Source organism: Bradyrhizobium sp. S69, from assembly GCF_009766005.1.
GTDB lineage: Bacteria > Pseudomonadota > Alphaproteobacteria > Rhizobiales > Xanthobacteraceae > Bradyrhizobium.
Genome location: NZ_LMUK01000058.1, coordinates 13,617 through 67,634, shown reverse-complemented (window position 1 = coordinate 67,634; position 54,018 = coordinate 13,617). Strand labels below are relative to the sequence as shown.

Below are 54,018 nucleotides of genomic sequence, written 5' to 3'. Positions count from 1 at the left end.
CTGCCTCATTATCCTGGCAACCATCACAATCTGGATGTCTGTTTTCATGCCGACCTACGCGGTGCGGCAGTTCAAGGTCGATGCAACCGCTGCCTTTATCGGGACGGTCGTTACCGGCGGCGTCATATTCATCCTGTCGCCGTTCATCGGGATGTTGTCGGATTTCATCGGAAGAACTCCTACGATGATAATCAGCGCCGCTGCGACGCTCGTACTGGCGCATCCTGCATTCGCGGCGTTACAGCACTCGCCCACATTCGCCACGCTCGTCACCATTCAGTTCGTCCTCGGGGTATTTATCGCGCTCTATTTCGCTCCATTACCGGCGCTCATGGCCGAAATATTCCCGGCTCCCATGCGTACCAGCGGTCTTTCGCTCAGCTACAATCTTGGCGTAACAGTCTTCGGTGGATTTGCACCCTTTGTTCTGACCGGTCTCGGAGCGGCGACCGGCGATCCGCTTTCTCCCAGCTACTATGTAATATTCGGCGCGGTGATCAGCGGTTTGGCGATCTGGGGCGCACGCAGCAGGCTCGCACTGCGCTGATGCGAACCGAGAGGGACGGGGAAATGCATCGTGTAGAAACGGCGACGATTGGATATTTTAGTGCACTGGCACCGTCATCGTGAGCCTGAAATAACCGGCGGGCTTGCGGAGCTTGCGCGGCGGTGTTTTAGGCGGCGCCTGTTCCGCGCCGGTCCCGGTTCGCCTGCAGGTAATACAAACGCTTGGCGTGGAGCATCTTCATGTCGGCACGTTTGACGACCTGTTCGAGCCGGTCGCCGGGCCGGCTGGTGGCGATCCCGGTCGAGATGCTCAGTATCAGGTCGGGATGATACTGGTTGTTGAGCTCGAGGAGTTCCGCGAGCGAAGCGAGAACGGCTTCGCCGCCGGCGGCATTGGTGCCAGGCAGCAGCACCGCGAACTCGTCGCCGCCGATACGCGAGACCGAGGCCGGCTTCTCGACCAGCGAACCGAACACCTCGCCCGCCCGGCGCAGCAGCGCGTCGCCGACGCCGTGGCCGAGTTCGTCGTTCGCGGTCTTCAGTCCGTTGAGGTCGGCGATGATGATGGTGACTGGCTTCGGCCCCTTGCGTTCGAGCCGATTGAGTTCGTCGACATAGAACGAGCGATTGAGGGTGCGCGTCAGCACGTCATGGGTGCCGAGATATTCGAGGTAGGCTTCCGCCTTCTTGCGGGCGGTGATGTCGGTCAGCGCGATCTGCACCAGCGACCAGTCGCGTTCGTGGTTGGGCAGCACCGAGAATTGCAGCAGCAGATGCAGCTTGGTGCCGTCGAGCGCATAGTTCACCACCTCGCGCTGCTGGAACAGCTTGCCGTCCCAGAGGTCGATGAGCTGCTCGCGAAAATGCGGCTCCATCTCGTCGCGGAACACGGCGGACAGGTTGTGCAACAACGTCTCTTTATCGGCCGCGCCGAACAGTTCGAGCGTCCGGCTGTTGACGTCGAGGACGCGGATTTCGCTCATGCAGCGCGGGACGAATTCCTCATGCACATCGGTGAAGACGCGGAAGTCCTCGACGCCGCGGGCGCGCACGTCGTCCATCAGCCGTTTCACGGCGCTGAAATCTTCCACCCACAGCGAGACCGGTGAATGGGCGAACAGGCCGAAGGCGTAGTTCTCGCTGTCCATGAGGCGGCGCCGGGCGCCTTCGCGCGCGCTAACGTCCTCGATCGCGATCATGACGCGATCCCAGCTCTGTTCGTGACCGGGAAGCACCGTGCCGCTGAGCTGGATATCGAGACGCTCGCCGGTCAGCGTATAGTTGACCGTGTGGCTGGAGAAGCTGGTTTGCCCATTCCAAAGCTGGGCAAGTTCCTCGACATGGCTCTTGAAGGTATCGTCGCGCATCACCTGGCCGAGATTGGCCATCAGATGGGCGAGATCGCGGGCGCCGAACAGCGAGAGGGTCTTGCGGTTGACCTTGAGGACGCGGATGCGCTTCGAGCACTGCCGGACATGATCGGGGTCGGCGGCGAGGAACGCCTTGATGTCGTCGACGCCTTCCGCGCGCCATTGCTCGAACAACGCCCGAACCGCGCTGTAGTCCTCGATCCAGAGCGAGACTGGCGCGAGGTCGAACATTTTAGCCCCATCGTCGGGATCGGTGGCGGACATTGAAAACCGGGACGAAATGACGGAATTGGGTGTCGCTCCAGCTTTAGACACAACTCCTTAACAATGTCTCAGTCTGCCACTGCGGCGCCGCGTGCCTTTACGCGAACAATTTATGAGGCCGTCCAGGTTGTTGGAGAACCTTCGGAATTCCGAAGAGGAAATCTGGGCTATGGTGGCTGCATGAAAATAAAGCAAATGATCGCTGTCATTATCATGCTGGCCGGAGCGGCGTGCTTCTGGCTCGAAAGCGCAGACAGGTCTCAGGCGGACTGGAAGATCGACGCTCTCGGAATACTCCTTGTTCTGTTCGGGCTGTGGGTTGGGAAGTTCAATTTTAAGAGACCCAAATGAGAAGTGGCGAAAGTTCCGGCCTAGCTCGGGCGCATTGCGCCGCCGGGGCGTTGGCGCGCGTCTGGGGTCGCAAAATCATTCGAAAGTCATAGGCACTGCGGCTGGAGTCGGTCGGAAGTCGCCTGTATAAGCCAGTCGCGTGCACCAAGCGCCGCCGGCAACCGCCGGCCTGATGAAGACAGAAGCCTCATCAAGACCAAAGGGAAGAAACCTGTGCGAGAGATCATGAAGGCAACGGCCGCGCTGACGATCATGCTGGCCGGCGCGCCGGCGCTCGCGGCCGGCTGGGAACCGACCAAGCCGGTTGAGATTGTGGTCGCGGCCGGCGCCGGCGGCGCCTCCGACCAGATGGCGCGCATGATGCAGGCCGCCATCCAGAAGAACAATCTGATGAAGGCGCCGATGGTGGTGTCGCTGAAGGGCGGGGCATCCGGCGCCGAAGCGCTGATGTACATGAAGTCGAGCGAAGGCGATGCCAATAAGGTGCTGATCGCCTATTCGCTGATCTACATGCTGCCGCTCTCGGCCAAGATCCCGTTCGACTGGCATGAGCTGACGCCGGTGTCGGTGGTGGCGCTCGATCAGTTCGTGCTGTGGGACAATGCGTCGGGCCCGGACACCGTCAAGGGCTTTGTCGACGCGGCGAAGGCAGCCTCATCGCCGTTCAAGATGGGCGGTACCGGCTCGAAGCGCGAGGATCACGTGCTCACGATGTTCATCGAGCAGAAGACCGGCGCCAAGTTCTCCTATCTGCCCTATAAGTCGGGCGGCGAGGCGGCGACGCAACTGGTCGGCAATCACACCGAGTCCAACGTCAACAACCCTTCCGAGAATCTCGAAGTCTGGCGCGCCGGCCAGGTCCGCCCGCTCTGCGTGTTCGACAAGGAACGGATTTCCTACAAGACCAAAGTGACCGAGACCCAGTCCTGGAACGATATTCCGACCTGCAAGGAAGCCGGCCTCGACGTGCAATATCTGATGCTGCGCGCGATGTTCCTGCCCGGCAAGGTGACGCCGGAGCAGCAGGCCTTCTATGTCGACCTGTTCCAGAAGGTGACGCAGACGCCGGAATACAAGGACTACATGGAGAAGCAGGCGCTCAAGCCGATCTTCCTGACCGGCAAGGATATGCTGCAATTCCTCGAGGAAGATGACGCGCTCAACAAGCAGCTGATGACGGAAGCAGGCTTTGTCGCGAAGTAGTTGCTGGGCGCGCATGCCATGAATTCCAGGGATGAAAGGCCATTCAACAGGTCGCGGCGCAATGTCATGCGCAGCGTTGCCGGCGGCGTTTCCGCCGGGCTGTTGCTCCGGATCGCGCCAGCGGACGCGTCGGAAAAAATGACGAGGGCGCAGGCTGAATATCAGGACGCGCCCAACGGCATCTATAGCTGCGGCTTGTGCACGCTGTTCGAACGGCCGAACGCCTGCAAGGTGGTCGAAGGCGAGGTCAGCAAGGACGGCTGGTGCAAGGCTTTCGAACTGGCGGATTGAGTTAAGAGCAAGCGCTATGCCCCGGGCGGATGCCTCGGTCCCGTTTACGACGGGTGCCTCGCCGCGCGATCCGTCCTAGGTCTCTGTCCAAGCAAAAACGCCCAAAATACCCCGACGGAGGAAAGACCATGGCCGAGATCGTCACTGGAGCACGCGCGCCGTCGGTTGCGGATGTCGGCGCCGCTTCGCCGGCCAAGATATTCTGGGCGACATGGTTCGGCTGGATGCTCGATGGCTTCGACTCCTCGATGTACGGCTACATCCTGGTGGGAGCGCTGACCGAGCTGTTGCCGGCGAGCGGGATCGAAGCGAGCCGCGCCAATATCGGCCTGTACGGCGGCCTGCTGTTCTCGATCTTCATGCTGGGCTGGGCCTGTTCGATGGTGTGGGGCTGGGCGGCGGATCGCTACGGACGCGTCCGGATCATGTGCTGGACGGTGCTGGTCTATTCGATGTTCACCGCATTGTGCGGCCTGTCGACCGGCGTCGTGATGTTCGCCCTGTTTCGGTTCGTCGCCGGCTTCGGCATCGGCGGCGAATGGGCGGCGGGCACGCCGCTGCTGCATGAATCGGTGCCCGAAAACACCCGCGTCCGGCTGGCCGGCTGGCTGCATACCGCAACCCCGACCGGGTTGTTCCTGGCGGCGCTGGTCACGCTGGGCGCGGGAAGCCTGCTCGGCTGGCGCGGCATGTTTTTCCTCGGCATTCTGCCCGCACTTCTGATCTTCTATCTGCGCCGCAACATTCCCGAGCCCAAACGCGCCGGATCTGCTGACAAAGCCAAGCCCTTTTCCGCGTTGTTTGCCAAGGGGCAGGCCCAGACCACCTGGGCGGCGGCGCTGATGATGGCCTGCATCATCTTCGGCCTGTGGTCGTCGAATTTCTGGGCTCCGACGGTCATCATCACCAAGCTCGTCGCGGCCGGCGCCACGGCGGCCCATGCGCAGCAGATGGGCGCGGTGGCGGGCTTGATCACCAGTGTCGGTACCCTGACCGGATGCCTGCTGGTGCCCTCGATCACCGGGTGGCTCGGCAGCCGGCGCTGGACCGCGGCCTTGTTCTTCGTGGGGGCGTTGCTGTCGGTGCTCGCGAGTTACGAAGTCGCCATCGCGCTTCTGGATAATCTCACGCTCTTCTTCATCCTGCTGCCGGTGCTTGGATTCTTCACCAACGGCGTGTTCGGACTGTTCACGATCTGGTTGCCGGAGATGTTTCCGTCGGCGCTGCGCGGGGCCGGTTCGGGCTTTGCGTTCAGCTTCGGGCGCGTGCTCGGCGCGGCCGGTCCAACCCTGATCGGCGCGCTCGCGGCGATGACCGGAAGTTACCCGCTCGCGATCTCGCTGTTGTCGCTGATCTACCTCGTCGGCCTGCCGTTCATCGCGCTGGCGCCGGAAACCGCCAACCAGCCGCTCGCGAAGTAAGGCTCGTTTCTTGCAGGAATCGGCAGAGTGTCTTCCGGTTCCGCCATCTACCGGAGAATCATGAAAGGAGCGAAATGCCCCAGCGGGCATACCGGGACGTGATGGAGAATGATAATGAAACAAGTAGTGTTGGCAGCCATGATGGGCCTGTCCGGTATCGCAGGCGCGGGAGCGCAGCCTTTGACGTCAATCTCGGCAACGACGAGCTATCACACCGTTGAGGTCGATGGTGTGAACCTGTTTTACCGCGAGGCCGGACCCAAGGACGCGCCGGCCTTGCTGCTGCTGCACGGCTTTCCGTCGTCGTCGCGGATGTTCGAAACGCTGATTCCGCTGCTTGCCGATCGCTATCACATCATCGCGCCCGACTATCCAGGCTTTGGACTGAGCGACGCGCCACAGCCTTCGCAATACGCCTATACGTTCGACCATATCGCAACGTCGTTCGATCATTTGACCGAGGCGCTGGGGCTGAAGAGCTATAGCCTCTATCTTCAGGATTACGGCGGCCCGGTTGGTTTCCGGCTGGCGCTGGCGCATCCCGACCGCGTCAAGGCGTTCATCATGCAGAACGCGGTGGCGAGCGAGGACGGCCTTGGGCCGGCATGGGACGAACGCAGGGCCTACTGGCGCGATCGCGCCGCCAACGAGCAAAAGGTGATCTCGAATTTCCTGTCGTTAGCGACCACCAAGCTGCGTCACGTCGGCCATAGCCCGAACGTCGATCGTTACGATCCCAATGCCTGGATCGATGAATTTGCGCATCTGTCGCAGCCTGGGCAATTCCAGATCCAGGCGGATCTGTTCTTCGATTATCAGACCAACGTGACCTCCTACCCGAAATGGCAGGAATGGATGCGCCAGCATCAGCCGCCGATGCTGGTGATGTGGGGTAAATACGACCCGTCATTCGCGGTCGGTGGCGCGCCGGCCTATCAGCGCGACGTGCCGAAGGCCGAGGTGCATATGCTGGACGCCGGACATTTCGCGCTCGACGAAAAGCTCGATGAGATCGCGGCACTGATCCGCGAGTTCCTCGCGCGGCAGCCATTGTGAGGCGGCGGCACTCGATCAGAGCCGGTTGAGCTCTCGGGCGTATCCAACGGCCTCAAGGCCGTTGGTAGTTCCGTGCCGCTATGTCTTGACCAATTGTCGATCTATCAAAGCGATGATCGCCGCGGTCGAATCCAGCAGCGTCAAATCAAAATTAATATCGGAGAAGTTGATCCCGTAATCCGTTTCAAGGGTCATGATGAGCTCAACCGCATCGAGTGAATCCAGTCGGCCGGTCGTGAAAAGCAGGTCTTGATCGTTGAGCGGAGCAAGGTCGCCCTTCATCCTGAGCCGTTGTATGAGGCAGTTGTGTATTTGCGATCGAACTTTCAGATCCATTTGTCTATTCCCACCAGGTACGAGAGGAAACCAGCTCGCTGCCCGATCGAATGAACGCGATCGAGGGGAGCGTCGAAAACATGTAGAATACAGAAGAACAGCGTGACCCACAGGCACGGCAGCGCCCGGCCGCGCAGGAATCCCTTGCTTTGCTCGCGATCCTGAACACGCATCTGCGATACGCCTACGCCGATTGCGAGCAGAACCGTATAAAATGCGTGTGATGCTTCACCTGACAAGGCATTCCACCAGCCCAGCTCCGCGACAAAATGGATATCGCGGATGAAGTGAAATAATAGATTGCCAACACACGCGGCCATAAACGTCGCAAAAAACATGCGCAGCTTTCGGTTGCTGCGGAAGCAACGCAGAAAGACCGGATAGAAGAAATGATCGACCAATAGCTCCTTGTAGTAAAAGTAATACCGATTCCAGAACTGGGCGAGCGTCTTTGACTCCAACGGCCTGTAAGTATTGCGCAACAGGCGAAAGCCCGCCATGCGGGCGCAAACGACGATTGATCCGCCCCAGATGGTCATGGTGAGCACGTCTTCGATGAAATACGCCACCAGGCTTGCCCAGCACAGGTCTCGCGGATAATTTGCACCCGCGAGGTAGGCGGCGAACGTGTCGTCGAACATGGGTAAAGCAAAAAATCCGTGGATTAGCCTGCTGAAGCCATCGAGGCAGATGGCAAGAATGAGAATCCAGCAAGCAAGCTTTACTCCCTTGAGTTGGGTTATTGCGAGTTCGGTCGGTGTCTTCGCATCAAATTTCTCGAGATATGTAAGTCCTTTCCCGAATGGGGTTAAGGTCGAACCCCAGAAGGGATGGAAGACACCCAGATGTTGCCAGAACGGCCGCCGCTTCAAATTGCCGACATCGGTCAGGGCATAAGCGACAAACCACAAATACGGCAACAAGGTCGCAATAAACGACCAGAGCAGGACGCGGGTCAGGCCTTGGGCTATCGGCGATTGCGCCAGGATGACCAGGCCGACGAAAGCCGAGATCAAGCAAGCCGTCGAGTGGCGGAAGGCCGGAATCGTCGCAATTCTTGGCCAGACAATCAACAGCGATGAGAACAAGAGCAACACCAACGCCACGCTTCCGAACAACAACGCGGGTTGGTTGATCTGCGTTGTAAGGCCCTCTTGTTCGGTCACGCGGTGCAACAGGTCAACGTCGACCAAGAAGCCATTTTTGTAAAGCAGCAGCAGCGTTGCCAGCGATATCAGATAGCGGCGAAATTTTTGTGCATAGGCGCATGCGATGGCCAGCGGGGCAACGGAAATATCCACCCTAAAAAAATTGAGCGCCATGGCAAGCGCGGTCAGAATGACGAGGAAGGCGATACGGCCCAGCGGCTGCTGGGCGTACGCGATGATTTTTTCATTCTTGTCGATTTGAGGGATGATGCGCCACGAAGCCCTAGAATCCCGTAACGGCTGCGCGGAGCCACGAGGGTCAGCGGGGGGCGCATAGGCTTGTGTCACATCGGATGTCGCGCCAACGATGGTGCTCATGTGTGGGGGCCGTCACATGTGTGCGGGAGGTCCTGCGGCCTCGGCGAAGCGCTGCAAGGCATATCAAGACGCCTTTGCCAAAACATTGGATTGCTGGAGCAGTGCTGCGACCGCCCGCCGATCCGCTTTGCCATTGCTGTTTGTAGGAATATCATCGAGCCAGGTAAAATGGCTGGGCACCATATAGGCTGGGAGATGTTTGTTGCAGTGCGCGAACAGATCGGCATCGCCAAGCCTGGTGCCCGAATATGCCACTACCAAACGGCTTGATCCGTTGCTGTCGCGGTTCACGATCGCGAGCGCTCGCACCACACCCGGGATTAACGCCACGGCATGATCGATTTCTTCCAACTCCACGCGATAGCCACGCAGCTTGACTTGATTATCGGCGCGCCCTCGAAATCGAAGTAATCCGCTCTGCTGATCCAGCGTTACGAGATCCCCGGTCCGGTACAAGATAGAGCGATATCCATCAACCAACGGATCTTGCTGGAACCGCTTTGCGGTTTCTTCTGGGTTATTGACATAGCCCAGCCCCACACACGGCCCACCCAGCCATAATTCACCAACGTCACCCGGGGCCACAGGCTTCAACTCGTCGTCCAGGATCCGGTGACTGAAGTTCGGATTGAGCCGGCCCAAGGGGGCGAAGCCTTCGGTGCTTTCCAAAGCGGAATCGGTAATTACAAAACCACTGCAGATGCAGCTCGTCTCCGTCGGGCCATAGCAGTTGATGAGCTGCGCCGTTCCGGAAAAGGCGTTGAAAAAGCGACGCAGCCTGACAATCGGAAAGCCCTCGCCCCCAAACATGAAGCGGGTCACACCCGCCAATTTGTCAGCTGTCAGCAAATGCATCGAGTCGAGAAACATGAAAAGCGTCGGCACGGCGAAGAAAAATGTGCACTTATTTCTTGTTATCTCGGCGATCAGTTCGGCCGGTGGCTGTCCTTTCGCATCGAGCGCGACCACCGCGGCTCCATTGAGGAGCCCCGCATAGATGTCGAATACCGAATTATCGAAGTAGATGGGATTGACGTTGGTCAGGCGGTCCTTGGAACTGATGCCGAGATGGCTGGCTGCCCAATCAACCAGATGGAGAACGCCTTGATGTGGAATCGCCGCGCCTTTTGGCTCTCCCGTCGAGCCGGACGTAAACATGACATAGGCTGGGTCGGTACCCGTGATCCACTCTGTTTCCAACAGGTTGGTGTCGGCCAGCCGGTCAATTTCGCTGCGGAGATCGTCACGCTGATTGCCTTCACCAATGATAACGCGGTTTCCGGTGCCGCCGTTGATGCTGATGATGATGACCGGCTTGCAGCGGTCTATCATCAGCCTGCTCCGCTCGGTCGGAGCCGCAGGATCTAAGAATGTGTAGGGCGCACCGAGCTTGATGCACGCGAGTGCAAGCGCATAGGCCTCGATGATTTTCGGCAGCTCGAGACACACGACCTGGCCGCGGCTCACTCCACGTCCAGTAAGCCAGCGGGCGAACCGGTTGGCCAATCTGTTCAGCGTTTGGAAATCGTAGTGTACCCCCTTGCATATTAAGGCGGCCGCGGCCGGCGACAAAGCGGCCACCTGCTGAAACTTCAACGCGAGATTATGCGCAGAATTTGACGCTGCGGAACCAGGGGGCGAAGCATCGGATGTTGTGATTTGGCCGAGGGGCAGTTCAGTTACCGCAAGCACGGCCGCGGGCATCCTTGCCTCGGGGAGCCGGTCACTCAATCTCAAAAACAGCTCCAGTCCCAATTGCTGTTTGAAAGCCACTTCCAATGGATCCGTCGCCAAGACGCGCCGATGAGGAAGTGGCACGATGTTTTCTTGTCGTTGGTGTGCGGGCTCACTGGGTGAAAGACCGCGCGCGACGAGCGTCACATCAAATTGTCCGTCCGCCGAACCAGGTCGCCAGCCAACCCGCACATCGACCGGCAACGTGTCGGACGGTCTCAAGAAATCGTCGGGATCGATGCCAGAATCGATCTCTGGCCTCGTCGATCGTCTTATATCTTCAACCAACTCCCGGTCGTCCGCCGACCAGAGCCGTTGCACGCTTGCGATGTCGCTTGCCAGCCGCCGATTTGGAATATCCTTGATGATGGCAGATGCGAGCCGCTGCGCCTCAAATCGTGATACGAGTTCCGCAGCGGCTAGGCCATCGGACAGCAACTCGACCTCTGGCGGGGACGCGGCAGATGTCGCCTCGCCGACGTGAAGTACCACGTCGTAGCGATAGCGCGTCAGCTCGTTATGATATTTTCCCTTCTTCAGCAGTATTTCCACGCCTGTGATCCGGGGCATGGAGCTGGAAAGGTTCAGGAAGTACTGTGGGTCGATCGCCAATTCTCTATCTTGCTCGACCGATAGCGTGACTCTCCGTTTCATCCATCGGGCGCTCGCTTTTGGCGGGGCCTTGGACAGTTGAACCGCCCCGTGAAACAATGGAAGCAAACCGAGATGCCGTACGTCACCGACGAATATGCGGCCGCCTGAACTCACGACCCGCGCAGCTTCGTCGAGGACGTTGCTGAGATAATCGATGTCCGGGAAATATTGGACAACCGAGTTGATCACGACCGTGTCAACGGAGCTCGGTGTCTGCGCATCCATCTTTGTCGCTTCGCACTCAAACAGCTTGACATGACTGAGCTCAGGCTTGGACGCAACGAACTCACGCAATCGGCCAACGGCGACCCGCGATAGATCCGTTCCATGATAGACGCTGCACTTGGCAGCCAGCTCCTGCACCAGCAAACCGACGCCGCAACCGATCTCCAGTAGTTTCCGAGGCTGGAGCGACATGATTCGTTCGACCGTGCAGTCGAGCCATTCTCGCATCTCGGTCTCGGGAAGCGGTTTGTTGGTGTAGCTGTTGGTCCAGCCCACGAATGAGGGAGAATAATTGTCCGGCCTGGAATAGACTTGATCGAATGTCCTTTTCCACTGGGCGACCCGTTTGTCCCGATCCGCCAGGTAAATTCGGGTCTTGGCTTCTTTCATGCGATCCGCGTGCGGCACGACATAAGCCACGGGATAGCTATGACCGTCCGGCCCTTCTTCGTGCGTCATCAAAGCCTCGACGACATCCGGGTGCTCGAGCAGAAGCGTTTCGACTTCGCTTCGTGCGGATGAAGGACTTGTGATCGCTTCGGAATTGGACACGGGCTGGCGCCTCGGAGTGGGAATGCCGGTAGCCTATATTCTACGCATCGGTCATTAACGCTGTATAAAAGTGCGCTCGGTTCGGCATGCACCGATCATGGCCAGACGATCGCCACTTTAGGTACAAATTGAAGTAATCTTTATTGTCCGGCCTGTTCCGCCCCAATTTGCGGCCGTTCCTGGCGGCCCCATGCAGACCGCTTTGGCGGCAGACTTTGAGCGGTCAATATGCCGGCAGTTGGTCTGTCATTCCGCAACATGGAGGGCCAGATCAGTTTTCCAAGTTTCCACACGATCTCGGCCATTCGTTTTGCGTGGGCAGCGTTTCCAATCCGAAGTTACGCTGGTGGATATTTGGATCGAATGGCGGGCTGATGGCTTCAACGTCGAGTCAAGGTTGCTCGCTATTTCATCGACATCGCTGGCGGATCAGGCGTAGCGGCAATCGCAATCTTCAGCGCGTCTCTGCTGGTGCGGGGCAATAGGGAATCTGTCGAAGAAGCACGATCACCTCGTGCAATTCCTGGACGCGCGCGGTCGATTGCGCTGCGGAAATACTTGCGGATTAATGGGCTCACGCCCTAGTCGAAAGGCGTCATGACGGGAGGGCCGCCGGCTCGCGTCCGTCGGATGCGGCGCAGCACCATCGGAGTACCATCCGACTCGAATTGCAACTCGTATTTGCCATTCTTGTTTGTCGCGCTGCACGAGATGCTGGAAACCTGCTGCGACGCGAGGCTTCCGATCAGTTTGCAGTTTCCTGTCGATCCCTCGATGAGCGGCACCGGCAAGCCATCGAGCTTCGGCCGGTCGCTGGATTTGAACTGCATCTCGTCGATCGGTAGTTCGTACAGATTATCCTGCGACCGAACGCCATGGTTGCCGGAGAAGGTGACGATGTGGCTTGCGTCCGTCGGATCATTCAGCGCGATGGTAAAATTGGCCCGGCCTTCTTCGGTTTGGAAGAAGCCGACGGCCCGGCACTCGAAATCGCGTCCCGCGACCTTGAGCGTCGGGCACTTCCCCGACATCAGCGCGAAGACGATCGTGTCCGGTTCGGGCTTGGGCTCATCGGAGGCCAGTACCAGTGGCCGCGAAAGGCTGCCGCGCACCGGTGCGGCAACGGATGCCGTGGCGAACAGCGTCAAGGCTACAAGCGGCAGGAGGCGCCGCCCAGCCGTTGCTGATTGGCCTGGAATTTGCCTTAAAAACATCGTTGCCGGCGTTCTTCGAGTTCGAGATGTCACCCCCCGTCGCCTCGATCAAATGACGGAAACGCGGCGAGCCAGAATCGTGACCAGCTAGGGAGAAGCATTATGTCGGTGATGTGTCGAAGGAATTTTCTAGGGGTGGGTTCCTCTTTGCTGGCGTTGGCTTTTTTCGCGCCGAAAGGCGCGCGCGCCGCCGGAGCGCCGGGATTGACGACCCACATGCTGGATACCGCCAGCGGCAAGCCGGCCGAAGGTGTACGGATCGACTTCGCGGTGCTCGAGGGCGAGGCTTACCGCTTGATCCGGACCGTTCACACCAACGCAGACGGCCGCAATGCAGAGCCGCTGTTGACGCCGGAGACGATGAAAACCGGACAATTTCAGCTCACCTTCTATATCGCCGAATACTTCACCAAACTAGGCACCGTGCTGCCGAATCCGCCGTTTCTCGATAGAGCCGTCATTCAGTTCGGCATGGCGGACGTAACGTCGCATTATCACGTTCCGCTGCTGGCGTCGCCGTGGAGCTACACAACCTACCGCGGCAGTTGATCGAAGATGCTTGGGTTCATCCGCAATACGATGCTGGGCTGGATCGCCAGCGTAACGCTGATTCTTTCATCGGTGGCGACGGTGTCCGCCGGCGAAGCCGACATGGCGGCCATCAACGGGTTGGACCGCGTGGCTTTTGTGCAGAAGTTTGGCGGCATTTTCGAAAACTCGCCATGGGTGGCCGAGCAAGCCTGGGACAAACGGCCTTTTGCCAATGTTGACGCCATGCATGCGGCGATGGTCGAAGTCGCGAAACTCGCGCCGGCGCCGCGCCAACTGGCGTTGCTGCAAAGCCATCCTGATCTCGCCGGTAAGGAAGCCCAGGCCGGCGCCATGACGGCATCGTCGGTGACGGAGCAGGCAAGCGCCGGCCTCAACGCATTATCGAAAGACGAGATGGCGCAAATCTCGGACCTCAACGCCGCCTATAAAAGGAAATTCGGATTTCCGTTCGTCATCGCGGTGCGGATGCACACCAAGGAGGGCATTTTCTTCGAATTTCGCCATCGCCTGCGGAACGACACCGTGACCGAATACGCCAACGACCTGCAGAACGTTTATGCGATCACGCGGCTGCGGTTGGCAAAGCTGTTGGAGTAGCGGCTTCATTCCGAAGGCGGGCCATATCCCGCGATCCGGCTGAGCACGTTGTCGATCTCCGCCTTTGAGAGCAGCGGCGGCGTGCCGATTTGCAGGCAGCCATGGTATTGCCGCGCCAGGGTTTCGACTTCGACCGCGAGCCACATCGCCTTCGACAGGGATGGCCCGACCGCGATCATGCCGTGATGCGCCAAAAGGCACGCGGAGCGACCCTCCAGGGCCTTGACCGCATGCTCCGACAATTCCTGCGTGCCATAGGTGGCGTAGGGCGCACATCGGATGGTGTCGCCGCCGGCGCAGGCGATCATGTAGTGAACCGGCGGAATCTCCAGGCCCATGATCGCAAGCATGGTCGAAAAAGGCGGATGGGCGTGAACCACCGCCTTTACCTCGGGGCGGGCTCGCAGGATATCGAGATGGAAGCGCCATTCGCTCGACGGCCGCTGGCTGGGATCGCATGAACCGTCGAGGTTCATGTAGACGATCTGCTCCGGCCGCATCGCCTCATAGGGTACGCTGGTCGGCGTGATCAGCATGCCCGCTTCATGGCGCAGGCTGATATTGCCTGACGTCCCCTGGTTGATGCCGAGCTGGTTCATGCGCAGGCAGGCATCGATGATGGATTGGCACTTTTCCGCAAGATCCGTTGATGACATCGGTTTTCCCTGAACGAGCCCGTGCGTCGCGCTCGGCTGCCCTTACAGCAGAAATTCCGTAGTTCGAGAACAGCAGTTGATTATCGCGCCGCAATATAGTCGAACATTTTGGGCGCTTTGGGAACCGGCGCCCATGGGCTGAAAATGGACCGGGCTGAAACCGCGGGAAGAATTCATGGTAAAGGCTGTGCTTGGCATTATCGGCGGCTCCGGCATTTATGACCTTCCGGGGCTGGAAAACGTCCGTGATGAGGCGATCCAAAGCCCCTGGGGTGAGCCGTCGGCGCCGGTGCGTCACGGCACCATCGCCGGGCTGCCGATCGTGTTCATGCCCCGGCATGACAAGGGGCATCGGCTGTCGCCCTCGGACATCAATTACCGTGCCAATATCGATGTGCTGAAGCGGGCAGGCGTTACCGACCTGATCGCGCTCTCGGCCTGTGGTTCGTTCAAGGAGGATTTGCCGCCCGGCAGCTTCGTGCTGGTCGACCAGTTCGTCGATCGCACCCACAAGCGCGAGAGTTCGTTCTTCGGCAAAGGCTGCGTCGCGCATGTTTCGATGGCGCACCCGGTGTCGCCACGGCTGCGGATTCATCTGGCCGCGGCGGCGAACGCGGAGGGCATCGCGGTCGCGCATGGCGGCACCTATGTCTGCATGGAGGGTCCGCAGTTCTCCAGCCTCGCCGAAAGCCTGACCTACAAGGCGCAGGGCTATTCGGTGATCGGCATGACCAACATGCCCGAGGCCAAGCTCGCGCGCGAAGCGGAGATCTGTTACGCCAGCGTGGCGATGGTCACCGATTTCGATTGCTGGCATCCCGAGCATGATGCGGTCACGGTCCAGGACATCATTCGCGTGCTGAATTCAAATGCCGAGAAGGCGCGGGCGCTGGTGGCGCGGCTCGCCCAGGATTTCCCGCGCGAGCATGAACCATGCCCGATCGGTTCGGACCGCGCGCTCGATACCGCGTTGATCACCGCGCCGGAGGCCCGCGATCCGGAGCTGTTGAAAAAACTCGACGCGGTGGCGGGCCGGGTGTTGCGGTCGTGAAGGTCGACGGCAAACCTTTCCGCAGTATCTGGCTTGAGCCTGACGGCTGGTCGGTGGCCGCGATCGACCAACGGCGATTGCCGCATGAGTTTATCGTGGCCCGAATGACCGACGTTGAGGCCGCGGCCGACGCCATCAGCACCATGCTGGTGCGCGGTGCGCCGCTGATCGGCGCCACCGCGGCCTATGGGGTGGCGCTGGCGATGCGGACCGATGGCTCCGATGCGGCACTGGATCGGGCCTATGAGGTGCTGATCGCGACCCGGCCGACCGCGATCAACCTGAAATGGGCGCTCGACGAGATGCGGCGGGCGCTGGCGCCGCTACAGCCCGCGGCCCGCGGCGCGGCGGCCTATGCCCGTGCCGGCGAGATCGCCGAGCAGGATGTCGCGATCAACCGCCAGATCGCCCAGCACGGCATAGCCCTGATCGAGGCGGCGCTTGCGAAAAAGCAGCCGGGCGAACCCGTCAACATATTGACGCACTGCAATGCCGGATGGCTGGCAACGGTGGACTGGGGAACGGCGACGGCGCCGATCTATCTCGCCCATGATCGCAGCCTTGCGGTGCACGTATGGGTCGACGAGACCCGGCCGCGTAACCAGGGCGCATCGCTGACCGCTTGGGAACTCGGCCATCATGGTGTCCCGCATACCGTGATCGCGGACAATACCGGCGGCCATCTCATGCAACATGGCATGGTCGATCTCGCCATCGTCGGCACCGACCGGGTCACCGCCAATGGCGACGTCTGCAACAAGATCGGCACTTATTTGAAGGCGCTGGCAGCTCATGACAACGGTGTGCCGTTCTATGTGGCGCTGCCGTCGCCGACGATCGACTTCACGGTCGATGACGGCGTGCGCCAGATTCCCATCGAACAGCGCGCCGCCGATGAAGTCGCCACCATGACCGGCCGGACCGCGGACGGACGGATCGAGACAGTGCGCGTGGTGCCTGCGGGCTCGCCGGTCGCCAATTACGCGTTCGATGTGACGCCGTCACGGTTGGTGACAGCCTTGATAACCGAACGCGGCGTGCTCAAAGCCGACCGCACTGCACTCGGCCGGGCATTTCCAGAGCGAATTGCGTCTCGTTAAGGCGCCTTCAATTGCAGATCGGTTGACGGCGGCGATATCGGCGCTGTATCCCCCTACCAGGGCGCAATTATCATTCGATAAGTAATGCCTGCGGCCCCAAGCCAACGGTGTGCGCACCTCGTCAGCCGGAACAGCGTCGATCGATGTCCAATTCCGAAATTGAAATCGTCGTCGACGATCCGACTGCGCCGGAGGCCAATTCGCCGGCGGTGACCAACACCAGGGTGGCGGAGGCCGTGGTCTGCGTGCTGCTGATCGGGTTCGCGCTGCTGCTCGGCTATGACAATTGGCGCACCGGCATCGGATGGGATTCGACCGGTCCGCAGGCCGGCTATTTTCCGTTTTATCTCTCGGTGATTCTCGGCGGCGCCAGCCTCTACGGCCTCGTCACCGTGCTGCTGACGCGCAGGCAGGATGCCGAGACCTTCGTCACCCGCGCGCAGCTTCGCCGCGTCATGGCGGTGTTCGTTCCGACCTTGCTGTTCTGTCTGGCCACGCAGTTTCTCGGAATGTATGTCGCGAGTTTCCTGTTGATCGCGGGCTTCATGCGGCTGGTCGGAAAGATCGCGTGGTGGAAGTCGCTGCTCACCGCCTTCGTCTTCACCGCGCTGATGTTCGTGACCTTCGACATCGCGTTTGACGTCATCATGCCCAAGGGACCGCTCGAAGCGGCGTTCGGCTATTGATGTCGGATTTAGGATAAATCGTCGATGGAAGCCTTCGGGTTATTGCTGCACGGCTTCGCCGTCCTGATGACGTGGAAGATTCTTGCGCTGATGATGGTCGGCCTCGTGCTCGGCATTTTCGTCGGCGTGCTGCCGGGCCTCGGCGGCCCCAATGGCGTCGCGATCCTGCTGCCGCTGACCTTCACCATGGATCCGACTTCCGCGATCGTGATGCTGTCGAGCATCTATTGGGGCGCGCTGTTCGGCGGCGCCATCACGTCGATCCTGTTCAACATCCCCGGTGAAGCCTGGTCGGTGGCTACCACCTTCGACGGCTATCCGATGGCGCAGCAGGGCAGGGCGGCGGAGGCGCTGACCGCGGCGTTCACGTCCTCCTTCATTGGCTCGCTGGTGGCGGTCCTGCTGATCACCTTCCTGGCGCCGCTGATTTCATCGTTTGCGCTGAAATTCGGACCGCCGGAATTTTTCGCGGTCTATCTGCTGACGTTTTGCTCCTTTGTCGGCTTGGGACGCGAGTCCAAGCACAAGACCGTCATCTCGATGTCGCTCGGGCTATTGCTGGCTGGCGTCGGCATGGACACGGTGTCCGGCCAGTTGCGCATGACGTTCGGTTCCAGCGACCTGTTGCGCGGCATCAACTTCCTGGTGGCCGTGATCGGGCTGTTCGGGATCAGCGAGATCCTGCTGACCATGGAGGAGCGGTTGGCGCTGCGCGGACACACCGCCAAGATCAGCCTGCGCGTGGTGCTCAACGTCTGGAAGGACCTGCCGAAATATTGGGTAACCTTGCTGCGCTCCTCGTTCATCGGCTGTTGGCTCGGCATCACCCCCGGTGGCGCGATCGCGGCCTCCTTCATGGGCTACAACCTCGCCAAGCGGTTCTCGCGGGATCCCGAAAGCTTTGGCAAGGGTCGCATCGAGGGCGTGTTCGCGCCGGAGACGGCGGCGCATGCCTCCGGTACCGCCGCGCTGCTGCCGATGCTGGCGCTCGGCATTCCCGGCTCCGGCACTGCGGCGATCCTGCTCGGCGGCTTGATGGTGTGGGGGCTCAATCCCGGCCCGCTGTTGTTCGTCGAGCACAAGGATTTCGTCTGGGGCCTGATCGCCTCGATGTATCTCGGCAATGTCGTCGGCCTCGTGCTGGTGCTGACGACGGTACCGGTGTTCGCCTCGATCCTGCGGGTGCCGTTCGCCGCGGTCGCCCCGATGATCGTGGTGTCGTGCGCGATCGGCGCCTATGCAATCCAGAACGCGATGTTCGACATCTGGCTGATGCTGGGCTTCGGCGTGGTCGGTTATGTCTTCAAGAAGATCGGGATTCCGCTGGCGCCGTTCACGCTGGCGCTGGTGCTCGGCAGCCGCGCCGAGGATGCGTTCCGGCTGTCGATGATCGGCTCCGGCGGCGACATGAAGGTGTTCTGGTCGAACGGCCTGGTCGGCTCGATCACCACTTTGGCGATCGTCCTGTTGTTCTGGCCGATGATCGAGCGGGCGTCTGCCGGCCTCGGGCGGCTGTGGCGGCCGACCAAGACGGCCGGTTAGGGCTGGCGACGGCCCGGCCATTCACGAAATAGCATTTAATTTCAATGCCTTGCCAGCATCGCGAATTTCTAAATGCTGGCGTTATAGCGTACTTCCAAGCGCCCCAAAAAGTAAGTAGTCGTCAGTCTCGTGTCCTTCAGCGGTTATTCGTCACTTCATCGAGACGTTTTAGCAGTTCATCTCGCCCTGCTTGAAGATTTGCATCAAGTAACCGGCCACCAAACGTCTGCGTCTTATCCGCCGCGTGGATCCGCTTTAATATTTCCGCGATAGGTATCGCTACTTCGTGTTCCCGCCAGAAGGCTTCAGAGGCCACCAACGTGTCGCGCTGACCCGAACTGATTATCCCGACGAGGCAGCGGCTCGTTCGGTCGAAAATCGGTGATCCGGAATCGCCGCCGGAGGTATCGGTGTCGATGCCGAAGGAGGGCCGCTTGTCGCCGGAATGGCCGGAGCGAAGAACGTGCGGCCGTGGTCGCAGCCGTGGAGAGCCACCGCACAGCGTGCTCGACCGTGAGTTTCTTGGTCATCGGTCGTCCCTTTCGTAATCCTTCAAAATCGCCTGCAGCCGCTTGATCTCGGCGCGCATGCCGTCCTTGATCTTCGCCTTCAGCTTCGGCGTGACCTTTTTGTCGCCGGCGCAGATCTTGCTGATCAGCGATCGGCTGACGCCGGCGCGGCGCGCCACATGTTTATGTCCGGCATATCTGTACTCTGGCCCGGCGAGCTTGCCGCACAGATCCTTGACGGCGGTCTGGTCGTGATCGAGCGGCATCAGCTGTTCTCGTACTCCAGCAAAAATCTCGACACTGCCATCCCGCGTGCCCGCAGCGCCCGCAGTTCGGCGTGCAGCCCTTTGATGACCGCGGCTTTCACGGCGTCGGTGACGGGCCGGTCGCCCTTCGCGATCATGCTGACGTAGGGCCTCGACAGGTCGATCATGCGCGCGAACTTGCCGTGCCAGTCGTCGCCGAACAGCTTGAATCCGAGTGACACAAACCGGCGCTGATCGAGATCAAGCGGCATTGGCGGCACGTGCCCCTACAGCATTCTTCTCATCGATTTTTGCATTTATTTCACGGCTCCAGATGGCGTCGGGATGCTCAGCAGCCACGGCCAGTTCAGCGGCAATGCGCACCTCGGACCGACTGGCCACATCGTTGGTTTCACTTTCCAATATGCAGCCGAACACGGGTTCACAGCGTGCCGCGGGACGATTGGTCCAGCCCCACAAAAACAGCGAGCCGTCTTTGTCAGAGTTCAGCCTGACCTCAAGGCCAGCCGCCTCGACGCGTTTAACGAGATCAATCAGCTTCATTCGTCGTCTACGTGAGTGTTTCTGACGCCTCAAGCCCGCTAGCCTTTCGGCGCCGGGCATGAGGTCGATGGCGGGGTGGTTAAGCTTTGGCGTCTCGTTCCGCGCATAGATCGTTGACCAACTGGTCGAGAACGCCGGGTTGCGGCGTGCTGAATTTCTCACACATGCGGTCGAAGAAGTCCTCGGGTAGCACGGTGTTGCCGTTAGCGTCCTCGACGCCTTCCTTGTTGAAGGCGTCCCATGTCTCCGCGATGAAATTTGGATCTACGGTTTTAGGCATCTTGTCGTTCTCCGTTGGTGCTGTGACCAATATCGGTCACAACGTTTCGAGACGCAAATCACTTCGCGGTGTTTCCAGTGTCGTAGCAATTTTCACGCGCCATAGAGGCATTGATGACCGAAAAAAAGTGCCTTGGGAACGGCAGTTTTTTGCGATTTACTTCCGTTTGGCGTTAACCGAGATTCGGTAGGTACCTGATACATGAATTGGTACATGTAAAAATTCGATCGACCCGATTGATCAGCGAACGAGAAAGCGCTGCAATCGTTGCATAAGTGATGGGAGCTTGGTCTCGCATTCCCATACCGTCAACACGCGCCAGCCCGCGCGGATATGCTCCGCATCACGCTGCTTGTTGCGGGAAATCTTAGCTGACTTTTAGGCGGCATTGGTCGCCGGCATGCGCGCGCCGCGTTTGCAATCGTGACCGTGCCAGAAGCAGTCGTGACGAAGATGACCTTCCGCCTCCCGGCGAACACCAGATCTGGCTTTCCCGGAAGCGCTTTGCCGTGCAACCGGTACCGGTATCCGGCAGCGCTGCAGAAGCCGGCGGAAGATCAGTTCAGGCTTAGTGTTCTTGGATTTGACCGCCTGCATTGTGCGCTGGCGGAGCGCCTCAGGCGTCTCGGTCATTTCCGCCGGATCGGCGTAGCCCGCGAGGTGTGCTGCACGACGCTGTTTCGCTCGAACGACGTCGTGCGGACTACGTCGTTGTTCGCCACCAGGAAGCGCGCCTTGTGGATTTCGTCGTCGTAGCCGCCGAAGCACTTGTGGATCGCAGCCAGGAATCCAATCTGCTCGAGCGTGTGGGGCTCTGGAGCTGGATTGTTTCGCACCGTGGGAACGCTGCGGGGGAACAGGTAGATGCACGGCGGCGTGAGCTGCATGTGGCCGAGCGTGGTCCGGCGCTCAGGCAACGACGGATTGTTCTGCTCGACCTGGTTGCGTTTGCCCACGTAGGTGTAATTGCGAGAGCGGCGCATTTAGGCTTATCCATCAATTTGCGAAAATCGAACCCGCTGAGAGCAACCGAATCCTCAATCAACTCATCTACTTTTGCTGGCTTTTGTTGCGCAGTTTCCGGAAAACTTCCGAGAATAAATGGGAGAGGATTGCTCCTGAATTTGGATGTGTCATTGCCCGATCTGGCCTGCGCGATCATGAAGTTGATCACGCGCTCAACGACTTCATGATCCTGAAGCCCGGTGAGTTGCGCCAGCAATCGAATAATCGCGTTGTTCTCGTCAGAAATGTCGATGGAGATTTGGAAACGCATTCCTACATCCTCATCTGCGGCACGGGTTCGCGCCCGATTTCGATCACCAGCTCCGGGTTGAAATCCGGATTCTCGCGCGGCGCGTTCTTCAAGCTCGATGTCGGATAGCCCCTGGGATTGCAGACGACGTGCGTGTTTCCGATCACGTAGTCTCGACTGGAATGAATATGCCCATGAAACCAATGGGTCGGGGCCGTGTCCGCGGTCAGGATTGGCGTCAAATCCGAGGCGTAGCAGCAGTCCAGCGGATCCACGACGCGACCGTGCAGCAGGCTGTTCGGATGCGGCGCCATGTGCGACATCACGATGGTGTCGCCTTCGGGATGCTCGATCGCCAGCTGCTCCTGCAGCCAGCGGCGCGCCTCGACGTGGGCCGCGATCGAATCCCGCGGCTGGAAGTTGTCCCGGCTGCGGCCTTCGCCGGTTTTGATGCAGCGGTAATCGTTCATTTGCTTGGCCGCGGTACGCACGGCATCACCAAACATTTGATATCCGGGACGCAACATCATGTCCGTCCACATCGTCGTTCCAAGGACTCGCGTGCAGTCCTCGAGCACGATGGAATCGTTATCGAGGTAGTGGATTCCCAACTCCTCAGCACGGCGGCGCATCGCGTCACGCTCACGCAAATACGTGGTTTTCAGCGACGGTTCTGTTTTCGAGAAAAACGAATAAAAGTCGTGGTTGCCGGGGACATAAAGCACCGGCTTGTGCGGGCATACCGACGCCAGCCATTCGATGCTTTTGTGTCCCGGTGCGCGCACGTCACCGCAGCACAGCAGCACGTCGAAATCGAGGCGACGCCACAACGACTTCAATTCGTCAGCAGCGTTGCCTTCGATATCGGTGTGCACATCACTGACGACGAGAGCGCGCCGCATTGGATCAAACCTTCTGCAACAGCCCCGTCGCGTCATTGAGCATGCGCAACGCGGTCTGGTTGTTGTTGGTGACCGGCGTCAGCGCGCTGACGATGACGGCCGCAGCCTGCACGGCAGCGATGGCGTGCGCTTTGGGCGACGGCGCGGCGGCAGTTGGTGCAGGCGCCAGAGCGGGCTTCGCAGCCGTCTCGGTACCCAGGATGCTGCCGGCGGGCAGCGGCGCCGGGGTCGCCGCGGTCTTTTCGACCACGGGCATCGGTTGTTTTTCGTCGTCCATTCTGGACTCCTGATGTTGTTGGCGGGATAGGAATCACTCGACGCGTACAGGAACGGGGGTGGGGCAGGCGGCTTGGAAGCCGCTTTAGATGGCGTCACCGACCTTGCGGACGTGCTCTTCGATCCACGTCAGTGCGTGAACCAGCATGGTCTTGGCCTTCTCGAGCTCGTTGCTGACGAAACCACTGGCCTCGATGCGGTCGATCGCGGTGTGAGCAGAAGCGGACGCATTGCTGAGTGCCGATTTCACGGCGGTCTGCGCAGTCTCGACGTCGGTCTCGGCAGCCTTGGCGTCGCCGGCGACGTCGGTCTTGGCGGTATCGAGGGCGCCCTCGAGCTTCGTTTCGACGGCCGGCAGCGTGGAGGCGATCGTAGTGCCAGCCTGAGTGGTCGTGTCGGCATCGGTCATGTCGGATCCTTGGGCGCGTTATGAGCCGCCAGCCACGCGCGCCCGGCGTCGGTGAGGGAATAGGTGTAACGCCTGTAGTGCCCCCCCATTTTACAGGTGGGATCTTCCTCATCGCTTCCGACAATAAAGCCGGCGTTGCGCAGCTCGATCACAGGCGGCTCTATGACGCGCTTCCACGGCGTGCTGCCGACCGGTTCTTCGATGCGCCAGCTCGACCACTTGCCGCGGACTTCGATGAGCGCGGCGTCAGCGCACAACCTTTTCAGAAGGCTGATGGATGATTTGAGTTCGAGGGTGGTGCGCATTGGATTGCCCTCCAAGGATTGGATGCAAAGTTTAACTTCTTACCGGCAGCATCCTTAAATGGTTTATCGTAAATGTCAAATGGGTTCGACGTTAAAACGACTAATAAGTATAACGAAAAGGAAGAAAACCGTGAACGGTGATCATTTTAAGCCATCAGGGTTCGGTGTTGGGGCGACGGCATCATTGGCGGTCGCCATCGGCGCCGCCTTGGTTTCCGCCGGCAATAACGTCGCGGATGTTGTTGCGGAATATAACGACGCGGACGACGGCTGGGACCGTATCAACGCCGCCATGAACGGCTTGTTGGAGAAGAATGCTCAGCAAGAGCATGCTCTCTCCCAGCAGCAGGCCGCGTTCGCTACGTTGATGGCTCAGTTCAAGACGGTCGTGGAGCTGGCCTTGCGACAGTCAAAGCAGTTGGACGCGCTGCGCGAGGCCGGCCTGATCTCTTAAGCCGGCGACGATCGCAAGTCTGCTATCTCGTCATCAGATTTGCGAGCTGCTATCCTTGGAAACACGATTGAAACCATCGCCAGCGGCTGCACACGCGGCACGCTGGCGATGGCGTGTTTACCGATAGAATGCTCGAAGAGGCCTTTGGCGTCGGCGTTCTGGAGCGCCGTGAGTTGGCCATGATCGAGTCCTTGAAGCCATGATTTCATCGTCTTGCTCAACGCGCTCGGAACCGGCATCGGCTGGCGCGTCAGCATCGACGTCGTGATCCACGACCAAGCAATTTGCGCATCGCGCATTTGCGAATCACGTAGATGTGATGACGTCGAGTCCGCGGGCTTCATGCCGACCGCGGCCACCTTGTCCTCGACCGCCTTCGCCGCACCCAAGTCGATGCCGGCCGACTGACGGCGCGCGCGGCCGCCGAATAGCGCGAATGGCCAGGTTACAAAGGAATACGCGAAGCCGAACAGCTTGCGTATTCCGGACGCCATGGCAGCAAAAATTGCTCGCAGCATTTTTCGAGTCCTTGATTTTGACCTAACCCATTGTCCTTCGGGATCCGGAAAGTTGCCAACAGTTTTCCGCACAATACAGATTGACGCATGTTGTACACCGTAGTTTATGCGTTCGACGGGAAAAGAAGGAGACCGCAGACCATGTTCGATGCCGCCGAAATCCAGGACGCCTACCGCTTCCGCAAGCATATGGCCGAGTTTTCGATCAGCACGCCTACCGCGTGGCTGTGTGAGCTGCGTGACGAACCCGATGAGCCGCTGACCCTGACGATGTTGAAGGTGATCAGCTGCGACGTGATTTTGCGGAAGATGCCGGTCGCGACCGCGAAAGACATCCTGGAAATGTTGCTGAGAATCAACAACGGCCCGGTGTCGCTCAAGCTGGTTCAACCGATCAAGGATTCGATCGAGTTCATCGAAGCCGAGGACGCGGGGCTGATCCAGTGCGCGTAAAAATGCCTCTGCCGGATGTACCGGAACAACGCCTCGACTATGTCACGCGCAGGGTTTTCAAGGGCTCGCTGAAGGCGCTGGCCACTGCTTGCAACGTTTCGCGCTCCGCGGTCAACAAATGGCCGCCACGAGCTGAGGAACTGCTCGACCAGCATCTTGCCCGGGCCATCGATCATCAGATTCATTACGCGGAAGAGCGCCTGCAGATGCTGCAGGATTTCCAGTCGCATCTGCGCGATCGCCTTCGCCGGCATCGCGAGATCCGCCGCTCAGATGAGGCGCGCTGATCATGGGTAGCTGGTGCGACCGAGACCTGATTGTTTCCACGATGAAGTCGAACGGCCTCGATCGTGTCGCCACGGCGAAGGTCATCGGCTGCCATCCGACCACGGTCACCAATCAGATGCAGCTGGCGGCCGGCGCCGAGGGCAAGCCCTACTCGAACCAGAAAGCTCACGGGCGCCGCGTCGCCGGCAATCCTTGGCTGCAGCAAGCGCCCGGTTCGCAACTACATCCTGGCGGAGCGCCCCGCGGGCAGGTTCTGCGGTCGCTACCGCGTGAAGGGCGTTCAGATCCTCGAGCGGCCGCTGCCGCACAACGCCGAGAGCAATCCGGAGTGGATCCCGTCGGCCGCCGTGCTGGCGGATTTGGAACGAGTGTTGGCGGCGCCGGAGGTCTACCACCGATGAGTGACGCATCACCAGAGCAGCAGAGGATGCTGCACGCGGTCGCCCGGACCGCCGCGGACGAGAAAGACGAGCACATCCGCGATCGCGCAGCGGGGCTGTTCGGCCTGACGTCGCTGACCCGGCTGACGATGTCGCAGGCCCGCCAGTTGATCGACATCTACCAGAAGATGCTGCCGCCGCTCGAGACGCCCAAGCCGAGGGCGATGGGCAGCGGTGCCTTCGTCGGCTTTCCCAAGCGTGTGGCCAAGCCGGCCGATCCAGCGCCTTCCGAGGCCGCCATGGTGGTGTCCGCCCCGACGAAACCGGCACCGATCTTGCCCGCCAAGTCGCCAACACATCGTTTCGATCGCAAACTGAAGATCGCCCGAGGCGGTGATCTGGAGGAAATCCCATGGTAGCGCACGCTAAGATCTCACAAAAAATCATTCTTGGAATGCTGTCTTACACGCCGCGCACGGTGAAGTTGCTGGTGCTATTGGCCGGCAACGCCGATCCGGATAAATACGGGGAACCTGTACTGAGCAGAATGCCGGTGGCCGCGGTTAAATCCTTCCTGGCCCCGGAAATGTCAGGCCATGAATTCAGCAAGGAACTCAAAAAGATCTTCAACGCCATCCTCGATAAATGGCAAGACCACGATCCGAAATATCTGACGCCGCCGCCGGAACGCGTTCCAGCTGTGGGCTACAAAAACGTGCCTTCACGACCGATGCCGGGGTCATCGATCAACGCCGGAATGGTGCATTGGACATTGAGCGATCAATTCCGCCAGCAGGATACAAAGCACCACGCCGTCATCAACCTCGCCACGCTGAGCCAGCTGCACTCGCCGGTCGCCATCCGGCTCTATTTGACGCTGTGCTGCCTGATCGCGAACACCGGTGAAGTCTTCGGCTCGCTGATGGTGGCGCAGCAGCTGCCCAATAGATCCTTCAGATGGCGCGCGCCGCGGAACAACCTGTTGAAATACCTCGGCTGCGATGATCAGGACGACCGGATCGACAATTTTACCGGGCGAACGTTGCCCAACGCGATCGAGAAGATCGTCGCCACCGGAGGACTGAAGTTGAAATGGTTCGGCCAGAATCGGTTGACCAAGCGCGGCCGCCGTATCGAGTTCTTCGACTTCAAGTTCCAGGAATTGGAGCCCAGGAAGAAGCGTGGCCCGAAGAAGCGTGATCCGGTGGCGGAGATCCCGGCGCCGACCAAGCTGGTGAAGGTCGACCCGTTCGCGCACATCGACTGGGACACCGAGACCGACATCCTGGGCGCGCTGCTGCGCTGACGCCGGCGGCCGCAGTGCACTTGAATGTAAAATACATTCAAGTGCACTGCGGCCGCGCACCCCGGTTCCGCGGACGCGCCGCCAGGTCGGCCATGAATAAGCGTTACAAAAGTACCCCATGTAACGGGGGGCCACTATTGGAACGCATGTCACCCGTGACAGGTCACAAGTGACGCCAAAAATCCTGCTCCGTCAGGTTACCTAAAATGCGATTTACTTCCCTATGGGCATCAGTCGGAAAAAATTAAGGGCATGGGATCGGGTCGAAATTTGACCTTTTCACATGCCCTTAATTGTCGGATCAGCGACTATCCCAAGCCGGCTGGCGCGTCCCCCAGTGAGGGTTTCCCGAATGAGAATCCCGAACCATGTGACCGCTGCGTGCCGTGGGCAGGTAGGATTGTAGGAACCCCGCCGCCTCCGACTGCCGGTGTTATGTGCGCCACCGCCGGCTGGGCTGATCGGCTCAGGCCGTCGCTTTGACAAAATCGAGATAGAACTTCTGGCCGGGCTCGATTTTGCCGACCAGCGCCGGGTTGGCGATCGTCAGCGAAAGCGCGCCATTCGGGCTGAACTTCGCGTAGGTGTTGTCTTCGTCCGAACCGTCTTCGGGATATGACATGGACCTGCAGACGGCGTTGCAGGTGATGACGTCGATCCCAGGATGCCGCTCGACTTTGTTGACCTGCATCTTGGTGCGCATGAATGTGGACATTTAAGTCTCTTTCTTGATGCCGGAAACTGCCGGCGCGGATTGCGGTCTCGGCGTCCAATGATGGCAACTCGCACCACCCGGTCAGCCGAAGTGAATGTCGATGATCCTGAAATCCCGTTGGCCAGCACGCTCAGCCGCTGCGGTTCGCGGTCGTTGTTCTTGGGCGCGTCAGGGTCCATGGCAGCGAACAACCAGCCGTGGGTATCGCAGAGCTTCTGGATGTCGTCCTCGACGTCGATTAGCAACCTAACGCGATCATCAGCCGGGCCGCCGCGCCGCCGGCCACGTCCAAACTGGCCCATCGCCCGGATGCCTTATGGCTATCCCGTCATGGATGAAATCCCATGGTAAAGCCGGTCCAAAGATTTACGCCGAAAGCGCTTGCGTATTTCGCGATGATCGAAGCAGAGCGAAGCGCACACCAGAGCTAGCCGACAATCTTCGGAAAACGCTGGAAGCCGAAAAGCGCGCGTGCCTGAAGTATCCGCACTGGCGGCCGCCGGGAGATCTGCGGAACGTCGGTTTGTTCGACGGCAAGCCAGTCTGCAAACCAAGCCGCTGCGTCAAAATAACGTAGACCTCGGCACCGCCGGGTTCCATTAGCAATGTATTATACATGTAAGATACATTAATTTACCTGTAGGATACATTACGGGCACAGGGAGGCCGGCATCCGCATCTCGATGGATGGTCGTGGTCGCTGGATGGACAATGTCTTCATCGAGCGCTTGTGGCGCTCCCTCAAGTACGAGTGCGTGTTCCTGAACGCCTTCGAAACCGGCAGCGAAGCACGAGCCGGCATCGGACGCTGGATCGGATACTACAATGCCAATCGACCGCACTCGACGTTTGGCGGCAGGACGCCCGACGAGGTCTATGCTATGCAGCAAACTGAGGAGAAACTGGCGGCGTAATCAACCCGGAATCCATCTTAGCCTTGCCGCCAAACTGTCCCGGAAACCGGGACCACCTCAGTTCTTGAAGTGCCTCATCCCGTGGACATGCACTGGCCGGCGATTTCGTCAATTCTTGACCGTGCCGAATCGATCCGAAGCGGCAGATGAGCCCTTTAGCTGCGGGCTCAGTTGCCGTCCGAGCCGGCCGCCTTAGTCGATCAATGCTGGCAAGAATCCGATCTCACTGAAGCGAGGCGGATCGTATTTCGATTCCAGCCTGTCGTTCGCGATGATGCGCGGTGGTCATCTCGACGTCGCGGTGCTCGGTGCCTTCCAGGTCTCCAAGGATGGCGACCTCGCGAATTGGTCCATCGGCGACAATGGCTCTCCAAGCCCGGGCGATCAAGGACCTGAATCGTTCCGCGACGATAGCTGATAAGGCAACCGGTTTGCATCGACTGCGCTGAAAGCGTCACGGATTTCCGGTTGGCACCTAGGATCCGAGAGAGAAATTCGTGGGTGTAAGGAAGCGTTTCGTTCCCGGCTCCGTCGTGCACCATCAAGGCGGCACATCCGCTCTTCCGTCGAATGCATCGCCCGCCGATGCCGCTGTTGCGTCGAGAACCCGACAACGAGAACAAGTCGGCCAAGGGTGACTATATCCAGCATAAGGCCGAGGGCGGCGAGCGCAAGCTCACCATCCTGAGCACCGGCTCGGAACTGCACCTCGCGGTTCAGGCGCGGGACATTCTTCAGGAGCAACGCATTCCGACGGCGGTTGTCTCCATGCCGTGCCGATTGCTCTTCGAGCATCAGGACACTACCTACAAAAAGGCGGTTCTCGGCACGACCCGTGCGCGCGTCGCGGTTGAAGCGGCAGTCGAACTAGGCTGGGAGCACTACATCGGTCTCGAAGGTCGCTTCGTCGCCATGCATAAGCTTGGCCGCCTCTGGCAAGATCGCTGACGTAGAAATTCGACATCGACGCCGAGGCGGTAGTCCGCGCCGCCCACGAGACGCTGGCCGGAGGTTGCCGCCCTCAGACATCGCCCGCGCAATGGCGATCTTGTTGTCGGCGAGGGTTCGTGCGGCTGCCAGCTGTTGTACAGAAAAACGCGTATCGCAAATCCTCCTGCGCACGCACAGAATATTGTTCTTCGAACAAATGGGAAGTTTTTCCGGTTTTACTTCCCTTTGACCCAATACCGATCCCAGGCCCCAATGGAGTTTAGGTCGACCGCACGGATCCTGCCGCCTAGCTAGCACCCTGTGAACTACCTGCGGATGCCTGTCAGGCGCCGCTGGAGCGCCGCCTAGAGGGTTTTGGATTTCAGCGGGGTAAACATTCCACTGCACCTCAAACGCCGATCCGCAAAGGGTGTCATGTTCATTACGATCGAAGACGAAACCGGTGTCGCCAACCTGGTGATCTGGCCGTCGCTCTACGAACGTCAGCAGCGCATCATCCTCGCCGCCGGCACGATCGCCGTGCAAGGCACGCATCCAGCGGGAGGGCGACGTGGTCCAAATAGTCGCCAACCAATCGACCAATCTGTCCGCGGGCCTTGTCTGCGTCGGCGAACGGGATGATGGTTTCCCGTTGCCGCACGGGCGGGGCGATGAATTCCATCACGGCACCCCTTGATTGGAAATGGCTCTTCATCTACCCGCCAATATGGCGTTGCGAGTGTCAATACGATGGTCGCCAGTCGCCCCAAATCCACTCCGCTATATGATAAGCCGAGATCACGCAATTTATTGCGTGCCTAGATGAAACTGACTGTTCAACAAAATCATCGCAATCCTCAAGTACCACCAAGGCGACGCCGAACGCGTCCGCGGAATTCAGCATCGACAACCCGGCGGCGCTTGCAATTCGGCAAGGAACGCATTGGGAAGGGTTATTATTCCGATATCTCCCCTGCCGTCTAAAGACCGCCGACTTCAACTTCAAGGGCGCAGGCAATCTCGCCGAAAGGCTCACGAAAGCGGAGAGGATGGCCGTCAGGCTGATGATCTGTGAAGGCCAAATCTACGTGGAGGCCGGGGAACCAATTTGGTACGCGCTCCCACGGACTCGCTATCCTGCCGACTTTGCCATGTCCATCGGACCAGAGTCTTTGGATATGCCCGGGTCGCGATTTTTCTCTGACATTGTCTACTCCTTGGGCTGGGCCAATCCGTTGGGGAGCCTTCCGTTCCCTCGCCGTCGTCGGGCCCAGGCGGAAACGAAACCTGATCCATCGGATTGACCCAAACGGTGCGCATGGACACTCGAAAGTCGAAAGCTGCCCAAACCGCGCATTGATGGCCTGATGTCGAGGCGGCTGCGCCGCCATGGCTATTTGCTGAAACGTCCACTGCCACTCAGGTCAAGGCGCGGAGTTCCGGCAAGCCTTTTCCTATGTTGCCGCCCGCACTGATGATGTTCTGTTCTTGAAGCGATTTGAGGTATGGCAATGCGAAAGTTCTTTCTCGACATGAAGAATGGCGTCCCGATGAGAGACAGGGTCGGGATCGACTTCAAAGGAGACATCTGTCGTCAACGCGCTCGAACGTGAGATTCATCGCTAGTTCGCCGCCATTAATCCCGCTCAAGTCGATGTACTCTTTCGGTCCTAGGAGGAAAAGAAAATGGCCAAGCAAGAACACGGACAAGTAGTCGAGACCGCAATCGGAGCGCGGACCCACGGTGCGGAACGTGCTGGTCTGGAAAGCAACAGGCGATTTGAATGCAGCCTTTTCGGCAGTGATGAAGTGATCCTGAGCCATGCCGGCTGCACGCGTGAGCGTTCGTGAGGCAGCACGGACCAATGCATCAACTATCTTCTGGTTGTTGATCCGCATTTGATCTGCTGTGCTACGTGCCATTGGTTCTCACCAAACCCGTGGTCGGCGAGAACGTGGTCCGGCAAAACGTGGCACGACGTTGAGAACTGCATCGCGCTTGTATTGTGGATCGGAGCTGACGACGTCGCGCGACGCGATCGATGATTAATCGATATGGAATATCGGGATCAGCATTCAGCTTCGCTTCGATGACGACAGCCATGAATGCGTTTGCGACCGCCCACGAGGGCGGTTCACCGGCGGATTTCGACCGGGCTTTATATGCATTTTGATCGTTCGTTTGCCGACTTTTGCGACATATCACATCGGGACCAGCGACCGAGTATAAAACATCAGGTTGAAATCCGGCAAACCATGAATTTGAGAATCTGCTACTTGAATAGCAGATTTGTAAAACGTCGTTTCACGAGCAACGAAAAACCCGACAGATTTGGACATCTGTCGGGTTTTCCAGATCATGTAACTTGCCAGGTCACAGAACGATGAATCACGGGATCCGGTCAAATGTCAACTATTCGTTCGACACGAAGTCCGGCCGAGCGACCAGCATCTTTCTGAACCGTTTGAAAACGGCTTCAATTTCGCTTCGCTCATAGCCGCGTTCCTGCAAATCGGCAAAAGCAGCTGTCACGATGCTGACAGAAGCCGCGTCAAATGCCTTCAGCGAGGTTTGGGTGACGACGGCGGCTAAAAGCGCCATAGCGACGACGCTAGACTCGGGTTTCTTGTTCCGGTCGAGATTGCATCTGTAGACAGCCGTCCTGAGCCGGCCAGAAGCCCGTGCACGAGCTTTTGCAGATTCCGGCGTAGGACGACGCAGTTTACCGCTGGGACGTGTTCCAGCACGCTGGAAACCTGTCAGCCGTACATGGTCGATCTGTTCGACAGATGATCGTTCAAGGTAAGTCATGCCGGCCAGAATCCCGGTAAAACCGGCAAGACGCAAGAAGGCGAAGCATCCGTCGGCAGAAATCCGGCAAAACCAGAATCTGATCTTGTTGCTGTCGCCATTACCAGCCGAGCCGAGATCCGGCCAAATGACCAGTAGTTACGGTTTTGCTGGTCGTCAGCTCGAATGTCATTTCACCGCGCCAGCGCATTAACGGCGCAGCCGGCGATAACGAAACTTGTCGACAGCAAATGCCGCGCAGCGCTCCGGATCGACAGCATGCTGCCAAGAGGGTTGCGAGTGGCTGTTCGCCGTCAGGCGTTCAGAATCCAATATGAAAATTGGTCGATGGTTGTTCGGGCGCCAGCCGTGTAGTCAGCGGACTAAAACGTGTAGTAGTTTTTTGGAAGAATTAATTGAGCGGAGGTTTTTGGAAGGATTAATTAAACCCTTGCTATTTAAGGATTCGTACGGATCGCGATTGTTCGTAAACCATTGATACAACTTCAGAATCAGAATTATGGAACTCGTCTATTACTCATGAAACCTATGTCTTCGCCTCAACCCTTCCCTCAGAAAGGTCCCAATTTGATCTGCAGTTCTGGGTACTTTTATTTTTGACGATTTTCGCCTGAAAAGTACCCGTCTATGGTGACTTTTGCGGGATAAGTGGTTTTTGAGGAAATGCGTGTGGCTGTTGAATAAGTGTCGAAAAAAGTACCCGTGCTCGGTGACTTTTGAGCCCATCAACCGATCTGGGAAAAGTACCCAGTAGTGTAGACTTTTAGGTACACCGATATCGGGTACTTTTGTTTAGCCCTCAAAATGATGTTTTTCGATGAGGGATAGACAGCCATATCACGAGGGCAAAGAGATTAAGTCATTACATCTGTTGTAGAATTAGGATTGAGGTATCGTTTTAATTTACATCTATAAGATATGTTATATGTACCACTCGCATTAAGATTGTGAAATTCTAGGAATATATACCTAAAAAGTGCCGCCTAAATAAAAGGCAGCGCTAGAAACCCAATAAAAACGTGGCTTACTTACATCACCCCGTTTGACGTGACTTCCTCACTTTGCGGACTTCCTTCCTGAGGTATTCCACACCTTTTCCGAGCGCTCGGTCGTCTGCGGCGGTGGGCGGCTCGTTGAGATAGCGTCCAACCCGGTCGACCACGGTCCTGCCAAAGTGGTCATTGACCAGCCGGATCAGCAGGCGTTCGATCAGCACCGATCGGGTGACGCCCTCGTACCTGGCGAGCACGTTCAATTCGAACAGCAGATCCGGGTGGACACGGATCGCGATGCGCTCGGTTCGGATGTCCTGCGGATCACCTGGCGGACGGCCACGCGTTTTCTTAACCACCATTTCATCGAATCCTTGAGATTAACCCATTGTTGACGGTTCTGCTGTACGACGAATTTCATGTCGAACCCAAAAGCACACCAAAATCAGTATTCAGATCACGTCCGATCGGTCCTTGAGGATAGGGCCGAATCAGCAGGCGCACGAGTCATTTTAGGGGTTTCCGGAGCGACGAAAATGCATTTGCTGTTGGACATTTTGCTGACGGATAGCTGGGAAATGGCACTGCGGAAGGTGGCGCTGGCAACGACGGCGGCACGGCCGGATATCGCGTTCACCGCGCAGCACATGACGCAGCTCACGCAGTGGCATCCTGACCACACAAGGCGACGGTGCCTGCATCTGCGACGCCGGCTGCATCATAACGGCACCGGGCTGGATTTGCTCTGGTTGATGCTGGCGGCGCGTCCAGGTCAGCCGTGGACATTCGGTTTTATGGAAGCGCTGCTGAGCGCGTTCAACGAGATGGAGGGCGATCTGACGACGATCGAGCAAGGATTGCTGCCGGAAGCAATGAAGCGCTTTGAGCGCTGGGAATGCATGGCAAACGGCTTTCCAGCCATCGGCGACGACCCGTTCAAGGCGGTGCTGGAAAAGGAGTGGCTGCGGGCGCTGGCTGCCAAGAAGGATCGCGACCGGGAAGATCGTGCCGCCGCGGCTGTTGCTGCTGTCGAAGCCGCTGAACGGGTTCATGAGCGGGCGAGTAGCCTGATCCAGGAACTCGGTTCGCTGCAAGCAGCGGGCGACGTGGAAGCCTACCAGTCCAGCGAGTGGGTAGTGACCGTGATTGTCGGCGAGCCGAAGCTCCAGGCGCCGTACAAGGCTCTGGTCGGCCGTCCCACATCGCTGCTGATGACGCCTGACTTAAGGGAAATCCGGGATGTGCTGCGGGCTGAGTTCCCGCATGCGACCGCGGCCATCGATATGATGCTGGTCGATCTGCGCCAGGATGAGCCATTGCGGTTTCGGCCGTTTGTGCTGGTGGGCGAGCCCGGCTGCGGGAAGTCACGCCTTGTGCGTCGGCTTGCGGAACTGCTGGGTGCGCCGCTGCGCCGATACGATGCGGCCGGCAGCAGCGACAACTCATTTGCTGGAACGCCGAAAAGGTGGTCGACCGCGCTTGCCTGTTATCCGCTGTCGGCGATCGCTGATCACAAGGTCGCGAACCCGCTGATGCTCATCGACGAGATCGACAAGGCCGGCATGGGCTACACCGCAGGCAACCTGGCAAACGCGTTGATGCCGTTCTTGGAGCGTGAAACGGCGCGGACCTACCCGGATCCGGGGCTCGAGGTCGAATGCGATCTGTCGCACGTGTGTTACTGCATGACCGCGAACGATGATGCCAAGCTGCCGTCGCCGCTCAAGGACCGCTTGCGCGCGATCAAGGTCAAGTCGCCGGGCGTCGAGCATGTTTCCGGTCTGGCGGCGTCGATCCTGCGGGATCTGGCGGCGGAGCTGAAGCAGCCGGCGTCGTTTATGCCTGCGCTGGCGCCGGATGAGCTGGCAGTCGTGGCCCGGATGTGGGGTGAAAACGGAAGCGTCAGGAAGTTGCAGAAGATCATCTCTGCGACGGTGACCGCTCGTGACGAACACGCGTCGAGGCACTGATGGCTGACAAAACGCGATGGTTGCGACGTTACACAGTGGGGGATCGCGAAATCGCGGTCCCTGCGGAATCGGTCGCCAGCACTTGGACATTGGCGCGAAGGGCTCATGAGTCCGATGCTGAATACGCCGAGGCGGTCGCGCTTTACGACAGTCTATGTCTCGGATTCTGCCGCGTTGTCGGCGAGAACGACGTCAGATGACGGACGTAATGCAAAGACTGCTGGAGCGGCTGGAAACCGGCTGGGCGCCGAAACGTGACGAGTTCGATCCGGATATCAAACAGGTCGATCTCCGCTCATGGGAGATTCTCGACAATATGCTCGATGGTCGGCTGAGAAATTACCTGGCCGGCCTTGATCGAGACGAAGCACCGACCTCGGTCGGAAGCGAACCAGTGGTTTTTTGGGGTCCAAATATGAATTGGGTGCTGACAACAGACGCATTCTATTGGCTGGAAGGACCGTGATGATGGCTGCAGCGGTGCGAGGTCGAGATCACGGCACCATTCCCGCGGTGGGCTCGCGCTCCAGGACCTCTTTGATCTCGGCCAACGTTACCGGCCGGAAGTCCCAGCAGTCGACGCCGACGTCAAGGCACTGCGCATTGCCGGGCAGCGTACCGTGAGAGTGACCGTATAAATGGATGGCGCCGCGGCGTGAGCCCGGCCAGGTCCGCAGGGCGTAATGGCACAACACAATCTTCTGGCCCTCGAGGATGATCTGCCTGATCTGGCCGATGCTGGCCCAGCCGAGCTTGAGGGTGTCGGCGTCGTCGTGGTTGCCCTGCACCAAATGCTTGGAGCCGTTGAGCCGGCTGAAGATGGCACGCTTACGCTTGGCGTCAATGCGGTGGGCGAAGTCGCCAACGTGCCAGACGTTGTCGCCGCGCGACACGACGGCGTTCCAGTTCGCGATCATTGTCTCATCCATCTCCTCGACGGTCACGAACGGGCGCGCCGACATGGTGATGATGCTTGCGTGCCCGAAATGGTTGTCTGCGGTGAAGTGTGTTTGCATCGCGATCTTATGAGGTGCCGGGCTGCAAGTCGCAATCTTACATCTTCATCGTCGCCGTCGGCTCATAGTCATCGATCTCGATGACGAGATCGCGGACGAAGTCCGGATTGGGCTCATGGGGATAGCCGGCCGGGTTACAGACGATGCGGGTTTTGCCGATCATGTAGTCGAAGCTGTCGTGGGTGTGGCCGTGAATCCATGCGGCCGGCTGATACGTTTCAATGATGTGTTCCAAGTTGGATGAGAATGCCGGCGTCAGCGGGTCGCCTTCGAAGCGATCGGGGACAGATTTCGGCGACGGGCCGTGATGCGTGACGACGACAGTTGGGCCGTCGAACGGCTCGGCCAGCTTCTTTTCAAGCCACTTGCGTTCGCGGATGTGGCGGCGGAATGCGGCGTCTGGTGTGAAGCGGATGGCTTTACCTGGAGGCGCCCCGTCCTCGGTGCGGATCAGGTTGTAGTCGTTCATTCCGATTTGTGCGTCGGCCATGGCATTAACGAGGTCGCCGTACAGGGCGTAGTCGGTCCAAAGCGTGCAGCCGAGAAACCGGATCCGATTGAGCTCGACTTCACCCGGATTCAGCAGGAAAAGCCTGCTGGCGCCTGCGGCTTCGGCTGCGGCACGCTCTGCTGACTCCATTGAACCGCGGCGCGTGCGATAAAATTCATGGTTGCCGGGGACATAGACTGTCTGCCTGTTGCCAATCCAATGACCGGGCTCGGCACTGAGCGTTTCGACGGCTTGCTCGAGGTATGAGAAATCGCCGGCGATCACGCAAACGTCGTGATTCGGCGCCGGGTGTGCCGTCATCGTGTCGTTATGTTCGTAATGAGGGTCGGACCAGATCCAGAGCTTGGTCATCCCGACAACGCCTCCAGCGTCGCCATCGCTTCGTCATCAACAGCATCGAGCCGCGACGGTGGCGGCTGCAGATATGCCGGCTCCAGCCAGTCGAAGGTCGCGGTCCCGATGCCGTAGCGGCCGCCCATCGTGAGCTCGATCAAGCCGGCCTCGCTCAAGGCGTACAACGACTTTCGGTAGTCGGAAGACTTGGCTGCTTTTCTGGACTGGCACATCACCATCAACATTGGCAGCGTCCAGTCGCCGGCGGCAGCTTTCACGCGAATCTGGCCGGAATATTCCGGAAATCGATCGCGGATATGGGCCTGAAACAGGTTCTCTTTGGGACCCTGCCAGAAGTCGGGAATGCCTTCGCGATGGCAAACCTGATATTGCGCCGCCCTGGTCAGATAGGGGTTCACGCCGGCTGCACCCACGATCGAGGCGATCAGGCCCTCGTTGAGACGGAGGTCACCTCGAAATGGGTTGCTGAGCTTTGTGTCCGGGCCGACGACGTAAACCTTTTTGCCGGCGGCTTTGATGCAGGCAGTGAAGATTTCGACCGGCGACCAAAGACCCTTGTCGGTGGCCATGATTTTGGCGGGCTTCCACTCGCCGCGGACCTTGCACTTGATATCGATCGAGTAATCTTCAACCTTGTGGATGTTGCAGTAGCGCTTGGCCGCCAGCACCGCGACTTGGTCGGCGGTAAACAGTCCGTCCTTGTTTGGCGTCATCTGGACGTCGCCGGTTAGAGCGAGGCGGATGAACATTTGGGTCTGCTCGGGCATCGTGAACGCCTATCAAATATTGATTTGGATCCGGTGAAGATCGGGCGGCGCACTTTTATGTTTCTGTTATCGAGATATCAGGTTTTCGATTTCCAGTCGGGTCGGTACGTCACTTCAGCCCATCGCCGGATTGCTTCTACACCATCATCCGGCAAGGACGGATAGTCGGCGAAAATCCGTTCGGCAGGCACGTCGGCGCGCAAGTAGCTCAGGATCGTTTCCGCCAGAATACGCGTGCCGACGACGACGGGCTTGCCGGACATGACGCCGGGAACGCTTGCGACTTTACTCATGCTTTGCTCGCGTTCTTCACCACTCGGTCGGCCATCTCCCGCACCCTCGGATATCTTTCTCGACGGCGTAGAGCCCAGCAATCCGTTCGAGCGCTTCGCTGGCGATCGGTGCCGGACCAGAGACGGCGAGCTTATAAAACCCGCGCCGAACATGCGACCAGCAGAACGCAAGGCGGACGTCGCCGCGATCGGCACGGAAAAGCCGAAGTTCGCGCCCCAAATGGGCAAATCCGGCCGCTGGTTTGTTGCGGTCGTAACCGGCCACGGCCCAGATTCACATGTTGGCGATTTCGAAACCGAGAAAGAAGCCAAGCATTGGATTGCGACGCGATCGAAAGAATGGCCCCATCCTGCGGATAAGCCGCTTAGATGACCCAAACCCAAGCCGACGAGCAGAGACTTGGCGCCACGCACGCGCCGCCAACGCCTGGGACGACGGGGCCGCTTTCGCGCGCCTACGATCGCTTAACTACTCGCCGCTACATACTTGAGGCATGCGGATGCGTCTCGGAGGGTTGTTGGTTCAGGGCGGCGTGAGGGTGGTTGGCATGTCGCTGGCCGTCCTGTGCACCCTCGGCAGCATTTACATCACCGCAATTCACTTCAGCCCCGAGCGTACACCCACGGCCTCAGCGACGAAGCCGGGATGCATGCCGAGCCATTGCCGGGCGAAAATATCGAGCACTCGTTGATTCTTATATTCGATTGCTAATCTCCTCTAGTGACCGCGAGGCGACTGCGAGCGACTACCAAGCGTAGCGCACCACACCCTTGCCGGCGTAGCTGCTGGTGACGTTCGAGAACTCGCCCTCGAAGGTGGCGGCCGCGGACCAGCCGTTCTTCCATTTCATTTCGATGGAAGCCGTCGTGAGCGCGGAGTCAGCGGCCTGCCCCGCGCCATTGACCACGAAGCTCGCGCCCGGCAGCCCCTGGGACGTGGCGGCGATCGAGCGGTCCGGATCGAAGTCATGCGCCTAACCGAAACGCGTGCGCACGGTCAGGATGCCGTCCTGCACCACGAATGATTTGTCGGTGCGAAAACCCAGTTCACTGCGGGTATCCGTGACATCCTTGGCGCCATAGGCGAGCGCGAAGGTGCCGGCGCCGGACAAAACGGACTCGGCATACGAAGGCAGATCGAAGGTGGTGAACTGGCCCGCGGCATAGGGCGTGATGCCGACGCCTCCCAGCCACGGCGTCACGTAGCGATAGCCGCCTTCGACACGGCCGGAGAAGGCATTGGCGTCAAACTCGGCGCGCAGATGGTCGGCGCCGGCTACGGTCACAGTGCGGTCGGTGGTAATGTCCTGCCAGCCGTAGGCCACCGCACCGGAGATGTATGCTGCACCAACCGTGTGGCGAATAAAGGCGCCGGCCTGGAATAGATCGGAGCGACCGTAGCCCGATCCGACCACATTGAAGTTGGTGCCGCCGCCGGCCAGCGAGAAGCCGGCTGGAGTGGGCCCCTCGGGGCGGACGGGTTGGCTTTCAGTAATTGACCGGACGGTCGGGCTTTCAAAGGATGAAGGCCATGGCAAAGCACCGAACCCACAGCGTCGAGTTTAAACGACAGGTGTCGCAGGAGTATCTAAGCGGCGAGACGCTGCACGGGCTCGCGAAGCGGCATGATGTCTCCCGCAACCTGATCCGCATTTGGGTCGACAAGTTTCAGGTAAGTGCGCTCGATGAGGACGTCGCTTCCGCAGGCTTGCTCGAGACCTACGAAGCCCGCATTGCTGCGCTCGAGCGCCTGGTTGGAAAGCAGGCTCTCGAAAACTGGAGTTTCTAAAGGGGGCTCTTCGGCCACGGGCGCGGCCGAGAAGCGAGACCATATCCGCAATTGTAGGCCCCGCGGCATCAGCGTTGCCCAGGGATGCAGGCTGATGGGAATGGCCCGCTCCACTTTCTATGACGAACCGATCCGTGCGGCCGACGACACCGCCATCGTCGCGGCGATGGCTGTGATCTGCGACGAGTTTGAACACTATGGCTGGCGCCGGGTCCGAGCAGCCCTCCGGCAGCAAGGCATGGTCGTCAATCACAAGAAGGTTCGCCGTCTCATGCGCGAGCATGACTTCCAGCCCAGAATGCGGCGCCGCTTCACGACAACGACGGACAGCGACCACGACCAGCCTATCTTTCCCAACCTTGCCAAAACGATGGCGCTTGACGGACCCGACCAACTTTGGGTCGCCGATATCACTTACGTCACCATCGTTGGTGGTTTCGCTTATGCCGCCGTCATTCTGGACGCCTGGTCCCGGCGGGTCGTGGGTCATGCCATCAGCCGCTCCATCGACGCGCGATTGACGCTCGCCGCCTTGTCCGTCGCGATCGAGAAGCGACAACCGCCGCCTGGCTGCGTCCATCACTCGGATCGCGGGTCCCAATACGCTGCCAAGATCTACCGCGACTACCTTGCCCAACATGGTATCAACGGATCCATGGGTCGGCGAGGCAATCCGTACGACAACGCCAAGGCCGAAAGCTTCATGAAGACGCTGAAGGTTGAGGGTGTCTATCCAATGGCCTTCGAGACCTTCGCCGAAGTTGTCGAGCATCTTCAAAATTCATTGACTACGTCTACAACACTCGAAGGCTACACTTAGCTCTCGGCTATATCAGCCCCGCACAATTTGAGAAGCAACACGCCCGGCAGACGGTCAATCCAACGGCCTGAACCCGTCCGCCCCGAAGGGCCCACTCCATCCCAACGTTGACCCCACTCGTGATGCTTTTGCGGTGACGGTCCAAGGGCTTCGCAAGACTTGACGGGGTCAACCTTCGGCGCCGATAAGGGGTTAAACAGTTAAATAGCGCGCCGAATGACACCCAATGGCTTTTGGCGCGACCCCTCTCGTTGGCGAGCGACCCCGTAGCAACGCGCAGACCACGGCCTGCTGGCCTCGCGCGCGCGTAAGGCTGACGAGATCGGTTAACGCCGTGAGGGTGTCGAAAGGACCAGCACACCCCTTTGGCCGGCATGGTCTTGAGACGGCGCTGGAAGCTCCGTGGGGTGCCTCGACCGCTCGCATGCGGTCATTGGGCGTCCGAGCGATTTTTGGAGCTGAGTAAATCTGCAATGACACGGCGCGCTTAGGCGGAAACTACTTAACGCGAAGACCAATGGAAGCAGCCGCGGTGTCAGCGCTCCTCGTCCGGATGCACCCAAACGTAGGGCACCGTCTGCCGCTCCTCGGGGGCCGGATCATGTGCGTCGGGAGTGAGGGTCGCAGTTTCCGCTCGGCCATCAATATCGCCGTGACTCCGTCGCTCGTCCGCGTGAAAAAAGAGCTGGTGCCGATGCTACGGTCCTAGGCGCGCTGGATTTCGCGGGATATCGACAGCCAAACTAACGCCCACCGCTTACTTCCGATCAGGCTTGTCCACTGCGGCGAGGATTTGTTTGGCCTCAGCGCTCCCCGCGGACGCGGCCTTGGCGAGCCATTGTCGGGCGGCGCCGATGTCCTTGCGCCCGCCGATCCCGTTGGCGAAACAGCGGGCCAGGTTGACCATGGCCTCGCTGTCGCCCAATGTGGCGCTTTTTTCATAATACGAGCGGGCCCGCTTCACGTCTTGCGTGACGGCCAGGCCTTTTTCGGCAAACACCCCAAGCTTGTTGATCGCGCGCGCATCGCCGAGGGCAGCTGCCCGCTGGTAGAAATCGTAAGCCTTGGCGGGATCCACCGCGGTGCCGACGCCACGCTCGTGCTGCGCGCCGAGACTCACCATCGCCGGCGCGAATTCCCCTTGGGCAGCGATCTCGTAATAGAATCGCGCCCGAGCCGGATCCTTATCGACGCCGATGCCGTCGTCGTACATCGCACCGAGGGCGTAAAGGGCGGCGATGTTGCCGAGTTCGAACGCCTTTTTGTAACTCTTGAGCGCCGCAGGATAATCCTTGGCCGCGAATAGCGACCGGCCGAGCTGATAGTGGAATCGGCCCACATTCGGGAACTGCGTGACAGCCTGCGCGCAAGCCGATTGCGCATCACCGGATTTGATGTCCTCTAGGTTGATGCCTTTGACGGCGGGGTTTTTGCTCGCATCATCCGTCGCCGCAGCCAATTGGTCACACGGTTGCACCTTGAAAGGATCCAGACTCGACGAAGCGGGGCCGGGCGACGCAGTAGGACTGCCATTAATAAAAATCTTCTCTCGGGAGAGTTGGCCATACATATACGGGGTCTGCTTTTGCGCCGTCGATGTTCTAACTTCGTCGCGAATGTTGCGAAACAGGAAGCTGATTTCGAGATCCTTCCGCGGAAGATATTTTAATAGCGCCGCGGCCAGCGGACTGTTACGCCCTTTCCCGTCCTCGGCAGTTTTGCCCGGTCCGGTCGCGAAAAATAGTAGCACGTTGCGCGAGGTCTCTGCGGCACCGCCGGGAGCTTCGAGGTCACGGCTGTCCGGCTTTTCCGGCTGGGCGGTGAATGGATTGCCGTGCAGCGCGTCGAGGATGACCAGTCCAAGGGTATGCGCTCTGGCCAGGCCGAGCGTCGCTTTGTAAAGCGGGACGGTCTCTTTCTGGAACGAGGCGGCAGCGCCGATCTCCGCATCCACCGGAATCAGATAGCCGTCATGACCGTTGCTGATGCTGTAGCCCGCGAAATACAGGATCGCGATATCGGCCTTGGCGGATTTCTCAGAGAAGTCGCGAAGCGCCTGCTGCAAATCGGCTAGTCGGGTGTCGTTGCGCAGCGTGACTTCGAAGCCGAGGCCAGTCAGCATGGTTGCGAGATCCTGCGCATCGTTGATGGGGGTGTAGAGGTGTGGGGCATTTTTGTAGTTCGCGTTGCCGACGACCAGGGCTATTCGATTTCCCAGCGCTTCGGCCGGCGCGCTGCAGGCCAGCACGATGCCGGTCACGATCGCGGTGGCAACGATCCGGCGGCCCAAGCAGCGAACCATAGCGTCCGCGCGCAATGTGGGATCGCCGCGAAGCCGCAACATCGCCACGCCGTTAGTTGGTTGCGTCAACAGCATGCCGTCTGGTCCATTCCTCATAGGTCAGGAATTGAATACCGAGCCGGCCATAATCAACCTGCAAGTAGCCGTCAGCGCGGCGCGATACGGCGGCAGGCACGCGTTTTGCCACATCTTGAGCCATGACTCCGACATACAACGTATCATCTCCAATGTACCGGTAACGGTATAGTCGCAGGCCATTCGGGGCGCGACCGAGCGCTATAATGTCCTGTTTGAGCCGGATATCGGATGGAATGTGAATATTACTGGCCGCATTGGCAGCGGCCCTCGCCGCTGCGTTCGATGCAGCCCGGCTGGCGGCGTTCGATGCGGCGTGGCTAGCGGCATTCGACGCGGCATGGCTGGCGGCATTCGACGCGGCATGGCTGGCTGCGTTGGTGGCTGCATGGCTGGCCGCATTCGACGCGGCGTGAGACGCGGCCTGCCCGGCTGCGGTCGAAGCGGCATGTCCGGCTGCGTTCGATGCGGCGTGTCCGGCCGCTTTCGATGCCGCTCCGCCGGCCGCGTTGGGAACAACGTTGGTGACTGTCGGGGTGTGGACGGTCGGTGTAACAACGGAAGACGGCAGTCGTGCTGTGCTGGGCGTTATCGGCGACGTGACCGTGCCGCCTTTTACTGCTGTCGGTGCGCCGGGCGCGGCTTTTGTCGTGCCGGAGGTCGGCAGTGATGCCTTGATAGTGCCGAGACGAGTGTTCCATTTGCCGGATCCCGTCAGAAGCGGGGCGCTGGCAAGCGCATCGTTGGCGCTGCCTGTCATCGCGGCCAGCGGCGGCATCATCATGGCGCGATTGGCCGCAGCGATCCCGACTGCATTGCCGACGCTGTCGCTCACGACATTGCCGACCACCTGGCTGACGACATCGCTAACGATGTTGCCTACATCCTGCTGCACCCGTTGCACGGCGGTGCGGTATTCATTGTTGCGGGCTATTTCGGCCGCCGAGCGGGTAAAGGCCGATACCAGATAGCCGCGCTGGCGGGCGTCCTCTACCGCATCCAGCATGCAGCCGTTGGGATGGCCGGTGCTCCGACAGAGCTGGAATCGAAGCTGCACATAATCAGGATATTTGTCGATGGCCTTGACGCAGGCTTCGCTGTCGCCGCCAAAGCAGCCGTTAACATCGTCATCCTGCGCCGTGCGCAGCATCCATTCGGTGGAGTTGACAGGCCGCAACGCCAAATCGCTGCCGGGCGGCAGGCGACGTCGGCGCAGACTTGGATAATTCTCGGAAAACCGGGTGACGACGTTCGGGTCGCGCGAATCCTTCAGGACATCCCAGGCCTTGTCGATCGATTCCGAACTTTCCCTTGATGTCTTGTTGTCGGCATCGACCGATGCGACCTGATAGGTCGAGGCCGGCGGCTTGGGCAGATCGACCGCCTGCCCGTCCGGCTGTTGCGGCCCCGCCGCTTCGAGCAACGCCAGCGTGGTGCGCGCGCTCTCGACATGCTCGCTGTAAGGATAGAGATCGAGAAACGCCCGATAGGCCGAGGAAGAGGGCTGCCGTTCGACGATGCTCCAGGCAAGTCTCTCGGCGGCCTCAAGTTGGGTGATCCGTTCACGGATTTCGGCCGCGTGGGCGCCGGATGGAAACCACTCCAGGAAGCGGTGCAATGTCGCGATATCGTTGGTGGTGCGAACGAAGGGCCAGGCCAGCTTCTCGGCAGTGGCTTCATCGTCGTCGTCGGCCGCAACCCGCGCCTCGGCTTCCCTAAGGTAAATCTCGTCCTTGGAAAGCGTGCCGTAAACCGCCGGTTCCTGGAACCTGGTTTCCTTGACGACGTCGTCGTGAACGTTGCGGAACAGGTAGTTGATTTCGAGGCCGGGCTTTTCAACATAACGCAATAGCGCGCCGGAATACGGGCTGTTGCGACCGTCACCGTCATTTGCGGTGGTGCCGGCCGCAGCAGCAAAGGCCACCAGCACGTTGTCGGTTACTTCGACCGGCGCCAGCCCGTGCGCGCCGTTGTCCGCTATCATATCCGGCGGAAGCGCAGCCGTGCTGGACTTCGAAGAGGGTGCCACTGCATCCTTTATCGGCGGCTTGCCGGCGTTCGGTGCGGCCGGACTGACCGGCAGGCTCAAAGAACGCCCGGAAGCCAGTTTCTCCGGAATGAAAGGATTGTTGCGGCAGGCGTCTAGCACAACCAGCCCGATCACTTTCGGCAATACCGAAATATCGATCAGGGTTTCCAGATTAATGCCTTCGGCATAGACATCGATTTCCGATTTGATTTCCGCGTCCACTGGAATCAGCCAGTTTTTGCCGTCGATTTCGACGCCGTGACCGGCGAAATAAATCACTGCTTTGTCGGCGCTCCTTGCCGCATTGCCGAATTCGATCAGTGCCCGCCGGAAGCCGTTGAAGTCGAGATCGTCGAGATGAGTGACCGTGAAGCCCAGCCGGGTTAGCGAGGCCGCCATATCGGCGGCATCGTTGACGGGATTGGTCAGCTTGCCGACTGTGCGATAGTCGCTGTTTCCAACCACTAGCGCGATTTTGTTGTCGGCCCGGCTCTGGGCCGGATACGCGATGACAAGTGCCAGCAGCGCCAGTCCGAACCTCGCGGCGCGTCGCGCGACTAAGGGTATGCGGCTGGAACGTTGGCGCGGCTGTGCTGAAAATGGCTTGTTCATGATGAAAGTCCACAATGCAGAATCTAAAAATACCGGACTATCACAGAAACCTTATCTCCGATCATTCGTTTTTATTTCCGAGAGAACGGCCCGCGTTGCGAGCGCGTCCCGATGGTCTGTTTGCAGACAGAGCGAAAACGGAACACGGACCGGTCCGATGTCTAGCTGGCTTTTCCAATAAGAGACGTTTGGGCTTCAATCATAATTGGTTTCGGTGGGGTTCGATGACTAATCGCGGCGATTGCTGCCGCGCTGCGCTGAAACCAAGATCTCAGCTTTGGCGGCCGTATTTGGAGATAACCTTATGACGACATTTTTATTGCAGTCCTGCCGAAGTCTGGTGCTCGGCTTCGCAATCGCCGTGGCGCTGGCGGGCCAGGCCCGATGCGAAGATCCGGCTGAGTCAAGTCGGGAAAATATCATTCAGGGCGTCCGTGATAACGTTCGACAAAAAATTCGAGAGCAGACCCAACCCGCCGCACAAAACCGTCCGGAAGGAGGTGCCTCTTCGGAGGCTCAAGCGCATCATCGCGCCGAGCCTATTGCCGAACCTCATAACGCAAAAACAAAATCGCCAGAGTGATCGAAATCACATGGATTTATGGTGTTTCCATACCGCTGCGGTTGCCGAGCCTCCGATCGGCAACCTTGCCTGAATTAGTTTTTTTTGTGTCCTTTTTGCACTAGCGAGAAGCATCGGTACACAACTACGTTACACTTTCAAATTGATTTTTTTGGGGGTGTTATGACGTTTTCCAAATACTTTAAGGCAGCAGCTGTCGTCGCGGCGCTATTCGTAATCTCGGCGCTTCCCGCCGCGGCGCAGTCCGGGGGGCCGAACATCCAGCAAGACATCATCAACAGCGTAGTGCAGAACATCATCCAAAATGTTCGCGATCAGATTTACCGGCGCAGGCTTGTGCCGGCGTCCCGCCCGCTCGGCTTCGGCGCCGAAGATTCAGACTTCGACAGCCACGATCCGTTCGCGGCGAACGGCGCGGGCGATCCGTTCAGCGCCTTGGCCTACACCAAGGCCATCTATTCTAAGGCCCCGCCGGTCACGGTTTCAAACTGGCTCTATGGCGCCAACCTGGTAGGCAGCGGCGACCGATCTTCCACATTCGGCTCAGCCACCTCGGTTGCGACCGTCACCGGTGCGTTCGACGTGACCAAAATCGGGATTTTCACCGCAACTGACGCACTGACGTTCATCGGAACGGGATCCGATTCGTGGTCGCATACACGCATCGGGGATTTTGCAACCGATACATCGGCTCCGGCAGGCTCCGGCACGCTGTCCTATCTCAACGGAGCGTTTTCCGCCGACTTCACGTCGCTGGCCAGTTGGAGCCGGAGCGAATTTACGTTGGGTCCTGCCACGGAAGCCAGTACCGTCAGCTATACAGAAAATGCCCAGTACCGGTTTGATCTGCCATATACAATGTTCGTCGAACCAACCGTGGGTGTGACCTATACCGAAGCCTATACAGCAAATTTCGCCGCCGAGGTCTCCGACATGACGGAAGTGCATGGTGGTGCGCGCGCCGGCATTGAAACCAAGTGGATGGGCTATACGGTGCAGCCCGTCATTGCCGGCTCGGTCTATCAGATTGTCGATTCAAATTTGGTCGCAACAGGTCTGCCGTTGGTCCCGAGCAGCGTAATCGGCTACCGCGGTTCCGCGAAGGTCACCGTGATCTGGAACGACCACTTTTCGTCTTATCTGGAAGGCCATGCCAGCGGCATGAGCGGTTCGAGCGCGCCGATCGTGGGTTTCGCCACAACGCAGGTCGTTGGTGCTCAGGCGGGCCTCCGCTACACTTGGAACTGATCGATCGAACCAAATCGATCGACCGAAAAATGCTCGCTGCGATGGCAGCGAGCATTTTTTTGGCCGGGCTTCGGCCGACGCGAACGCGTTGCTCGCACGGCCGGCCCTTCTACGGAAGCTCGGCTTGCCACTTGTACGGAAAGCTTTTGTGAGGCCTATTACGGCCGTTCGGAACGGCTGCTCGAAAGCGACGCGAGACTGGCGAGTCTCCACTCGGAATTTCGTCGAGTGGCAGGTTAAAACGCGGTTTGTGACGAGTGCCTGTGGATTTGCCTGCAATAATGCCCCTTTGAGGGGCGATTTTCGCGTCCAATAACGACCCCCCTTTGACGTCGTGTGTCAGCATCCTTTCTTTTGGCCTCAGTCGGTTGGGAAGGGCTGATCGTGGACAAGATCGGCGAGATACGGCGCGCCTATTTCGAACAAGACCGCTCCATCATGCTCGAAGCCGGAATAGGCGAGCCGGAAATGATAGAGCCGGTGGTCCAGGAGCTGGCCAGCGATCGAAATGCCGGCATGTCCCATGTCGGTGAAATCCGACAGACCCATCCGTCCCGGCACCTGGACCTGCCGGAAAATGACCTCCTGATCCTCGCCATGAACGGCCCGCCACGCGCGGATCCGCCGCTCCAGGGTCCGGTGAACGCCGCCTCCCAGTTCGGGGTGGCGGCGGAGCATCTCCTCGAAAATGGCAATCGGTCGAAGCCCGGCGGCTGTCTGCAGCATCGGCACGACCTCGGCGTCAAATATATCCGCGAGCGGATCCGTTCGCCGGCGTCCTCGTGGAGCCTTCTGCGAAGGCAGCTTTGGCTCCTTCTCGATGCGATAGGCCGTGGCAATACTGATTGACGCCTTCGCCGCCGCGACGGTCGTTGGGTTGGTCTGACGGAACTTCATGTAGAGCCTCATCTGGTGATCGGTTAAGTGGCGGCCGGGCACAAAGCGATTCCTCCCAAATCGGAAAAACCACCGGCATACCCGGTCGACCACGATCATCAGCTAAACGCTCCCAAAGGAAACGCCGCCGGAGGCTTGAAACTCCGGTCGGGCTACGCCCTCCCTGCGTTCCAAGCCTCCGGCATTCTCATCCTGATTGACGCGCCTCTCTCAGCTTCATTGTCGCGCTGCACGCGAGCAACCCCGCCGCGGCCCTCACCGGATGCTAACGCTGATCCGGTCGTCCGGCTCCGCTCGTCTGGCGCTTTTTCACGCACCAATACCAACCCGGCTCGACGTCTTCCTTAGCGATCGCCATCGCGCGCCCCCGATTGCGATGATGAGGCGTTTCGCGGGTCGTGCAGCACTTCTTGCCGTGCACGACGACATAATTTAGGTCCGCAAAAAAGCGCACGACGCTGTCAAAATCCGCCCTCGGGAGTTTCCACCAGCCGTGTTCCCAGAAGGCGTTTTTGTATTTTGCGCGCAGCAGAACGCGCACATTATCGTCGTACGGAAATTTAACTTGCACGGCGTCGAAGGTTTTTCCCCGACTGCGGACTGACGTCCTGTTTATTGAGCAAGCCGGCATCAAGCCGGCATCGCACATCACCAATCGCGACATCGGCCAGCTGCTCCAGGAGCTCGATGCCGACAAGGATTCCCGTGGTGGCGAGGATCACGGAGAATTCGCCCATGAAACAGGTCCGCAGGTCGGCCAGCGTCGGCGGCTTGAGCCCGATGTCGATCGGCAGGCCACTGGCCATGCGCTCCAGCATCACGCGTTGATGTCTGCGGATTTCGCGCGACCGCTTCAGATCATTTTCGTGCTTTCGATGCCTCGCGATCTTCCTTCCCGGCAGCCAGCGCAGAGCGCACGAATTCTTGGCGCCAGGGCTCCATTTCCGAAAGCGGAACGGTGTCGCGGATGACGGGAGGCGCGGCGTCGGTCATCAGAAATCCTTGCCCTTGGCCGTCAGCGACCAGTGATAGATGTCGTGCCGGTAATAGAACGGGATCTGGTCGATCGGCTTGGCGCCGCGCTCGATCAGTCCGTGCGCGACCAGGGCTGCGACGGCGGATTTCCGGACGCCGTTCGCCTTGTTGCCCTTGATGTCGAACGTCTGGATGTCCGCATTGTCGCTGCGCTGGCCCTCGACCAGGGGATGGCCGGCCTGCATGAGGCGGACGATGGCGACCTGGCCCGGCGGGAGGGGAGGGTGCGTGAGCCGCATCGGAGAGCCGACAGGGGTGCGGGCGTTGTGCATCAGCGAACCCGAACTTCAGGATCATGACCAGCACCGACGCTGAAGTGGGTCGGTCGGAGTTTGGCGATCGAGTCTTTGGCATATTCGACGCTCATGCTTGAGACCTTGGTCACCGTGACGGGATCGGTGGCGCGGTACAGGAGTGCCGAGTCGCATCCGGCGTCCTGCAACACCGTCCGGGCATCGCGGATATCGCGATGCTTTTTTTCGGATGCCTGCATGGCGGCGATCAGCCGGTCGGCGTTGTCGTCGTCGGCCTTAAACGTAAAATCCTGGCCGAACAGCTCCATGGTGACTTCACGCATCGCTTGCCCTCTTGGCCGTCACTACCCCTCGAAATTGTGGTCGTAGATACATCTATCGGCGTCTGCGACACTGTCGCTTCGCTTTCGTAACCACCCCTGGAAATGGGGTCATAGGTACATCTGTGCGGCGGGTTGCCGAACTGGATGGCGATTCGTAACCACCCCGTCGCCAGGGTCTTCTCTGGGTCACAGTGGGGTCACTCAGTCACGGAGGATCGCGATTGTCAATTGGGTTCGACGTTGGATGTACAATTAAACGGTGTTCAGAATAAACTATTGGACTCCGTGGCGCCCGACAACGCAGGCGACGCTGCCGTGGGCGGACAACGCGGCAGAGATCGCCCGTTTGCAACGGAGAACGAGCGGCTGCGCATGGAGCGCGACATTTTAAAAAGTCGATTGCGATCTTTGCTGGGGTTCCGAAATGAGATTCCGCTTCATCGAAGATCGCCGTGCCGACTACCCGGTAACGATTCTGTGCGACGTGCTCGGTGTCTCGCCGGCCGGCTATTATGCCTGGCGCTCGCGCGAGGAGAGCCAACGATCCGCCGCCAATCGTGACCTCGTCGACGACATCAAACGGGTCCATCGCGAGGTCGGCGGACGCTATGGCAGCCCGCGCATCCACGCCGAACTGAAGGCTCAGGGCCGCGGGGTAAGCCGTGGCCGCATCGAGCGATTGATGCGCCGTCACGGCATCAGGGCCATCATGGCACGGCCACGGTGGGTGCGGACCACCGGTAGTCGCACGACTTCCCGATCGCCCCGAACCTGCTCCAGCGGAACTTCACCGCCGCCGCGCCGAACCGGATCTGGCTCGCCGACATCACCTATGTCGAGACCGATCAGGGCTGGCTCTATCTGGCCACCGTCATGGATCTGTACAGCCGCAGGATCGTGGCCTGGGCGATGGACGATCACCTTCGCGCCGACCTGCCGTTGGCAGCATTGAAGATGGCGATCTCGGCGCAGCGGCCTGGCGCCGGCCTGATCCACCATTCCGATCGTGGCGTTCAAGGCGGATTCAACCGGTCGTCGCAACAGTGGGTTTATTATGCTTGATAAGGAACCGTTCGAGGACTTCAACAGGCGTCTTCCAGCCAAGCGTTTTGCGTGGTCTTGTATTCAGGGCATGGGCTACTGCGCGCAGATCCCTGGCTGTGTGCCGGCTGAGGTCGGTGCCCTTGGGGAAGTGTCGCAGCAAACCATTGGTGTTTTCGTTCGAGCCGCGCTGCCAGGGGCTTTGCGGATCGCAGAAGTAGATCTCCAGCCCTGTGTCGATGCGCAAGGTGGCGTGCTGTGCCATTTCCGCTCCCTGGTCCCCCAGGTCAGGGACTGGCGCAATTGCTCCGGAAGTCCGCCCATGGATCGGACGATGGCCTTGCGGACCGCTTCGGCCCGTGGCCGGCAAGTGGTGGCCCGTTCTTGATGTTTGGGCGCTGCTGATAACCATCCATCCGTGGAAGGTGCAGCAGCATAGTGAAGCGGGTGCTTCGTTCCACGAGAGTACCGATTGCCGAGCTACCAAGACCAAGGATGAGGTCGCCTTCCCAATGACCCGGGACAGCCCGATCGGCAATTTCGGCTGGACCTACCCACCAGAGAACGTGCATGGACGGATCAATCTTGTCGACGGCGATACTGGACCAGAAGCGGATCGCCTCCATCCACATGCCTTCGGCTCTCATAGTCGCTTCGTTACAAATTCGATATTATAACTTTGGATATCGGCCCAGCTTTCGACTTCGGTCCCGTAGCGATCCTTGGGGTGCCGCTTGAAGTAGTCGCGGGCGCACGACACCACGATCATGGGGGCCACGGCGGCGAACGGCACCCGCAGGATCGAGGCGAACACCGGCACCGTCGTCAGCACCAGCACGAGGCCGACGACATTGCCGAGATACATCGAGGCGATCAGGCCCCAGACGAGATCCTTGTGCCCGACGAACAATAGCGGGCCGCGATTGAGCCTACACCATCAAGCCGCCGAGCAGGATCGCCGCGGTGCCGGAGCCGGGAATGCCGAGCGCCAGCATCGGCAGCAGGGCGGCAGGACTGGCGTCGGCCGCGCCCGCCATAAAAAATCATTTATTATCAATTTCTTACCGGAACATCGTTTTTCGAGATGCCGGCATTGAGCGGCTACACCACCTTGGCTTGTCGCAATTCCGCGATCTCGCCGGCGCTGAAGCCGAATTCGGCGAGGACTTCCTCGGTCTGCTCGCCGAACTCCGGCGGGGGCGCCACCATCTTGCTGGGGGTGCGCGACAGCTTGAAGGGCTGGCCGACCAGGCGGATAGGGCGGTTTTCGACATTGGGCACGTCCTGGGCGATGCCGAGATGCTTGACCTGCTCGTCGTCGAACATCTGGTCGATCGAATAGATCGGCCCGCAGGGCACGCCGGCGGCGTTCAGCTCCTTGACCCAGCTATCGGTCGACTTCTTTTCGGTGAGCTTATTGATCTCCGCATTGAGCTCCTTGCGATTCCTGGAGCGATCCGGCGCGGTGGCGTATTCTGGACGTTTCGGCAGCTCCGGCGCGCCCAGTGCCTGCGCGCAACGCTCCCAGATCTTGCCTCCGGCGGTCGCGATGTTGATGTAGCCGTCCGAGGTCCTGAACACGCCGGTGGGAATGCTGGTCGGATGGTCGTTGCCGACCTGCTTGGCCACATCCTGCTCCATCAGCCAGCGCGAGGCCTGGAAATCCAGCATGAAGATCTGGGCCTGCAGCAGCGAGGTCTGCACCCACTGGCCCTCGCCGGAGACGTCGCGCTCCAACAGCGCGGTCAGGATGCCCATGGCGCAGAACAGCCCGGCGGTCAGGTCGGCCACGGGGATGCCGACCCGCATCGGGCCCTCGCCGGGCGTCCCGGTGATCGACATCAGCCCGCCCATGCCCTGCGCGATCTGATCGAAGCCCGGGCGCTTGTGGTAGGGGCCATCCTGGCCGAAGCCGGAGATGCTGCCATAGACGATGCCGGGATTGATCTGGCGCAGGCTCTCGTAGTCGATGCCAAGCTTAGCCTTGACATCAGGGCGGAAGTTCTCGACGACCACGTCAGCTTTTTTGGCCAGCCGCTTGAAGGTCTCGAGGCCCCTGGGGTCCTTCAGATTGAGCGTCATGGCCCGCTTATTGCGGTGCAAATTCTGGAAATCCGAGCCTCGGCGCGCGCCGCCGAGCTGCTCGCCGCCGGCGTCCTCCAGCAAGGCATCGATCTTGATGACATTGGCGCCCCAGTCCGCGAGCTGGCGCACGCAGGTAGGCCCGGCGCGGACCCGGGTGAGGTCGAGCACGGTAAAGCGGGACAGGGCCTGTGAGGCGCGGGGGGCGGGCATTCAAGGAGCTCCAGTCGGGATCAAGGCTTAGGGGGGCGCGTTGCGGGCGCACCATCGCCGAAAGTTCGGGTCTTGTCATGCTTTCGAACGCATGGCTGGGAATTGCCGTGCTTCCTCGCATGCCATGCGCAAAAATATAACCTACTGTAAAAAAGCAAGAAATTTGGGTTCGTTCTGCATGAAAACAGGATCTCTTCTTTTATATTACTCAGTTGCGCTAATTCGCTCATACGTGAATTTTTCTTATCTTAAGATGAATATATATCAAACAATAACTTAAAGTTGAGTAGAATCTCCCCAGAGAACTTACCTAGCGGATAGGACGGACGGGCTCGACCTACGAGGAGGTTTGGCTGCCTGAGAGCCGAACAAGCCTTGCTTGCGACTTCGTGAGGACGGTGCGGATTCG

General features: G+C 59.5%; 59 protein-coding genes and 10 pseudogenes (1 of these 69 cut by a window edge). 29 read left to right on the top strand and 40 right to left on the bottom strand.

The window, feature by feature from the left end:
• Positions 1-547: the 3' end of an MFS transporter gene (locus GSQ88_RS31135; RefSeq protein WP_159011823.1), read on the top strand. It extends 737 nt beyond the left edge of the window; only the last 547 of its 1,284 coding nucleotides appear in the window; its start codon lies beyond the left edge, outside the window; its stop codon occupies positions 545-547.
• 127 nt (positions 548-674) lie between these two features.
• Here GSQ88_RS31135 and GSQ88_RS31130 read toward each other — a convergent pair whose 3' ends face one another.
• Positions 675-2,141, bottom strand: a complete 1,467-nt coding sequence (locus tag GSQ88_RS31130) for a diguanylate cyclase domain-containing protein (RefSeq protein WP_159011821.1) — start codon at positions 2,139-2,141, stop codon at positions 675-677.
• Positions 2,142-2,717: 576 nt separating this feature from the next.
• Between GSQ88_RS31130 and GSQ88_RS31125 the strand changes: the two genes are divergently transcribed.
• The 4 genes from GSQ88_RS31125 to GSQ88_RS31110 all read left to right on the top strand — a co-directional run bounded on the left by GSQ88_RS31125 (position 2,718) and on the right by GSQ88_RS31110 (position 6,463).
• Complete coding sequence (locus GSQ88_RS31125) at positions 2,718-3,695, top strand: tripartite tricarboxylate transporter substrate binding protein (RefSeq protein ID WP_174248163.1); 978 nt, start codon at positions 2,718-2,720, stop codon at positions 3,693-3,695.
• 66 nt (positions 3,696-3,761) lie between these two features.
• On the top strand, positions 3,762-3,986 hold the full coding sequence (locus GSQ88_RS31120) for a hypothetical protein (protein WP_159011813.1): 225 nt from the start codon (positions 3,762-3,764) through the stop codon (positions 3,984-3,986).
• Positions 3,987-4,114: 128 nt separating this feature from the next.
• Complete coding sequence (locus tag GSQ88_RS31115; protein WP_159011811.1) at positions 4,115-5,407, top strand: MFS transporter; 1,293 nt, start codon at positions 4,115-4,117, stop codon at positions 5,405-5,407.
• A 114-nt stretch (positions 5,408-5,521) separates the two neighbouring features.
• A complete protein-coding gene (locus GSQ88_RS31110; protein WP_159011809.1) occupies positions 5,522-6,463 on the top strand; it encodes an alpha/beta fold hydrolase in 942 nt (313 codons plus the stop codon).
• 78 nt (positions 6,464-6,541) lie between these two features.
• Here GSQ88_RS31110 and GSQ88_RS31105 read toward each other — a convergent pair whose 3' ends face one another.
• The 4 genes from GSQ88_RS31105 to GSQ88_RS31090 form a co-directional block, all read right to left on the bottom strand.
• Entirely contained in the window at positions 6,542-6,799 is a 258-nt protein-coding gene (locus tag GSQ88_RS31105) for an acyl carrier protein (RefSeq protein ID WP_159011808.1), read from the bottom strand.
• Positions 6,790-8,325, bottom strand: a complete 1,536-nt coding sequence (locus tag GSQ88_RS31100; protein ID WP_246785154.1) for a hypothetical protein — start codon at positions 8,323-8,325, stop codon at positions 6,790-6,792. Before GSQ88_RS31100 ends, GSQ88_RS31105 begins: the two co-directional genes overlap by 10 nt.
• 63 nt (positions 8,326-8,388) lie before the next feature.
• Positions 8,389-11,490 (bottom strand): amino acid adenylation domain-containing protein, encoded by a 3,102-nt coding sequence (locus GSQ88_RS31095; protein WP_159011806.1) that lies wholly within the window; start codon positions 11,488-11,490, stop codon positions 8,389-8,391.
• 581 nt (positions 11,491-12,071) lie between these two features.
• The gene (locus GSQ88_RS31090) at positions 12,072-12,638 is read right to left on the bottom strand and encodes a hypothetical protein (RefSeq protein ID WP_246785152.1); all 567 of its coding nucleotides are present in this window, start codon (positions 12,636-12,638) and stop codon (positions 12,072-12,074) included.
• 222 nt (positions 12,639-12,860) lie between these two features.
• On the opposite strand from GSQ88_RS31090, the gene uraH reads away from it, so the two are divergent.
• Positions 12,861-13,253 carry a hydroxyisourate hydrolase gene (gene uraH / locus GSQ88_RS31085; RefSeq protein ID WP_283810718.1) on the top strand — a complete coding sequence of 131 codons (393 nt, stop codon included), beginning with the start codon at positions 12,861-12,863 and terminating at the stop codon, positions 13,251-13,253.
• A gap of 6 nt (positions 13,254-13,259) precedes the next feature.
• Positions 13,260-13,853 (top strand): 2-oxo-4-hydroxy-4-carboxy-5-ureidoimidazoline decarboxylase, encoded by a 594-nt coding sequence (uraD, locus tag GSQ88_RS31080; protein WP_246785150.1) that lies wholly within the window; start codon positions 13,260-13,262, stop codon positions 13,851-13,853.
• A 5-nt stretch (positions 13,854-13,858) separates the two neighbouring features.
• Here the strand turns inward: uraD and GSQ88_RS31075 are convergent, their stop codons facing one another.
• Positions 13,859-14,509 carry a class II aldolase/adducin family protein gene (locus GSQ88_RS31075; RefSeq protein ID WP_159011805.1) on the bottom strand — a complete coding sequence of 217 codons (651 nt, stop codon included), beginning with the start codon at positions 14,507-14,509 and terminating at the stop codon, positions 13,859-13,861.
• Positions 14,510-14,684: 175 nt separating this feature from the next.
• Between GSQ88_RS31075 and GSQ88_RS31070 the strand changes: the two genes are divergently transcribed.
• The 4 genes from GSQ88_RS31070 (at position 14,685) to GSQ88_RS31055 (ending at position 18,888) form a co-directional block, all read left to right on the top strand.
• Positions 14,685-15,560 (top strand): S-methyl-5'-thioadenosine phosphorylase, encoded by an 876-nt coding sequence (locus GSQ88_RS31070; protein WP_159011803.1) that lies wholly within the window; start codon positions 14,685-14,687, stop codon positions 15,558-15,560.
• Positions 15,557-16,660: an S-methyl-5-thioribose-1-phosphate isomerase gene (mtnA, locus tag GSQ88_RS31065; RefSeq protein WP_159011801.1), complete on the top strand. Its 1,104-nt coding sequence runs from the start codon at positions 15,557-15,559 to the stop codon at positions 16,658-16,660. The genes GSQ88_RS31070 and mtnA overlap by 4 nt, the downstream gene beginning before the upstream one ends.
• Before the next feature lie 143 nt (positions 16,661-16,803).
• Positions 16,804-17,346, top strand: a complete 543-nt coding sequence (locus GSQ88_RS31060) for a tripartite tricarboxylate transporter TctB family protein (protein WP_159011799.1) — start codon at positions 16,804-16,806, stop codon at positions 17,344-17,346.
• Positions 17,347-17,370: 24 nt separating this feature from the next.
• The gene (locus GSQ88_RS31055; RefSeq protein WP_159011797.1) at positions 17,371-18,888 is read left to right on the top strand and encodes a tripartite tricarboxylate transporter permease; all 1,518 of its coding nucleotides are present in this window, start codon (positions 17,371-17,373) and stop codon (positions 18,886-18,888) included.
• Between the two features lie 526 nt (positions 18,889-19,414).
• On the opposite strand, the gene GSQ88_RS31050 is transcribed toward GSQ88_RS31055, so the two are convergent.
• The 11 genes and pseudogenes from GSQ88_RS31050 to GSQ88_RS31005 form a co-directional block, all read right to left on the bottom strand.
• Positions 19,415-19,663, bottom strand: a complete 249-nt coding sequence (locus GSQ88_RS31050; protein WP_159011796.1) for a helix-turn-helix domain-containing protein — start codon at positions 19,661-19,663, stop codon at positions 19,415-19,417.
• Positions 19,663-19,914: a hypothetical protein gene (locus GSQ88_RS31045; RefSeq protein ID WP_159011794.1), complete on the bottom strand. Its 252-nt coding sequence runs from the start codon at positions 19,912-19,914 to the stop codon at positions 19,663-19,665. The genes GSQ88_RS31050 and GSQ88_RS31045 overlap by 1 nt, the downstream gene beginning before the upstream one ends.
• On the bottom strand, positions 19,904-20,206 hold the full coding sequence (locus GSQ88_RS31040) for a hypothetical protein (protein WP_159011792.1): 303 nt from the start codon (positions 20,204-20,206) through the stop codon (positions 19,904-19,906). The genes GSQ88_RS31045 and GSQ88_RS31040 overlap by 11 nt, the downstream gene beginning before the upstream one ends.
• Before the next feature lie 79 nt (positions 20,207-20,285).
• On the bottom strand, positions 20,286-20,486 hold the full coding sequence (locus GSQ88_RS31035) for a hypothetical protein (RefSeq protein ID WP_159011790.1): 201 nt from the start codon (positions 20,484-20,486) through the stop codon (positions 20,286-20,288).
• A 308-nt stretch (positions 20,487-20,794) separates the two neighbouring features.
• Positions 20,795-21,001, bottom strand: a complete 207-nt coding sequence (locus tag GSQ88_RS35880) for a very short patch repair endonuclease (protein ID WP_246785148.1) — start codon at positions 20,999-21,001, stop codon at positions 20,795-20,797.
• Positions 20,910-21,119 (bottom strand): annotated as a pseudogene (locus GSQ88_RS36040) (PDDEXK family nuclease); the annotation flags it as partial. The gene GSQ88_RS35880 and the pseudogene GSQ88_RS36040, both read right to left, overlap by 92 nt.
• Complete coding sequence (locus tag GSQ88_RS31025) at positions 21,116-21,469, bottom strand: hypothetical protein (protein ID WP_159011788.1); 354 nt, start codon at positions 21,467-21,469, stop codon at positions 21,116-21,118. The pseudogene GSQ88_RS36040 and the gene GSQ88_RS31025, both read right to left, overlap by 4 nt.
• Before the next feature lie 295 nt (positions 21,470-21,764).
• A complete protein-coding gene (locus GSQ88_RS31020) occupies positions 21,765-22,643 on the bottom strand; it encodes a metallophosphoesterase (protein ID WP_159011787.1) in 879 nt (292 codons plus the stop codon).
• A 4-nt stretch (positions 22,644-22,647) separates the two neighbouring features.
• Positions 22,648-22,920 carry a hypothetical protein gene (locus GSQ88_RS31015; protein WP_159011785.1) on the bottom strand — a complete coding sequence of 91 codons (273 nt, stop codon included), beginning with the start codon at positions 22,918-22,920 and terminating at the stop codon, positions 22,648-22,650.
• 84 nt (positions 22,921-23,004) lie between these two features.
• Complete coding sequence (locus GSQ88_RS31010; protein ID WP_159011783.1) at positions 23,005-23,328, bottom strand: hypothetical protein; 324 nt, start codon at positions 23,326-23,328, stop codon at positions 23,005-23,007.
• Positions 23,325-23,633, bottom strand: a complete 309-nt coding sequence (locus tag GSQ88_RS31005; RefSeq protein WP_159011781.1) for a hypothetical protein — start codon at positions 23,631-23,633, stop codon at positions 23,325-23,327. The genes GSQ88_RS31010 and GSQ88_RS31005 overlap by 4 nt, the downstream gene beginning before the upstream one ends.
• A 130-nt stretch (positions 23,634-23,763) precedes the next feature.
• On the opposite strand from GSQ88_RS31005, the gene GSQ88_RS31000 reads away from it, so the two are divergent.
• A complete protein-coding gene (locus GSQ88_RS31000) occupies positions 23,764-24,087 on the top strand; it encodes a hypothetical protein (protein ID WP_159011779.1) in 324 nt (107 codons plus the stop codon).
• Here the strand turns inward: GSQ88_RS31000 and GSQ88_RS30995 are convergent.
• Entirely contained in the window at positions 24,084-24,605 is a 522-nt protein-coding gene (locus GSQ88_RS30995) for a hypothetical protein (protein WP_159011777.1), read from the bottom strand. The genes GSQ88_RS31000 and GSQ88_RS30995 overlap by 4 nt on opposite strands.
• Before the next feature lie 141 nt (positions 24,606-24,746).
• On the opposite strand from GSQ88_RS30995, the gene GSQ88_RS30990 reads away from it, so the two are divergent.
• The 4 genes from GSQ88_RS30990 to GSQ88_RS30975 are packed head-to-tail and all read left to right on the top strand — an operon-like array spanning position 24,747 to position 27,032.
• Positions 24,747-25,058: a hypothetical protein gene (locus GSQ88_RS30990; RefSeq protein WP_159011775.1), complete on the top strand. Its 312-nt coding sequence runs from the start codon at positions 24,747-24,749 to the stop codon at positions 25,056-25,058.
• Positions 25,059-25,060: 2 nt separating this feature from the next.
• A complete protein-coding gene (locus GSQ88_RS30985; RefSeq protein WP_159011774.1) occupies positions 25,061-25,345 on the top strand; it encodes a helix-turn-helix domain-containing protein in 285 nt (94 codons plus the stop codon).
• 2 nt (positions 25,346-25,347) lie between these two features.
• The gene (locus GSQ88_RS30980; protein ID WP_159011773.1) at positions 25,348-26,145 is read left to right on the top strand and encodes a hypothetical protein; all 798 of its coding nucleotides are present in this window, start codon (positions 25,348-25,350) and stop codon (positions 26,143-26,145) included.
• A complete protein-coding gene (locus tag GSQ88_RS30975) occupies positions 26,139-27,032 on the top strand; it encodes a replication initiation protein (protein ID WP_159011771.1) in 894 nt (297 codons plus the stop codon). The genes GSQ88_RS30980 and GSQ88_RS30975 overlap by 7 nt, the downstream gene beginning before the upstream one ends.
• Positions 27,033-27,498: 466 nt before the next feature.
• Here the strand turns inward: GSQ88_RS30975 and GSQ88_RS30970 are convergent, their stop codons facing one another.
• A complete protein-coding gene (locus tag GSQ88_RS30970) occupies positions 27,499-27,735 on the bottom strand; it encodes a hypothetical protein (RefSeq protein ID WP_159011763.1) in 237 nt (78 codons plus the stop codon).
• 674 nt (positions 27,736-28,409) lie between these two features.
• Here GSQ88_RS30970 and GSQ88_RS30965 point away from each other — a divergent pair.
• Positions 28,410-28,661, top strand: a pseudogene (locus tag GSQ88_RS30965) (integrase core domain-containing protein); the annotation flags it as partial.
• A 199-nt stretch (positions 28,662-28,860) separates the two neighbouring features.
• Positions 28,861-29,043: pseudogene (locus tag GSQ88_RS30960) on the top strand (CoA-transferase); the annotation flags it as partial.
• Between the two features lie 46 nt (positions 29,044-29,089).
• On the opposite strand, the pseudogene GSQ88_RS35870 reads toward GSQ88_RS30960, so the two are convergent.
• Positions 29,090-29,203 (bottom strand): annotated as a pseudogene (locus GSQ88_RS35870) (Crp/Fnr family transcriptional regulator); the annotation flags it as partial.
• A 43-nt stretch (positions 29,204-29,246) separates the two neighbouring features.
• Between GSQ88_RS35870 and GSQ88_RS35865 the strand changes: the two are divergent.
• Positions 29,247-29,609, top strand: a complete 363-nt coding sequence (locus GSQ88_RS35865; RefSeq protein ID WP_246785146.1) for a transketolase-like TK C-terminal-containing protein — start codon at positions 29,247-29,249, stop codon at positions 29,607-29,609.
• Between the two features lie 417 nt (positions 29,610-30,026).
• Complete coding sequence (locus tag GSQ88_RS35420) at positions 30,027-30,233, top strand: hypothetical protein (protein ID WP_210253936.1); 207 nt, start codon at positions 30,027-30,029, stop codon at positions 30,231-30,233.
• 933 nt (positions 30,234-31,166) lie between these two features.
• Here GSQ88_RS35420 and GSQ88_RS30945 read toward each other — a convergent pair.
• From GSQ88_RS30945 to GSQ88_RS30930, 3 genes are all read right to left on the bottom strand, one after another.
• Positions 31,167-31,514 carry a hypothetical protein gene (locus GSQ88_RS30945; RefSeq protein ID WP_159011761.1) on the bottom strand — a complete coding sequence of 116 codons (348 nt, stop codon included), beginning with the start codon at positions 31,512-31,514 and terminating at the stop codon, positions 31,167-31,169.
• A gap of 490 nt (positions 31,515-32,004) precedes the next feature.
• Positions 32,005-32,439, bottom strand: a complete 435-nt coding sequence (locus tag GSQ88_RS30935; protein WP_159011758.1) for a hypothetical protein — start codon at positions 32,437-32,439, stop codon at positions 32,005-32,007.
• 997 nt (positions 32,440-33,436) lie between these two features.
• Positions 33,437-33,757 carry a ribbon-helix-helix protein, CopG family gene (locus GSQ88_RS30930; protein ID WP_159011757.1) on the bottom strand — a complete coding sequence of 107 codons (321 nt, stop codon included), beginning with the start codon at positions 33,755-33,757 and terminating at the stop codon, positions 33,437-33,439.
• Positions 33,758-33,931: 174 nt separating this feature from the next.
• Between GSQ88_RS30930 and GSQ88_RS30925 the strand changes: the two genes are divergently transcribed.
• Positions 33,932-35,365 carry an AAA family ATPase gene (locus tag GSQ88_RS30925; RefSeq protein WP_159011755.1) on the top strand — a complete coding sequence of 478 codons (1,434 nt, stop codon included), beginning with the start codon at positions 33,932-33,934 and terminating at the stop codon, positions 35,363-35,365.
• Between the two features lie 196 nt (positions 35,366-35,561).
• Positions 35,562-35,831 carry a hypothetical protein gene (locus GSQ88_RS30920; protein WP_159011753.1) on the top strand — a complete coding sequence of 90 codons (270 nt, stop codon included), beginning with the start codon at positions 35,562-35,564 and terminating at the stop codon, positions 35,829-35,831.
• Positions 35,832-35,859: 28 nt separating this feature from the next.
• Here GSQ88_RS30920 and GSQ88_RS30915 read toward each other — a convergent pair whose 3' ends face one another.
• The 6 genes and pseudogenes from GSQ88_RS30915 to GSQ88_RS30890 all read right to left on the bottom strand — a co-directional run.
• Complete coding sequence (locus GSQ88_RS30915; RefSeq protein WP_159011751.1) at positions 35,860-36,381, bottom strand: metallophosphoesterase; 522 nt, start codon at positions 36,379-36,381, stop codon at positions 35,860-35,862.
• Positions 36,382-36,418: 37 nt separating this feature from the next.
• The gene (locus GSQ88_RS30910; protein ID WP_159011749.1) at positions 36,419-37,243 is read right to left on the bottom strand and encodes a metallophosphoesterase; all 825 of its coding nucleotides are present in this window, start codon (positions 37,241-37,243) and stop codon (positions 36,419-36,421) included.
• Positions 37,240-38,013: a hypothetical protein gene (locus tag GSQ88_RS30905; protein WP_159011747.1), complete on the bottom strand. Its 774-nt coding sequence runs from the start codon at positions 38,011-38,013 to the stop codon at positions 37,240-37,242. The genes GSQ88_RS30910 and GSQ88_RS30905 overlap by 4 nt, the downstream gene beginning before the upstream one ends.
• A 77-nt stretch (positions 38,014-38,090) precedes the next feature.
• Complete coding sequence (locus tag GSQ88_RS30900) at positions 38,091-38,276, bottom strand: DUF433 domain-containing protein (RefSeq protein ID WP_210253935.1); 186 nt, start codon at positions 38,274-38,276, stop codon at positions 38,091-38,093.
• A gap of 73 nt (positions 38,277-38,349) precedes the next feature.
• Positions 38,350-38,499, bottom strand: a pseudogene (locus GSQ88_RS30895) (IS66 family transposase); the annotation flags it as partial.
• A 553-nt stretch (positions 38,500-39,052) separates the two neighbouring features.
• A pseudogene (locus tag GSQ88_RS30890) lies at positions 39,053-39,766 on the bottom strand (autotransporter outer membrane beta-barrel domain-containing protein); the annotation flags it as partial.
• A 71-nt stretch (positions 39,767-39,837) separates the two neighbouring features.
• On the opposite strand from GSQ88_RS30890, the gene GSQ88_RS30885 reads away from it, so the two are divergent.
• The 3 genes from GSQ88_RS30885 to GSQ88_RS36255 are packed head-to-tail and all read left to right on the top strand — an operon-like array spanning position 39,838 to position 40,986.
• Positions 39,838-40,095: a transposase gene (locus tag GSQ88_RS30885; protein WP_159011743.1), complete on the top strand. Its 258-nt coding sequence runs from the start codon at positions 39,838-39,840 to the stop codon at positions 40,093-40,095.
• Positions 39,992-40,915, top strand: coding sequence for an IS3 family transposase (locus GSQ88_RS30880; protein ID WP_349628248.1), 924 nt, complete (start codon positions 39,992-39,994; stop codon positions 40,913-40,915). Before GSQ88_RS30885 ends, GSQ88_RS30880 begins: the two co-directional genes overlap by 104 nt.
• Positions 40,879-40,986 carry a hypothetical protein gene (locus tag GSQ88_RS36255; protein WP_502706784.1) on the top strand — a complete coding sequence of 36 codons (108 nt, stop codon included), beginning with the start codon at positions 40,879-40,881 and terminating at the stop codon, positions 40,984-40,986. Before GSQ88_RS30880 ends, GSQ88_RS36255 begins: the two co-directional genes overlap by 37 nt.
• A 686-nt stretch (positions 40,987-41,672) precedes the next feature.
• On the opposite strand, the gene GSQ88_RS30875 is transcribed toward GSQ88_RS36255, so the two are convergent.
• Together GSQ88_RS30875 and GSQ88_RS30870 are read right to left on the bottom strand one after the other, a co-directional pair.
• On the bottom strand, positions 41,673-43,292 hold the full coding sequence (locus GSQ88_RS30875) for a caspase family protein (RefSeq protein WP_159011739.1): 1,620 nt from the start codon (positions 43,290-43,292) through the stop codon (positions 41,673-41,675).
• Positions 43,270-45,933, bottom strand: a complete 2,664-nt coding sequence (locus GSQ88_RS30870; protein ID WP_159011737.1) for a caspase family protein — start codon at positions 45,931-45,933, stop codon at positions 43,270-43,272. The genes GSQ88_RS30875 and GSQ88_RS30870 overlap by 23 nt, the downstream gene beginning before the upstream one ends.
• A 304-nt stretch (positions 45,934-46,237) precedes the next feature.
• On the opposite strand from GSQ88_RS30870, the gene GSQ88_RS30865 reads away from it, so the two are divergent.
• Together GSQ88_RS30865 and GSQ88_RS30860 are read left to right on the top strand one after the other, a co-directional pair.
• Positions 46,238-46,516, top strand: a complete 279-nt coding sequence (locus GSQ88_RS30865) for a hypothetical protein (RefSeq protein ID WP_159011735.1) — start codon at positions 46,238-46,240, stop codon at positions 46,514-46,516.
• A 162-nt stretch (positions 46,517-46,678) separates the two neighbouring features.
• Positions 46,679-47,764 (top strand): hypothetical protein, encoded by a 1,086-nt coding sequence (locus tag GSQ88_RS30860; RefSeq protein WP_159011733.1) that lies wholly within the window; start codon positions 46,679-46,681, stop codon positions 47,762-47,764.
• 396 nt (positions 47,765-48,160) lie between these two features.
• Here the strand turns inward: GSQ88_RS30860 and GSQ88_RS30855 are convergent.
• The 6 genes and pseudogenes from GSQ88_RS30855 to GSQ88_RS30835 form a co-directional block, all read right to left on the bottom strand.
• Positions 48,161-48,703, bottom strand: a pseudogene (locus tag GSQ88_RS30855) (IS21 family transposase); the annotation flags it as partial.
• 223 nt (positions 48,704-48,926) lie between these two features.
• Positions 48,927-49,232, bottom strand: a complete 306-nt coding sequence (locus tag GSQ88_RS30850; protein ID WP_159011731.1) for a hypothetical protein — start codon at positions 49,230-49,232, stop codon at positions 48,927-48,929.
• Positions 49,222-49,479: a hypothetical protein gene (locus GSQ88_RS30845; protein ID WP_210253934.1), complete on the bottom strand. Its 258-nt coding sequence runs from the start codon at positions 49,477-49,479 to the stop codon at positions 49,222-49,224. The genes GSQ88_RS30850 and GSQ88_RS30845 overlap by 11 nt, the downstream gene beginning before the upstream one ends.
• Before the next feature lie 40 nt (positions 49,480-49,519).
• On the bottom strand, positions 49,520-49,654 hold the full coding sequence (locus GSQ88_RS36035) for a hypothetical protein (RefSeq protein WP_283810716.1): 135 nt from the start codon (positions 49,652-49,654) through the stop codon (positions 49,520-49,522).
• Positions 49,654-49,968 carry a hypothetical protein gene (locus GSQ88_RS30840; protein WP_159011727.1) on the bottom strand — a complete coding sequence of 105 codons (315 nt, stop codon included), beginning with the start codon at positions 49,966-49,968 and terminating at the stop codon, positions 49,654-49,656. Before GSQ88_RS30840 ends, GSQ88_RS36035 begins: the two co-directional genes overlap by 1 nt.
• Complete coding sequence (locus GSQ88_RS30835; RefSeq protein WP_159011725.1) at positions 49,968-50,258, bottom strand: hypothetical protein; 291 nt, start codon at positions 50,256-50,258, stop codon at positions 49,968-49,970. The genes GSQ88_RS30840 and GSQ88_RS30835 overlap by 1 nt, the downstream gene beginning before the upstream one ends.
• Positions 50,259-50,697: 439 nt before the next feature.
• Here GSQ88_RS30835 and GSQ88_RS36250 point away from each other — a divergent pair.
• A pseudogene (locus GSQ88_RS36250) lies at positions 50,698-50,985 on the top strand (IS3 family transposase); the annotation flags it as partial.
• Positions 50,986-51,032: 47 nt separating this feature from the next.
• Complete coding sequence (locus GSQ88_RS36245; RefSeq protein WP_159011852.1) at positions 51,033-51,335, top strand: DDE-type integrase/transposase/recombinase; 303 nt, start codon at positions 51,033-51,035, stop codon at positions 51,333-51,335.
• Here GSQ88_RS36245 and GSQ88_RS30820 read toward each other — a convergent pair.
• The 3 genes and pseudogenes from GSQ88_RS30820 to GSQ88_RS30810 form a co-directional block, all read right to left on the bottom strand.
• Positions 51,298-51,862 (bottom strand): annotated as a pseudogene (locus tag GSQ88_RS30820) (IS30 family transposase); the annotation flags it as partial. The gene GSQ88_RS36245 and the pseudogene GSQ88_RS30820 overlap by 38 nt on opposite strands.
• 200 nt (positions 51,863-52,062) lie before the next feature.
• Positions 52,063-52,342 (bottom strand): annotated as a pseudogene (locus tag GSQ88_RS30815) (tripartite tricarboxylate transporter permease); the annotation flags it as partial.
• Between the two features lie 73 nt (positions 52,343-52,415).
• Positions 52,416-53,609: a CaiB/BaiF CoA transferase family protein gene (locus GSQ88_RS30810; protein WP_159011721.1), complete on the bottom strand. Its 1,194-nt coding sequence runs from the start codon at positions 53,607-53,609 to the stop codon at positions 52,416-52,418.
• Between the last annotated feature and the right edge of the window lie 409 nt (positions 53,610-54,018).

Excerpts from the sequence above, each read along its gene's own strand:
- GSQ88_RS30880 (WP_349628248.1), top strand. The coding sequence starts at position 39,992 with ATGAGGACGTCGCTTCCGCAGGCTTGCTCGAGACCTACGAAGCCCGCA.
- GSQ88_RS30985 (WP_159011774.1), top strand. The coding sequence starts at position 25,061 with ATGCCTCTGCCGGATGTACCGGAACAACGCCTCGACTATGTCACGCGC.
- GSQ88_RS30920 (WP_159011753.1), top strand. The coding sequence starts at position 35,562 with ATGACGGACGTAATGCAAAGACTGCTGGAGCGGCTGGAAACCGGCTGG.
- GSQ88_RS31025 (WP_159011788.1), bottom strand. The coding sequence starts at position 21,469 with ATGCGCCGCTCTCGCAATTACACCTACGTGGGCAAACGCAACCAGGTC.
- GSQ88_RS30910 (WP_159011749.1), bottom strand. The coding sequence starts at position 37,243 with ATGACCAAGCTCTGGATCTGGTCCGACCCTCATTACGAACATAACGAC.
- GSQ88_RS30930 (WP_159011757.1), bottom strand. The coding sequence starts at position 33,757 with ATGGTGGTTAAGAAAACGCGTGGCCGTCCGCCAGGTGATCCGCAGGAC.
- GSQ88_RS31005 (WP_159011781.1), bottom strand. The coding sequence starts at position 23,633 with ATGCGCACCACCCTCGAACTCAAATCATCCATCAGCCTTCTGAAAAGG.
- GSQ88_RS30875 (WP_159011739.1), bottom strand. The coding sequence starts at position 43,292 with ATGCTGTTGACGCAACCAACTAACGGCGTGGCGATGTTGCGGCTTCGC.
- GSQ88_RS35865 (WP_246785146.1), top strand. The coding sequence starts at position 29,247 with ATGCCGCTGTTGCGTCGAGAACCCGACAACGAGAACAAGTCGGCCAAG.
- GSQ88_RS31055 (WP_159011797.1), top strand. The coding sequence starts at position 17,371 with ATGGAAGCCTTCGGGTTATTGCTGCACGGCTTCGCCGTCCTGATGACG.
- GSQ88_RS31040 (WP_159011792.1), bottom strand. The coding sequence starts at position 20,206 with ATGAAGCTGATTGATCTCGTTAAACGCGTCGAGGCGGCTGGCCTTGAG.
- GSQ88_RS31120 (WP_159011813.1), top strand. The coding sequence starts at position 3,762 with ATGCGCAGCGTTGCCGGCGGCGTTTCCGCCGGGCTGTTGCTCCGGATC.
- GSQ88_RS30980 (WP_159011773.1), top strand. The coding sequence starts at position 25,348 with ATGGGTAGCTGGTGCGACCGAGACCTGATTGTTTCCACGATGAAGTCG.
- GSQ88_RS30865 (WP_159011735.1), top strand. The coding sequence starts at position 46,238 with ATGACGACATTTTTATTGCAGTCCTGCCGAAGTCTGGTGCTCGGCTTC.
- GSQ88_RS31105 (WP_159011808.1), bottom strand. The coding sequence starts at position 6,799 with ATGGATCTGAAAGTTCGATCGCAAATACACAACTGCCTCATACAACGG.
- GSQ88_RS30905 (WP_159011747.1), bottom strand. The coding sequence starts at position 38,013 with ATGCCCGAGCAGACCCAAATGTTCATCCGCCTCGCTCTAACCGGCGAC.
- GSQ88_RS30870 (WP_159011737.1), bottom strand. The coding sequence starts at position 45,933 with ATGAACAAGCCATTTTCAGCACAGCCGCGCCAACGTTCCAGCCGCATA.
- GSQ88_RS31100 (WP_246785154.1), bottom strand. The coding sequence starts at position 8,325 with ATGAGCACCATCGTTGGCGCGACATCCGATGTGACACAAGCCTATGCG.
- GSQ88_RS35420 (WP_210253936.1), top strand. The coding sequence starts at position 30,027 with ATGTTCATTACGATCGAAGACGAAACCGGTGTCGCCAACCTGGTGATC.
- GSQ88_RS30885 (WP_159011743.1), top strand. The coding sequence starts at position 39,838 with ATGGCAAAGCACCGAACCCACAGCGTCGAGTTTAAACGACAGGTGTCG.
- GSQ88_RS31110 (WP_159011809.1), top strand. The coding sequence starts at position 5,522 with ATGAAACAAGTAGTGTTGGCAGCCATGATGGGCCTGTCCGGTATCGCA.
- GSQ88_RS31115 (WP_159011811.1), top strand. The coding sequence starts at position 4,115 with ATGGCCGAGATCGTCACTGGAGCACGCGCGCCGTCGGTTGCGGATGTC.
- GSQ88_RS30840 (WP_159011727.1), bottom strand. The coding sequence starts at position 49,968 with ATGCACAACGCCCGCACCCCTGTCGGCTCTCCGATGCGGCTCACGCAC.
- GSQ88_RS31070 (WP_159011803.1), top strand. The coding sequence starts at position 14,685 with ATGGTAAAGGCTGTGCTTGGCATTATCGGCGGCTCCGGCATTTATGAC.
- GSQ88_RS31035 (WP_159011790.1), bottom strand. The coding sequence starts at position 20,486 with ATGCCTAAAACCGTAGATCCAAATTTCATCGCGGAGACATGGGACGCC.
- GSQ88_RS30925 (WP_159011755.1), top strand. The coding sequence starts at position 33,932 with ATGCATTTGCTGTTGGACATTTTGCTGACGGATAGCTGGGAAATGGCA.
- GSQ88_RS31130 (WP_159011821.1), bottom strand. The coding sequence starts at position 2,141 with ATGTCCGCCACCGATCCCGACGATGGGGCTAAAATGTTCGACCTCGCG.
- GSQ88_RS30945 (WP_159011761.1), bottom strand. The coding sequence starts at position 31,514 with ATGGCACGTAGCACAGCAGATCAAATGCGGATCAACAACCAGAAGATA.
- GSQ88_RS30915 (WP_159011751.1), bottom strand. The coding sequence starts at position 36,381 with ATGCAAACACACTTCACCGCAGACAACCATTTCGGGCACGCAAGCATC.
- GSQ88_RS30845 (WP_210253934.1), bottom strand. The coding sequence starts at position 49,479 with ATGCTGGAGCGCATGGCCAGTGGCCTGCCGATCGACATCGGGCTCAAG.
- GSQ88_RS31050 (WP_159011796.1), bottom strand. The coding sequence starts at position 19,663 with ATGCCGCTCGATCACGACCAGACCGCCGTCAAGGATCTGTGCGGCAAG.
- GSQ88_RS30995 (WP_159011777.1), bottom strand. The coding sequence starts at position 24,605 with ATGCTGCGAGCAATTTTTGCTGCCATGGCGTCCGGAATACGCAAGCTG.
- GSQ88_RS36035 (WP_283810716.1), bottom strand. The coding sequence starts at position 49,654 with ATGACCGACGCCGCGCCTCCCGTCATCCGCGACACCGTTCCGCTTTCG.
- GSQ88_RS31060 (WP_159011799.1), top strand. The coding sequence starts at position 16,804 with ATGTCCAATTCCGAAATTGAAATCGTCGTCGACGATCCGACTGCGCCG.
- GSQ88_RS30970 (WP_159011763.1), bottom strand. The coding sequence starts at position 27,735 with ATGCGCACCAAGATGCAGGTCAACAAAGTCGAGCGGCATCCTGGGATC.
- GSQ88_RS31045 (WP_159011794.1), bottom strand. The coding sequence starts at position 19,914 with ATGCCGCTTGATCTCGATCAGCGCCGGTTTGTGTCACTCGGATTCAAG.
- GSQ88_RS30810 (WP_159011721.1), bottom strand. The coding sequence starts at position 53,609 with ATGCCCGCCCCCCGCGCCTCACAGGCCCTGTCCCGCTTTACCGTGCTC.
- GSQ88_RS31125 (WP_174248163.1), top strand. The coding sequence starts at position 2,718 with ATGAAGGCAACGGCCGCGCTGACGATCATGCTGGCCGGCGCGCCGGCG.
- GSQ88_RS30990 (WP_159011775.1), top strand. The coding sequence starts at position 24,747 with ATGTTCGATGCCGCCGAAATCCAGGACGCCTACCGCTTCCGCAAGCAT.
- GSQ88_RS31010 (WP_159011783.1), bottom strand. The coding sequence starts at position 23,328 with ATGACCGATGCCGACACGACCACTCAGGCTGGCACTACGATCGCCTCC.
- GSQ88_RS31075 (WP_159011805.1), bottom strand. The coding sequence starts at position 14,509 with ATGTCATCAACGGATCTTGCGGAAAAGTGCCAATCCATCATCGATGCC.
- uraD (WP_246785150.1), top strand. The coding sequence starts at position 13,260 with ATGCTTGGGTTCATCCGCAATACGATGCTGGGCTGGATCGCCAGCGTA.
- GSQ88_RS31015 (WP_159011785.1), bottom strand. The coding sequence starts at position 22,920 with ATGGACGACGAAAAACAACCGATGCCCGTGGTCGAAAAGACCGCGGCG.
- GSQ88_RS30900 (WP_210253935.1), bottom strand. The coding sequence starts at position 38,276 with ATGTCCGGCAAGCCCGTCGTCGTCGGCACGCGTATTCTGGCGGAAACG.
- GSQ88_RS31020 (WP_159011787.1), bottom strand. The coding sequence starts at position 22,643 with ATGCGGCGCGCTCTCGTCGTCAGTGATGTGCACACCGATATCGAAGGC.
- GSQ88_RS30860 (WP_159011733.1), top strand. The coding sequence starts at position 46,679 with ATGACGTTTTCCAAATACTTTAAGGCAGCAGCTGTCGTCGCGGCGCTA.
- GSQ88_RS30975 (WP_159011771.1), top strand. The coding sequence starts at position 26,139 with ATGGTAGCGCACGCTAAGATCTCACAAAAAATCATTCTTGGAATGCTG.
- GSQ88_RS30835 (WP_159011725.1), bottom strand. The coding sequence starts at position 50,258 with ATGGAGCTGTTCGGCCAGGATTTTACGTTTAAGGCCGACGACGACAAC.